This window comes from Acetobacter okinawensis (assembly GCF_002153655.1).
In the GTDB taxonomy this organism is placed as follows: domain Bacteria; phylum Pseudomonadota; class Alphaproteobacteria; order Acetobacterales; family Acetobacteraceae; genus Acetobacter; species Acetobacter okinawensis_A.
In genome coordinates this window covers 1-57,671 of record NZ_JOPJ01000009.1, presented here as the reverse complement: position 1 = coordinate 57,671, position 57,671 = coordinate 1, and the positions used below count along the sequence as shown (strand labels likewise).

Annotated in this window: 41 protein-coding genes (1 of these 41 running past the window's edge); 17 read left to right on the top strand and 24 right to left on the bottom strand. The window is 57.9% G+C overall.

Features of this window, described 5'->3' with window-relative positions:
* The 9 genes from HK26_RS06035 to HK26_RS05995 all read right to left on the bottom strand — a co-directional run.
* Positions 1-99, bottom strand: partial view of an SGNH/GDSL hydrolase family protein gene (locus HK26_RS06035; protein ID WP_257640879.1) — the 5' end (the start) only. Its footprint begins 516 nt before the window's first position; only the first 99 of its 615 coding nucleotides appear in the window; it begins with the start codon at positions 97-99; its stop codon lies off the left edge, out of view.
* Between the two features lie 76 nt (positions 100-175).
* Positions 176-595 carry a cellulose biosynthesis protein BcsD gene (gene bcsD / locus HK26_RS06030; RefSeq protein ID WP_180539353.1) on the bottom strand — a complete coding sequence of 140 codons (420 nt, stop codon included), beginning with the start codon at positions 593-595 and terminating at the stop codon, positions 176-178.
* Between the two features lie 11 nt (positions 596-606).
* Complete coding sequence (locus HK26_RS06025) at positions 607-4,206, bottom strand: cellulose synthase subunit BcsC-related outer membrane protein (RefSeq protein ID WP_086638949.1); 3,600 nt, start codon at positions 4,204-4,206, stop codon at positions 607-609.
* 5 nt (positions 4,207-4,211) lie between these two features.
* Positions 4,212-8,918: a UDP-forming cellulose synthase catalytic subunit gene (bcsA, locus tag HK26_RS06020; protein ID WP_086638948.1), complete on the bottom strand. Its 4,707-nt coding sequence runs from the start codon at positions 8,916-8,918 to the stop codon at positions 4,212-4,214.
* Positions 8,915-9,676, bottom strand: coding sequence for a cellulose biosynthesis protein BcsQ (gene bcsQ / locus HK26_RS06015; protein ID WP_086638947.1), 762 nt, complete (start codon positions 9,674-9,676; stop codon positions 8,915-8,917). Before bcsQ ends, bcsA begins: the two co-directional genes overlap by 4 nt.
* A 43-nt stretch (positions 9,677-9,719) precedes the next feature.
* Positions 9,720-10,148, bottom strand: coding sequence for a hypothetical protein (locus HK26_RS06010; protein WP_086638946.1), 429 nt, complete (start codon positions 10,146-10,148; stop codon positions 9,720-9,722).
* A 513-nt stretch (positions 10,149-10,661) separates the two neighbouring features.
* The gene (locus HK26_RS06005; RefSeq protein WP_086638945.1) at positions 10,662-11,126 is read right to left on the bottom strand and encodes a hypothetical protein; all 465 of its coding nucleotides are present in this window, start codon (positions 11,124-11,126) and stop codon (positions 10,662-10,664) included.
* 14 nt (positions 11,127-11,140) lie between these two features.
* The gene (locus tag HK26_RS06000) at positions 11,141-12,277 is read right to left on the bottom strand and encodes a DegT/DnrJ/EryC1/StrS family aminotransferase (protein ID WP_086638944.1); all 1,137 of its coding nucleotides are present in this window, start codon (positions 12,275-12,277) and stop codon (positions 11,141-11,143) included.
* Positions 12,274-14,289 carry a polysaccharide biosynthesis protein gene (locus HK26_RS05995; RefSeq protein ID WP_086638943.1) on the bottom strand — a complete coding sequence of 672 codons (2,016 nt, stop codon included), beginning with the start codon at positions 14,287-14,289 and terminating at the stop codon, positions 12,274-12,276. Before HK26_RS05995 ends, HK26_RS06000 begins: the two co-directional genes overlap by 4 nt.
* Positions 14,290-14,356: 67 nt before the next feature.
* Between HK26_RS05995 and HK26_RS05990 the strand changes: the two genes are divergently transcribed.
* The gene (locus HK26_RS05990; RefSeq protein WP_086638942.1) at positions 14,357-15,382 is read left to right on the top strand and encodes an MraY family glycosyltransferase; all 1,026 of its coding nucleotides are present in this window, start codon (positions 14,357-14,359) and stop codon (positions 15,380-15,382) included.
* Positions 15,383-15,403: 21 nt separating this feature from the next.
* Here the strand turns inward: HK26_RS05990 and HK26_RS05985 are convergent, their stop codons facing one another.
* From HK26_RS05985 to HK26_RS05975, 3 genes are all read right to left on the bottom strand, one after another.
* Complete coding sequence (locus HK26_RS05985) at positions 15,404-15,847, bottom strand: hypothetical protein (protein WP_025825408.1); 444 nt, start codon at positions 15,845-15,847, stop codon at positions 15,404-15,406.
* 159 nt (positions 15,848-16,006) lie between these two features.
* Complete coding sequence (locus HK26_RS05980; RefSeq protein ID WP_086638941.1) at positions 16,007-16,420, bottom strand: MarR family transcriptional regulator; 414 nt, start codon at positions 16,418-16,420, stop codon at positions 16,007-16,009.
* Between the two features lie 170 nt (positions 16,421-16,590).
* Positions 16,591-18,015 (bottom strand): leucyl aminopeptidase family protein, encoded by a 1,425-nt coding sequence (locus tag HK26_RS05975; protein WP_086638940.1) that lies wholly within the window; start codon positions 18,013-18,015, stop codon positions 16,591-16,593.
* 112 nt (positions 18,016-18,127) lie between these two features.
* Between HK26_RS05975 and HK26_RS05970 the strand changes: the two genes are divergently transcribed.
* Together HK26_RS05970 and fdxA are read left to right on the top strand one after the other, a co-directional pair.
* Positions 18,128-20,713: a helicase-related protein gene (locus tag HK26_RS05970; RefSeq protein WP_086639056.1), complete on the top strand. Its 2,586-nt coding sequence runs from the start codon at positions 18,128-18,130 to the stop codon at positions 20,711-20,713.
* A 165-nt stretch (positions 20,714-20,878) separates the two neighbouring features.
* The gene (gene fdxA, locus HK26_RS05965; protein WP_025825402.1) at positions 20,879-21,211 is read left to right on the top strand and encodes a ferredoxin FdxA; all 333 of its coding nucleotides are present in this window, start codon (positions 20,879-20,881) and stop codon (positions 21,209-21,211) included.
* A gap of 257 nt (positions 21,212-21,468) precedes the next feature.
* Here the strand turns inward: fdxA and cyoD are convergent, their stop codons facing one another.
* From cyoD to HK26_RS05940, 5 genes are all read right to left on the bottom strand, one after another.
* Positions 21,469-21,801 (bottom strand): cytochrome o ubiquinol oxidase subunit IV, encoded by a 333-nt coding sequence (gene cyoD, locus HK26_RS05960; RefSeq protein WP_086638939.1) that lies wholly within the window; start codon positions 21,799-21,801, stop codon positions 21,469-21,471.
* Positions 21,801-22,406, bottom strand: a complete 606-nt coding sequence (gene cyoC, locus HK26_RS05955; RefSeq protein ID WP_086638938.1) for a cytochrome o ubiquinol oxidase subunit III — start codon at positions 22,404-22,406, stop codon at positions 21,801-21,803. Before cyoC ends, cyoD begins: the two co-directional genes overlap by 1 nt.
* The gene (gene cyoB / locus HK26_RS05950) at positions 22,406-24,397 is read right to left on the bottom strand and encodes a cytochrome o ubiquinol oxidase subunit I (protein ID WP_086638937.1); all 1,992 of its coding nucleotides are present in this window, start codon (positions 24,395-24,397) and stop codon (positions 22,406-22,408) included. The genes cyoC and cyoB overlap by 1 nt, the downstream gene beginning before the upstream one ends.
* A 5-nt stretch (positions 24,398-24,402) precedes the next feature.
* Entirely contained in the window at positions 24,403-25,329 is a 927-nt protein-coding gene (gene cyoA, locus HK26_RS05945; RefSeq protein WP_025825396.1) for a ubiquinol oxidase subunit II, read from the bottom strand.
* Positions 25,330-25,921: 592 nt separating this feature from the next.
* Positions 25,922-26,695: a Bax inhibitor-1/YccA family protein gene (locus HK26_RS05940; protein WP_086638936.1), complete on the bottom strand. Its 774-nt coding sequence runs from the start codon at positions 26,693-26,695 to the stop codon at positions 25,922-25,924.
* A gap of 162 nt (positions 26,696-26,857) precedes the next feature.
* Here HK26_RS05940 and HK26_RS05935 point away from each other — a divergent pair, with 162 nt between their 5' ends.
* From HK26_RS05935 to HK26_RS05920, 4 genes are all read left to right on the top strand, one after another.
* Positions 26,858-27,418, top strand: coding sequence for a hypothetical protein (locus tag HK26_RS05935; protein WP_086638935.1), 561 nt, complete (start codon positions 26,858-26,860; stop codon positions 27,416-27,418).
* Positions 27,419-27,626: 208 nt separating this feature from the next.
* Positions 27,627-29,858 (top strand): PQQ-dependent dehydrogenase, methanol/ethanol family, encoded by a 2,232-nt coding sequence (locus HK26_RS05930; protein ID WP_086638934.1) that lies wholly within the window; start codon positions 27,627-27,629, stop codon positions 29,856-29,858.
* A 47-nt stretch (positions 29,859-29,905) separates the two neighbouring features.
* Complete coding sequence (locus HK26_RS05925) at positions 29,906-31,324, top strand: c-type cytochrome (RefSeq protein WP_025825390.1); 1,419 nt, start codon at positions 29,906-29,908, stop codon at positions 31,322-31,324.
* A gap of 218 nt (positions 31,325-31,542) precedes the next feature.
* The gene (locus HK26_RS05920; RefSeq protein ID WP_086638933.1) at positions 31,543-32,142 is read left to right on the top strand and encodes a uracil-DNA glycosylase family protein; all 600 of its coding nucleotides are present in this window, start codon (positions 31,543-31,545) and stop codon (positions 32,140-32,142) included.
* 61 nt (positions 32,143-32,203) lie between these two features.
* On the opposite strand, the gene HK26_RS05915 is transcribed toward HK26_RS05920, so the two are convergent.
* From HK26_RS05915 to HK26_RS05890, 6 genes are all read right to left on the bottom strand, one after another.
* Positions 32,204-33,502, bottom strand: a complete 1,299-nt coding sequence (locus HK26_RS05915) for a glycerate kinase type-2 family protein (RefSeq protein WP_086638932.1) — start codon at positions 33,500-33,502, stop codon at positions 32,204-32,206.
* 77 nt (positions 33,503-33,579) lie between these two features.
* Positions 33,580-35,814 carry an FUSC family protein gene (locus HK26_RS05910; protein ID WP_086638931.1) on the bottom strand — a complete coding sequence of 745 codons (2,235 nt, stop codon included), beginning with the start codon at positions 35,812-35,814 and terminating at the stop codon, positions 33,580-33,582.
* A gap of 153 nt (positions 35,815-35,967) precedes the next feature.
* Positions 35,968-36,501, bottom strand: a complete 534-nt coding sequence (locus tag HK26_RS05905) for an adenine phosphoribosyltransferase (protein ID WP_086639055.1) — start codon at positions 36,499-36,501, stop codon at positions 35,968-35,970.
* A 159-nt stretch (positions 36,502-36,660) separates the two neighbouring features.
* Positions 36,661-38,922, bottom strand: coding sequence for an ATP-binding protein (locus tag HK26_RS05900; RefSeq protein WP_086639054.1), 2,262 nt, complete (start codon positions 38,920-38,922; stop codon positions 36,661-36,663).
* A gap of 94 nt (positions 38,923-39,016) precedes the next feature.
* Entirely contained in the window at positions 39,017-40,294 is a 1,278-nt protein-coding gene (locus HK26_RS05895; protein WP_086638930.1) for a multidrug effflux MFS transporter, read from the bottom strand.
* A 136-nt stretch (positions 40,295-40,430) separates the two neighbouring features.
* Positions 40,431-41,111 carry a TVP38/TMEM64 family protein gene (locus HK26_RS05890; RefSeq protein WP_025825383.1) on the bottom strand — a complete coding sequence of 227 codons (681 nt, stop codon included), beginning with the start codon at positions 41,109-41,111 and terminating at the stop codon, positions 40,431-40,433.
* Between the two features lie 118 nt (positions 41,112-41,229).
* Between HK26_RS05890 and HK26_RS05885 the strand changes: the two genes are divergently transcribed.
* The 10 genes from HK26_RS05885 (at position 41,230) to HK26_RS05840 (ending at position 56,286) form a co-directional block, all read left to right on the top strand.
* The gene (locus tag HK26_RS05885; protein WP_180539391.1) at positions 41,230-42,282 is read left to right on the top strand and encodes a COX15/CtaA family protein; all 1,053 of its coding nucleotides are present in this window, start codon (positions 41,230-41,232) and stop codon (positions 42,280-42,282) included.
* A 318-nt stretch (positions 42,283-42,600) separates the two neighbouring features.
* Positions 42,601-44,190 (top strand): 2-isopropylmalate synthase, encoded by a 1,590-nt coding sequence (locus HK26_RS05880; RefSeq protein ID WP_086638928.1) that lies wholly within the window; start codon positions 42,601-42,603, stop codon positions 44,188-44,190.
* Between the two features lie 217 nt (positions 44,191-44,407).
* The gene (locus HK26_RS05875) at positions 44,408-45,454 is read left to right on the top strand and encodes a rod shape-determining protein (protein WP_025825379.1); all 1,047 of its coding nucleotides are present in this window, start codon (positions 44,408-44,410) and stop codon (positions 45,452-45,454) included.
* A gap of 90 nt (positions 45,455-45,544) precedes the next feature.
* Positions 45,545-46,459 carry a rod shape-determining protein MreC gene (mreC, locus tag HK26_RS05870; RefSeq protein WP_086638927.1) on the top strand — a complete coding sequence of 305 codons (915 nt, stop codon included), beginning with the start codon at positions 45,545-45,547 and terminating at the stop codon, positions 46,457-46,459.
* A 4-nt stretch (positions 46,460-46,463) separates the two neighbouring features.
* Entirely contained in the window at positions 46,464-47,027 is a 564-nt protein-coding gene (locus tag HK26_RS05865) for a rod shape-determining protein MreD (RefSeq protein ID WP_086638926.1), read from the top strand.
* Positions 47,028-47,046: 19 nt separating this feature from the next.
* The gene (mrdA, locus tag HK26_RS05860) at positions 47,047-48,969 is read left to right on the top strand and encodes a penicillin-binding protein 2 (protein ID WP_086639053.1); all 1,923 of its coding nucleotides are present in this window, start codon (positions 47,047-47,049) and stop codon (positions 48,967-48,969) included.
* A gap of 4 nt (positions 48,970-48,973) precedes the next feature.
* On the top strand, positions 48,974-50,128 hold the full coding sequence (rodA, locus tag HK26_RS05855; RefSeq protein ID WP_086639052.1) for a rod shape-determining protein RodA: 1,155 nt from the start codon (positions 48,974-48,976) through the stop codon (positions 50,126-50,128).
* A 259-nt stretch (positions 50,129-50,387) separates the two neighbouring features.
* Entirely contained in the window at positions 50,388-51,578 is a 1,191-nt protein-coding gene (locus HK26_RS05850; RefSeq protein WP_257640876.1) for an efflux RND transporter periplasmic adaptor subunit, read from the top strand.
* Positions 51,579-51,582: 4 nt separating this feature from the next.
* Entirely contained in the window at positions 51,583-54,738 is a 3,156-nt protein-coding gene (locus HK26_RS05845; RefSeq protein WP_086638925.1) for an efflux RND transporter permease subunit, read from the top strand.
* 3 nt (positions 54,739-54,741) lie between these two features.
* The gene (locus HK26_RS05840) at positions 54,742-56,286 is read left to right on the top strand and encodes an efflux transporter outer membrane subunit (RefSeq protein ID WP_086638924.1); all 1,545 of its coding nucleotides are present in this window, start codon (positions 54,742-54,744) and stop codon (positions 56,284-56,286) included.
* Positions 56,287-56,378: 92 nt separating this feature from the next.
* Here the strand turns inward: HK26_RS05840 and HK26_RS05835 are convergent, their stop codons facing one another.
* The gene (locus HK26_RS05835) at positions 56,379-57,590 is read right to left on the bottom strand and encodes a tetratricopeptide repeat protein (RefSeq protein ID WP_086638923.1); all 1,212 of its coding nucleotides are present in this window, start codon (positions 57,588-57,590) and stop codon (positions 56,379-56,381) included.
* Between the last annotated feature and the right edge of the window lie 81 nt (positions 57,591-57,671).

Genomic DNA, 57,671 nt, shown 5'->3' with positions numbered 1-57,671 from the left:
CAGACCATAGGTCACAACCTTGGCCCCCTGCGCAACAAACGCCTCCGGCAAAGACGCAACAAGAGTATTCTTATGCGTCAGGTGGCTATCACCAATCATAAGAATTGTAAGGCCAGCAAGCAACGGATGCATTCTTGGAAACCCTTCCCGTTATTACAGTAGTCAAGTGACAGTGCTATTGCCCGTAAGTCAACACAACAACATTGGGTACGTCTGCTTTGTTCTCCACGGACCAACTGATACGTGCATCCGAAAGAGAATCCGGCTGCTGTTCCAGCCAGACACTATAAAGACCAGCCAACGCAGACGCCAGCCACAAGCCCGGGGGCTCTCCCATGCTCCCGACAACGGGCAGGCCAACATGCCGGAGCACCAGCTTTTTAGCCAACGTATCTACACGCAGCGTAACGCGCCCCCACTCCAGCAGAGCAAGTGCGGCATTCATTTCCATCTCCAGCGCTTCCAATGTCTGGCATGGTGGCAAGCCAAGGCGAGCAGCCATCTGACGCCCTACATCTTGCAAAAACCTGTCGCGGCTTCCACTCCCCACCTGCGCGTCAAAACTGCGGGCGAGCTCCTGCAAAAACAGTGACATTCCGATGACTTTCATTGGGTATCCAGAAAAGTATAATGCACCGCCAGCCCAGCGATAAACTGGTTCCATGGACCAGCATTCTGGAACTGGAAGTTACCACCTACGCGCAGGGCGGGAGAAACCTGATAAGAGAAATTGGCATGTGCGCCACCAATCAGATGGTTGGATGGATGTGCCTCCCCGATTGGCTGACTTACACTGTCGAGGTTGGGCAGCGCCTGCGAATGGTAGTTCTGATAACCAAGCTGGCCACCCACATCCCACATCCATTTATCAATTTTGCCGGTATAGGTAACAGGCACGGTCACAGAAAAGAAAGATTGGGGCGAGAAGTAACCGCCATAACCATAGCTGTTACTTGGATAATTCTGATCCGGGAAAACATACTGGTTATTATCAAAACGGAACCATGTCAGGTTTGAGCCAATCTGCACTTCCTGATTATGGTTTTTGTAAACTGTAACCGCACCACCAACACCGGCCTCGTATTCTTCATTGGTGCGGGTGTTCTTACCATCCAGATACGCATAACCACCCCCGCCATAGACGGTATAGCCATTCCCGGAATAGGCCAGTTGCAGGTGAATGTGATTCTTCATCACCCCACCCCAGGTTTTGCCAGTTTCCTTGTTTTTCATACCCGAGTAAGACACAACGCTATCTGTTAGCGCACGTCTTTCCACCATAAAGCTCAGGTGCAGATTATCCGTAATCTCGGGGAAAAACTGTAAACCCGCCACAACATTACTGGTTGTAAAACCAAGGGGGGTCGATCCTACGTCCCCTTTAAGCCAGTTCCACTCATACCCCACACCTAACGCCACACCGGCTGCATCATGTCCTGAGTACCGCTCAGGACTGTCCCCCGCAGAGAGGGAAACCGGTGTGACAGAAGCGTTCAGGCGCCCTGCACCCCATTGCACAGAGCCCGCTATTGGCACTTCCACATCAGCCAGCTTGCTCAGCCCGGACCCGTTGCGGGTATTGAACACCGGCCCAACGTCCAAATACGGTGCATAGGCTTTACCCGTCACCTCAATTTCACGGTCAATCGAGGCCAGCAGGGGGTCTGTTGTTTTTGTCGCACCAGCCTGTGACACACCATGACGGAAGGGGTTTTCTCCATCTTCCACCTCGACCGGCGTGCCAACACTTTCCAGACGCAGCATGCGGGCCTGCGCCAGAGCATTCAGGGCTTCTGTCCAGTTGCCTCGGGCTTTTGCTACGACAGACGTCCCAACCCATGTCCGTGGGTCAGATGGCGCACGCTCGCGCATGGAGTCCAGATCCTGCCGTGCCTGCTCCAGATCATGGAGTTCAACATTCAGGCGGATGGCCTGCAGGCGCGCATCCAGGTCATCAGGGTTCTGGTTCAGAACTGCCCGCGTAATGGAAAGCGCTTTTTTTGCATTATGATCTGACTGATACAAACGGGACAGCGCAAGCTGCGCGGATGACTGGTCCGTTTGCAAAGCGGGCGCCAGAACATCGTACGCTTCCGCGCGTTTTCCGTCATCATTCAACTGGTCAGACCTTTGAATGGCCAGACCATTTTTTAACCCCTGAAGAAATGTTCTTTCCTCATCAGTCAGTTGCATGCCTTCTAGTGATGCCAGCACATGCCGCACGGCTGCTGGTTTTTGTGCCGCAAGCATGACGCCCGCATAAGCAATGCTCTGGCGAGCAGATGGTGCATGGGCAAGGCGGAGCATCTCATTCAGCAGACCAACAGCGCCCGCAGCATCCCCCCGTTTGAGGAGCGCTTCCCCCATCAGCTGGCCACGTGCGCCAGTTGTATCCTCGCCAGCCTGCTGGGCAATACGATTGAAATATATTCTGGCTTCCTGTGGGTCGTCTGGCGCACCGGCAACCAGCCTCTGAAACCTGATGCGATCAGCAATCTGCCGGATATCCGCAGTCATGCCCTGACGTGGCAAAATCTGCAGCAACCGCTCGATCAGAGCCGTATCCTTAATCTGGTTGCCGTAATAAATGCCCGCCTGAATATTAACAACGGGGGCCCCTTTCTGCACAGACAGCAGGGGCTCCATAACATCGGCAGCCTCGCCACGGTTGCCGCCATCCACCAAAGCCTGAGCCAGATGCAGGCGTAACCACGGATCATGCGGCTGCGCCCGGACTGCTGCGCGCAACAGGTCAATTTTTTCATCCAGACTTGTCGCGGCATTGACCTGCTTGATCAGATCGGCCGCAGCAACCTGCTTCCCAAAATTGGGGGAAACCCTTGCAAGCCTACGCTCGATATCTGCAAGTTCCGCCGTATTCCCAGACGAACGGAGCAGGGCATACAATCCCTGCAAAGCATCGGCATTATCAGGCTCTATTGCCAAAGCCTGCTTATAAAGAGCTTGCGCCCCCTGCGGGTTATTCTGTTTGACAGCCACATCGCCAGAAAGTGCCAGAAGACCAGCCTGCTTGGGATCTACCGACAATGCCTGATCGATAGCGGCTTTGGCCTCTGTGTAATTTCCTGCCTGCATCAGGGGTTTTACGCGTGAATATGTCGTGGCAACCTTGGCAGAGGCCAGTGCAGAAGACCACTTGCTGGCTGTTTGAGGGTCAACCTGCCCGGCTTTTTCCAAAAGATCGCTGGCTTCCTGCATACGACCTTGGCGCATGCGCACCAGCCCTAATCCCCCAAGGGCATCTCCATCCGTCGGCCGTTCTGTAACGGCCTGCGAAAAATACTTGTCTGCATCGGCAATACTATCATTTGCCAGCGCCTGATAACCCTGTGTGCGGTTAAGCAGAGCACTCTCCGGCTCGGCAACCGCGGCATGCTCCCGGATCGCTTTGACGTCCGCATCCTGCGGATGGGCTTTTAACCACGCATCATATGCGGGAACACTTTCTGGCGTTTGCGCCAGCCAATGCAATGTTTCGCTCCACGCATGGTCAATGGCAGAATTCTGTGACGCGGAAAGGCCACTCAGACCCGCCAGTTTTTGCAAACGCTGCAAACCATCCAGCCGGGTGGCGGGCCGCCAGGTTAAAACCTGCGCATACGCAATCTGCGCATCAAGATTATTGGGGTTTTGTTCAACCAGTTGTTTAAGACCCAGCCGCCCCTTATCACGGTAACCAACGGCACCCGCCATCGTTTCGTAATACTCGACAGCATAGGCCGCTGGCGGGCCATCTGGAAAAAGCTTGCGGTATGCGGCAGCGGCAGCACTTGTTTCGCCCGCTTTTGCAAGGTCACGTGCGCCCGACACATCTATTTCCTGCGCATGCCCATGCACCAGTGCGGCCTGAAGGGCTTGCGTTTCCGGCGCATCGGGAAAACGCCGGGTCAATGTTTGCAGTGCAGCCTCGGCTGCTGCGGCATCTCCCCCTTCATGCGCCCACAACCCCTGTAGCTGAAGAACGTGAGGATTATCAGGAGACATATGCGCGGCTTGGGCCAATGCCTGCCATGCATGATCCATTTCCTGATGATCGTGCCAGTATTGCGCCTTCTGCAGCAGCAGAGCACTCACATCCACTGACGCAGGGGCGGCCGTTCCCAGCGATTCAGCACAGACAACAACAGGCACGGCAAAAGCCGCAACCCCCGTTATCCCAAATCTAATCGCTGTTAAACGCTTCATGCCGGTTACGCCTCGTTCCCTTCATTCTTCTTTAAATACGCACGACGTCTGGCAGCGCGGGCAGCCAGCATTTTACGCAGTACACTCCCACTCCCTACAATGCCCAAAGCTGCCAGAATAATAATACGCCATGGGTGCTCGCTAAAATACCAGTCACTCCATATCCAGAATGGCGCATTGCCTACTGTAAATGTTGAACCGCTACGAGAAGCAAGAGTTTTATGTCCGGTGACAAACGTAAGGTCACCCTGGATCCCTCTTTCCAGCGTAGGGCTTTCAATTGTGTTGATCACAGTGTCCAGCCCTTGCGGTGTTCCGGCCACAAGAACAACAACTGAACGCCCTTTTGTAAGCGGAGACTGGGTGCCAATAAGCGCCCCTCCCCCGCTCAGGGACACACTCCCCTGGAATGTTACAGTTTTTGCACCCTGTATGACGTTATCCGCAAACATATAGCGGATACCATCAAGCATTGTGCGCTCCTTCAGTCGCAGCCGGTCACCCTCGATCTGATACGGCGACCCTTTCAGCAGATCAGGCCCCTGAGCCGGAGCCTGTGTGCCGCCGGTTGCCAGCCCTATCATCAGGATATCCCGATCTTTGACGCCCGCCACATCCTTTGTGGACACAACATCCACGCCGGATATCGGCAACCATGTATAGGAGCCAAACAACCCTGCAGCATCCAGATACGTCGTCAGCACGCCCGTACCCGCATGCTCCGGTAGCACGATGGCAGTTTCTGACAGATCCGCCATACGGGTAAAAGGAAAACCACTATTTGCAAAAAGAGCAAGGTTAGGCATGACTGCCAGATGGTACGCACGCCGCATATCCAGCACTGAATCCGGGTCCAGTTCCAAGGAGATATCCTGCGCCATGGCACTACAGTCACGGCGGGCCATGGGACGGCCATCAAAATAGAAATCAAGCTCATTCTGGCCGTAAACCGCCCAGACCGGCAGTTCAACATGATGTTTCTGTATTGTCGGGCGTTCTGGCAGAAAAGCGCTCAACCATGCGGGCAGTTTTTGCGAATGTGACCACGGAAAGCTGTTCAGATAAATACCGTTCAAACTGACATCCACGCGCGAATGCTGGAGGTCGATATTATCCGCCAAAGGTGGACGAAAGCTGAAATGTGAATTGAACGAGCGACCACGCCAGGTATAGAGGTCCGGCGCAATACGGAAGGGAATTGCCAGAGTACCCGGCACATAACCATGACCTGTCAGCGCACTCTGGCTGACAAGTTCACCAAACCGGACAACCCTGTCCGTTGGTAAAAAGGCCGGCGCATCGTACGGAACACGCGGAGAAAGCGACAGGTCTGCTCCCCCGGTCTGGGACAGATCGCCAAAGCTGCCGGATGTGTATGCCAGCGTGTTGGCTGCCTGCAATACTTCCGCGACATTGCGACCAGTAATGACCAGCAAGGTGCCATTGCTGTCAGACGGATTGGCAAGCTCTGCCACCAAAGGCCCTGCAATAGTCAGGCTTTTTCCCAGACTGTCTGGCAGGTTTTCCGCCGTACCAATGACAACCGCATTCCCTGTCTCGGCCACATGATGCGAAACCGGGAAGGTAACATGATGAAAGTCTGCCTGTTTCCCAAACCATGACGCAACAATACCCGCCGACTTAAGCAGGCTCCGGCCATTTGCATTCCCGACAGAAGCCTGCTCAGGCAACACAAAAGGAACAACAGCCCGGTCAACGGCATCCGTATCCATAAAGGGTGCTGGCAGTGCAGACAGGTAACGTTTGGGGGGCAAGGGAGCCGTGGTAATGGACAGTTGCGACTGCCCGGAAATCTGCCCCCACAGAACGGGGCTGATTTCATTCCCACAGGTGGCCGTATATTGCCCGGCAAAGCTGAAATTAACAACATTCTTTGACAGAAAAAAGAAAGGGTTAACGGTAAATTTGACCGGCCCAAAAGCTGATTTTCCCGGCGTGACAGGGATTGTGCCCACATACTGGTTATTCAGCCGGATGGTGATGCTGCTGACAGTTGGCAGCAAAGAGGGAGAAAGAGCACCAGAAAGCACAAGCTCTGCGTCAGTCACCAGCTCGCCTTTAGGCAAACCAAACGTAATCCCCTGAATAGACGCAAATGGCGTCATCATCAGGGTGTCTCCCGCACCCAGCTCTTTCAGGCTCCAGGTTTTCTTGTTCACACCCACAAGGGCAGGTGCGGCATCCGCCACAGGCGCTCCAAATGTCAGGCCTGGTGCCTGCGCCCCCTGCGTGGACTGGTCCTGCACCGCAGAGGTCGGGTCCGCGGCATTCACCGTAGGAAGCGGTGGCTCCCCGTCAGCCACGGAAGGGTCAGATGGAGGGGGGGACACAGCCTGTGTTGCAGCCAATGGCAATGCTGGTGCTTGTGCAGGAGCAGGAGCAGGAGCAGGAGCAGGAGCAGCAGGTGGCACATCCCCGGCCTGCTGTGCCCAGCCAAAAGCAGGCAGAGCCGTACCGAGCAGGAAAAGACACAGTGTCGCTGCTTTTTTCTTGGGTGCAACAATCACAGCTTTTCTTTCCGGTTTTTTTTCAACGACAGAGGAACGACGAGGCGGAGCCTTGGATTTGGAGGGAGGCAGCTTCTGGCTTGCCGCGCCCGGTTTTTCTTCAAAGCGGAACAGGCTGGTAATGCTGCTGACTGCAAGCCACAGGCTACGCAAAGGCCGGTCTGGGGGGTAATGCCCCCAATCCACCCATGCGTCTGCCCGCCCAAACACAAACCGGACGACCTCGGCCTCATGGCGTAGGGAATCGTAACGCCAATCCAGCCCGATTGACTGCTTGCCAACCCATATAATTTCGCCCTTCAGGCAACCTTCTTCAGTAAAAACATGGATAATCTGGCCATTTTTCCATTCATCCAGTGTGCTGTCCGCAATCTCAACCTGACAGCCCCCGGTGGACACATCGATAATATGCGTCGAAAGCAGCCGCCCGCCTTCAGAGCGCAGCGTTACTGGCAGGCGCACCTGAATACGCGCCTTGCCCCGCACCTGACGGGATTCATGCCCTACGGCAATAGCCAGCAGAAGAGTAAGAATACTGATGCTGATCCAGACTTCATTCAACCACAGTGCATTAAATACAACCTGAGAATTATGGAACATAAACAGCCTGTAAAAACCGTAAAGCATGCCCATAAACAGAAACCCGGTTAAAATGACATTGGGATAAACCGCCTGCCAGTCCAGATAGGCCTGTTTGATTGTCCCACCTTTATCCGTCACATTAAACTTGCCCAGTTTGGGAAACAGCATCGTAACCAGCGTGACACGCACCAGAAATGTTGCCAGCGTTGTTTCGTATATTTCACCCCAAAACGAGTACCGCCAGTTCCCATTCATACGTGCAGAGGTGCAGATACAATGAAAAAAGTGCGGCAGAACATAAGCACAGAGCGCCATGGGGGACGCAGCAATCAGGGTCTGGTTAAACACCAGAAAACATATGGGCGAGGTTAAAAAAACCAGCCGGGGAATAGCAAACAGAAACCCTGCCATAGCCGAAAAATAGCAGATTCTCTGAGGCAGTTTTAAACCCGGACCTGTAAACGGATTGTCGGTACGTAAAATCTGGATCATGCCGCGTGCCCAGCGCATTCTCTGGCCAATGTGCAGGATCAGGCGTTCTGTCGCCAGCCCTGCGGCCAGCGGTAAGCTGAGGTACGCTGTAGACCAGCCACGGCGTTGCAGCTTGAGTGCTGTATGCGCATCCTCCGTCACGGTTTCCGTGGCGATCCCGCCGACTTCCATCAACGCATCACGCCGGATAACCGCGCAGGATCCGCAAAAAAACGACGCATTCCAAAAGTCATTACCCGGTTGTAGCAAGCCGTAAAAACTGTTGCCTTCGGGTGGCACGCGCATGCCGTTGGCCAGATTTCTCTGGAACGGGTCTGGCGAGTAAAAATGATGCGGTGTTTGTAGCAGACCAACGCGGGAGTCTGTCACAAACCAGCCCATTGTGGTTTGCAAAAAGGCACGGCACGGCACGTGATCGCAGTCAAAAATTGCAATCATCTCCCCATCCGTCAGACTTAGGGCGTGGTTGAGGTTGCCTGCCTTGGCATGGGAATTATCCGCACGGCTGATATAACCGATCCCCGCGGACTCAGCGAACTGCCGGAACTCATCACGGTGACCGTCATCCAGAATATAAACATTCAGCTTATCTGGCGGCCAGTCCATGGAGGCACAGGCCAAAGCGGTAACCCGCACAATGCTCAGGTCTTCGTTATACGTAGGAATATAAACATCAACACTTGGCCATTGGTCAGAATTATCCGGCAATGGCGCTGGTTTTCTTTCCAATGGATGCACTGTTTGAAAATAAATCAGCAGCAGCATCATAAACGCATAAGCTTCTGCCGAAAGCAGAATCATGCCTAAAATCGCCTGAAATGTTGTTTGAAATACCAGCGTATCGATCATCCGCCACGCCAGATATCTACAGGACACGGCCAGAGAAAGTATTTTCAAATACAGTGTAGCCGTATCATCCTTGCGGCGATTTATAATGAAAAACGCAACAATGCCGGCAATACCGACAATAAGCTGCCCGCCTGCTGACAAAAAAGACAACGTAACAACAAAAAAGCCGACAACGGAAAAACACAGCAGAAAAATTGCGAGCGCTTTGTGAACTCCCTGATCAACACGAAACAGATTGCTCAGCCGATCCGACAGTTTCATAACCGTGCTTCCAGATAGCGATGGACCCGTTCTGACAGATTATTCAGATCGGCCGCAGCACGGGATAAAGGGGCATACTCTGGCACTGGCTGCTGCATAGCCAATGCCTCCCCCACATATTCGTCCCGATGTACAACACCGAAAAGCGCCTGGCCTATTTTTTCAGACAGACCGGTACAGATAGTACGCCCCAATCTGGTCATCGGGTCAAACTGATTTAACACATATCCACGGCGTGTATTGCGAACTTCTGAATAGATTTTTCGCGTTGCAATATTGGAATACAGCACGGCAGAAGCTGCATCCACCCCAAGAACTGTCAGCAACAGGTCCACATGGGGCAGAATAGCCTGCAACATAACAGAAGGGCCCGGCGGCGTATCCACCACAACAACTATGCGCGGGGACGCAGCCATTTTTACCAGCGGCTTCCATAATAATTCAGGCTGTTGTCTGATAATACTGTCTTTTTTAATGCTTTTCCCGGCAGAAAGCTGGCCATAAGGCAAAGTGACCACACCACTCTTGCGATCTTCCTTAAGAGCTGCATCCCAGGATTCAAAATTCCCGACAGATTTTACAAAACCCTGCTCATCGGCCACATCCCCACCAAGGTGGAGGCGCAGCATGTTCTGCGGGTCAAGGTCCACGGCAACAACATGATAATGCTGCTGCTTAGCCAGATTGGCAGCCAGATTGGCTGCAATCATGGTTTTGCCCACGCCCCCTTTTGGTGAAACACAGCAAATCAAGGGCATGCGGAATACTCTATAAAAAAGTGTCGAACCAACATTTTAACAATTAGCGGAAAATGTCCGACAAATTGGAAGCAGGCCGGAGTTGGTCCTGCTTTCCCGCCAGAAAAGCAAAAACATCCCGCAAAGACTGTTGCTGTGATTTTACCCCGACGTCACTCTCCGCAGGTCTGGGAGGAGGAGAATTGATGGTTTTTTGACGAACCTCAACCTCCACAGGTTCTTCTGTTTTTACAGAGGTCAATATTTCCGCAAGTGCGTCTTTAGCGGGAGCGGCTGCAACCGGCTGGGGAGCCTCTTTGACCTTCCGCCCGGCAGGTGCATCAACATCTGGCAGGCTCGCAAGATTATCGAACTCTTTATATTTCAGGTCCGGTTCCTGTACAGCGACCCTAAGACCCGAAATATCGTCTGCATCACTTGATGACTGACTGGAAACATTGGCAAGTACTGCATCGACAAGTGGAAAACCCATTACTGCCTCCTCTATCGTATCGTCACGCAGTACGAAATTTATTTAAAAACTTCTATGCGTTCTTGGTCAACAAAACCGCATTACGCGCAGTTCATAAAGAACAGAGCACGATCTGCGGTATAACTTTACTAAAAACTGTAACTATATTCAAAAACCATACAAAATAGGCCCGTGTGTTTTTTATATCATACAAACAAAAACCACATCACCGAACCCGTATAAATCTTTAATTTCTGATTATTCCACAGAACGATCAAAAAATAAATTCAATAATCCAAAAAACATAAAATCATCTCCACTACTATATTTTCTCCAGAAGACTCAGAAAATTACAAAGATTAAAATGTTTAATGCTCTATTATTTATAATAAAAATAAATACTGCATCATTGAACGGCAGGAGAAGGCGTTATATCTCCCCTTCCCCGCCAAGTTCAGAACATAAAAATTTAACACAAAAAATGTTTTCTACTGGACAGTCTGTCTACAAAAAACACGAATATTCCATGCAGTCTTATGGAAAGCTGGAATGCTTAAAAGGATACCGATCCACCATTAAACGCAAGGGCGCAAAATCTTTATTAGAAAATGTTTCTGCCCGCACCCATGACCCATCGGGGGATTCTACAAACACGGTTGCGTTCCAGTCGGCAGCACTAATCCCCGTCCACAAAGTGAGGGTGAGCACATCCTTACCCTGCGCATCTTTGAGAAAAAGATGAGAATCACCAGAAGATGGCGGTGTGCGGCTTAATGGCCCCCAGCCGGATTTATGCCCATCCAGCCATTTATTCAGATCAGCAACCTCATCCTTCTCCAGAGCTCTCTGGTGGTGCATTGGCCCAACATCTATAACGGCGCTGGCCACCTGAGGGAACGTAACAGGTTTGAAGTTGGGTAGGGCAAAAGTCCAGATCGCAACAGATGTGCTGATCGTCAAAACCAGAAATCCAATGATAAATGCTGTTTCTTTACGCATAAAAACTGTCTTTCTTACCCTTTTACTGCGGCAATAACACGCGCCACGTCCTGATCGGTCAGTTCTGGATGGATAGGTAGCGCCAGAATACGCTGTGCCAGATCATCAGAAACGGGAAGAACCGCCCCATCATGGTGGTCACGGTACGCTGGCTGTTTATGCAGCGGCAAAGGATAATAGATAGCCGACGGCACCCCTTTGTCTTTCAGACGGGCCTGAAGATGCTCCCGTTCTTCCGCGCTGCCAACAAGAATAGCATAAATAGCCCATGCACTCCGGCTGTCGGCCACACGTGCTGGCACCTGCACATGCCCGCCAAGGCCAGCATCATACTGCGCCGCAATGGCATCCCGCCGGGCCAGTTCCTGTTTAAAGAAATCCAGCTTGGCCAGCAGGACTGCGGCCTGCAGGGTATCCAGCCGACCATTCATGCCCGTGCGCAGCACCTCGTACCGGGTTGTGCCTTCACCGTGCGTGCGTAAGGAGCGATAAATTGCGGCACGCTCAGGATCGTCGGTCAGGATCGCACCACCATCCCCATACCCGCCCAATGGCTTGGAAGGGAAAAAGGACAGGGTCGTCGCCGTAGCCTCGCACCCCAGTGGCTTGCCTGCCAGCTCCGCCCCAAAAGACTGCGCGCAATCGGCCATGAGAAACAGGTTTTCCTGCTCGGCAATACGCCGGAGCTCCGGCCACGGAGCAGGCTGGCCAAACAGGTCCACCCCAACAATGGCGCGGGGCCGTAGCTTACCCGCAGCCCGCACAGCCTGAATACGACTCCGCAGGTGCTCCGGATCAATCTGGAATGTTTGGGGGTCTACATCCACAAATACGGGCGTAGCTCCCAGCACCAAGGGCACTTCCGCCGTGGCCGTGTAGGTGAAGGCAGGCAGGAACACCGCATCCCCCCGACCAATGCCTTCGGCCATCATGACAATCTGGAGCGCATCCGTGCCGGAAGAAACACCCACGCATTCCCGCGCACCCGCCCATTCCGCCAGACGGCCCTCAAGCTCTGTAACTTCTGGCCCCATAACAAACCGGCAATGCGCCAGAACAGCATCCAGACGCTGGCGGAGCACTGGCCCTATCCGCTCCTGCTGGGCTGCAAGATCAAGAAACGCAATGGGCCTGTCGTCTGAACTGCTCATGGTGCCACCTGCTCCGTACCATCGGCCTTTATCTGTTCGTTCCTTACAGCATCGGAGGATTTTGCACCAGCCGGAGCCAGGGAGCGCACTTCTCCATGAGGGTTATGATCGAACTCCGGCACAAGCTGGCACAGCACCTGTAACGCCGCGTCTGCCTCCCCACGGCGGGCATGGGCGGTAATCTGGTCAACCGCTGCACGCACATCAGCCAGCTCCACCACGCGGGGGGTGGCCATGAACAGACCCGGCGCATCAGTCGGCACCGGAGCCTCCCGGCCGTGGAACAGCTCCTCGTACAGTTTTTCCCCCGCACGCAGGCCGGTAAAATGAATGGCCACATCCTCGTCCGGTTTAAGCCCGGCAAGGCGCACCATCTGCCGCGCCAGATCAACTATTTTTACCGGCTCCCCCATATCCAGCACAAAAATGCCACCGTGGCGGAGCAGGTCATCCGTGCCGGTCACCCCGACCCCGGATGTCCCGCGCACGCTGGCCTGCAAAACAAGGCCCACAGCCTCTGGCACGGTCATAAAATAGCGCCGCATTTCCGGGTGGGTAATGGTCAGCGGGCCACCCCGTTCCAGTTGCCTCTGGAACAGCGGCACCACAGACCCCGTTGACCCCAGCACATTACCAAACCGGACCGTAATGCAGCGCATGCCCCCACTGCCCCCTGCTGCGCGGGCCTGAATATCAAGCGCCTGACAGTACATTTCCGCCGCACGCTTGGAGGCGCCCATCAGGCTGGAGGGGTTGACTGCCTTGTCGGTGGAAATAACCACCATGGCCGCAGCGCCATACCGGGCGGCCGCATCGGCCACGACCCGTGTACCATGCACATTGGTCAGCACCCCCTCCTCAGGGTTTGCCTCCACGATCGGCACATGTTTGAGGGCTGCGGCATGAAACACCAGATCAGGCCTGAAATGCGCCATAACGGCGTCAATCCGCTCTTCGTCACGCACATCGGCCACAACGACCTGACGCAAAATATCCGGCGCGCAATCAGCCAGTTCCACATCAATCTGCCAGAGCGCAAACTCCCCATGATCCAGCAGAACCAGACAGGCAGGCCCCAGCCGGGCAATCTGGCGCACCAGCTCCGATCCAATGGTCCCCCCCGCCCCGGTCACCATAACCGTGCGCTGCCTGATAAGGCGTTCCATACCCGCATGGTCGAGCGACACCTGTGGGCGGTTGAGCAGGTCTTCAATCGGGATGGGGCGCAAATGCACCTGATCAGCAGGCGTGAGTTCGGTCATCACGGGGGTTCTGAACACGGCAATGCCGTAATCGGCTGCCACAGCCAGCACACGACTAAGCGCTTGCCCCTTAAAAGCAGGGTCCGCGACCACCAGAGCCTTGGGCAGGCTTCCAGCCCTGCGCATCCGCTCCAGCACAAGCGATATTTCCTGCACATGGCCCAGAATCGGTACATTCTGAATCCGTTGCCCAGCCTGCTGCTTAAGCCCTACCAGCCCGACGACGCGGATATTCATGTCATGGTTGCGCTCAAGCGCCATCAGGTAAAGGTCAGCCGTGTTTGCCGTCCCGATCAGCACCACGCGCTGGCGCCCCTCCCGCCGGGCTACAAGCCTGTGCGCCACACGCAGGGACACGCGCGACCCACCCAGCAGAATGAGCAGAACCATGGCATAAATAACGGGAAAAGCCTTGCTTGGGAGCGGGAAGCCCGCCCACACCAACCCGAGGGAGAACAGCAGTGCACTCGCAACCGATGCGCCAGCAATACCCAGCAGGTCCGAAACACCGGAAAAACGCCAGTATTGTTGCGGAATTCTGAACGGAATACCGCTCACTGCCAGAGAAACACCCCCACCCGCCAAAAACCACAACGGGTGGAGCAGACCATCCTGCGGGGCTGCCAGCCAGCGGGCCAGAGGGGCCGCCAGCGCTGCCAGCACACCATCAAGCAGGATGTTAACGGCAATCCTGTTCAACGGCCAAAATCTTGGATAGTGATGCTGGGGTTGAGAAGGTTGCGATACCATGATCCTGCACATATAGCCCAGCCCCTGACATCCTAGAAGCAGCCTAACCGGACAATGGCCTTATTTCATGCCTTTTTTTTTCCATGCTCTGGCATTTTTCTGTCTGTTTTGCGCAACAGTGCTGAGTGCCGCCCTTGTGCGGCGCATGATCAGGCTGGCAATCATGGACCACCCCGTGCACCGCAGCGCACATGCGACCCCCACACCCAAAGGGGGCGGAATCGGGGTTATGGTGGCATTTGGGCTGTTTTTCCCGCTTATGCAGTTGCTGACAGGGCAGCCGGTGCTCTCTTTAAGCTGTCTTCTGACCGCCTGCGCCCTTGTGCTCCTGTGCAGTGTGTCCTGGCTGGACGACCTGTACCAATGGCCTCCAACCATTAAACTGGCAGCACAAACCGCCGCCGCGTGCATGGTTGTGGGAGGTGGCATAAGCCTGAGTTGGCCAACACCCCTAGCGGGGGCCATACTCTCCGGCCTCTGGCTGATTTTCATGACCAATGCCACCAACTTCATGGATGGGCTCAACGGACTTATTGCCGGGTGCCTGAGCTGTGCTGCCGTGGCTCTGGCCTTTGTTGCCCCAGCTTTTGGGGTACCGGAGCTCCAATGGCCATCCCTGCTTCTGGCCTGCTGCCTGCTTGGCTTTCTGCCTTTCAACTTCCCCCATGCCCGGATTTTTATGGGTGATGTTGGCAGTCAGGGGTGCGGCCTGCTTGCTGGCACCGCTGTGCTGTATATTGCCAGCCACACAACACAGCCGGGCGGCTGGCTGCTTGGGCCTGCTCTGCTGTTTCCACTGATTTATGATGTGGTGTTCACACTCATCCGGCGCTGTTGTGCGGGGCACCCGCTCCTACGCGCACACCGAGGACATCTTTACCAGATTCTGCACCGTAGCCATGTGCCGGTCCCCGTTGTGTCTGCTCTGGAGTGGTGCATGACCCTGTGGGGGGGCGCCATTGCCAGCCTTGTAGTGCCCACCGCCAATATATGGGCCAGCGCAGGCGGGCTGGCCCTGCTTATGCTACCCCAACTGGCATGGACCGCATTTGCCGTTGCACGTACCCGCACGCACCCTGTTGGCAGGTGGTAAACGGCCCCCCCCACCAGAGACTTATTTGAGTGTGAACGTCAGCCCCTGCGCGGACCCGGCCAGCCTTGCCCCTTGCGAGATGGTCTCGATCTTGATCCGCACACCATTCCTGTTTTCCAGCACGGCACCCCCCAGACCCTGCCCCAGCGTGGCCTCACCGTGGGCGGCGGCATAGGTGCCATCAAAATCCTTCAGCCGGTGCAGGTTATAAACCGTACCCGTGCCCTCGATCTTGGAAAAGCCGACAGCGGCAATGGTGCCCCCGGTAATGGAGAAGGTGTGGGTCTTGCCGCCATATGTCAGCTTGCCCTCCCCCCACGTATACCCAACCCCGATATCGGCCGATTTGGCGGTCAGGGTCAGTTTGGCTGTAGGGGCGCCCATGGCGTCAGCCGCCTGTGCTGCGGACACAGCACCAAAGGAAACAGCCAGAGCGGCGGCAGCAACAGCAGAAGAAAAGCGCATGGGATGGTTCCCTTTACCTGATTGACAAGGTTACGGAAAACAACGCCCCCAATACAAAAAAGTTGCCCGCCGCATGGGCATGACCATGCGTGAACATGGCCACACCCCGCAGCAGGGCAACTTTAAACTACCTTGATCAGGCCGGATAAAAGCGGCTGATCAGGCTGCCGCAACACGGCGCAGGCGGCGCACGGTTGCCACCTTGGGCTCCTGCTGCGTGTTCTGGCCTGCATCCCGCACGGTGGTACCCATAATGGTGCGGATTTCCTTCAGGTAGGACGCGCCCTTGGGGGTGCGCTGCACCAGAACGGAACGACGATCCAGCGGGTCCACCTTGCGGCGTGCCAGATCCAGCTCGCTCAGGCGGTCCAGCGCGCGGGTAATGGCAGGCTTGGACACGTTCAGGCTTGCTGCCAGACCACGCACCGTATGCCCGCTTTCGTCCAGATAGCAGGTCAGAAACACAGCAAGCTGACGGGCGGACAGGTCCGGCCCTTCTCCGCGTACCAGTGCAACAACGGTATCCCGCAGGGTCTTGACCAGATCCTCTGCCTTTTCTGCGGCCTGTGCCATGACGTTCAACTTCCTTTTCTGCCGTGGGCCAGAGCTTTGGCCCGTCCGGCTGTGTTGTTCCGGCCCCTATTCAAACCGGAATGAATTCCATGTGCTTTATATAGACACCGAAACGATTTTTAAAAGTGTTGTAACAAAAAATTATTACGCTCACCCAACTTGTCCTGACTTTACGTCTTTTCCGTGTCATTCGTTCCACAAAGAGAACGGATTACACGAAAAAGTGCACGAATTCCGGGGGTATCGCCCCCTTCCGGTCGGCCCGGTCTGCTGGAATCGTTCCATGCATAACTGTCGACATGCACCCAACGCTGGTCTGGTTTTACAAATTGTTCCAAGAACAATCCCGCCGTAATCGCGCCCGCCATGGGGCGGGAGGCAATATTGTTCAAATCCGCCACAGAGCTTTTCAACCAGCCCACATAGCCCTGCCAGAGCGGCAGACGCCACAGGGGGTCTGCCTCATATTCCGCCGCCTCGGCAAACAGGATGGCTGTGGAGTCGCTATTGCAGAACAGGGCTGGCAGGTCCGGCCCCAGCGCTACGCGGGCCGCCCCTGTAAGGGTGGCCACATCCACCAGCAGGGCCGGTGCGCTCTCACCCGCCTCATACAAAAGATCACTCAGCACCAGCCGCCCCTCGGCGTCCGTATTACCAATTTCCACCGTCAGGCCCGACCGGCTGCGGATCACATCCAGCGGGCGCATGGCGTGGCCGGACACGCTGTTTTCCACGCAGCCCAGCCGCAACTCCAGCCGCACCGGCAGGTCCTGCGCCATAACCAGCCAGGCCAGCGCCAGCACCGTGGCCGCCCCACCCATATCCTTTTTCATCCGCAGCATGCCGCTTGAGGGTTTGATGTCATACCCCCCGCTATCAAAGCACACACCCTTGCCAACAAGGGAGATCAGGGGCGCGTCCTTGCCCGCATGCGTACCGCTCCAGCGGGCCAGAAGTACCCTTGGCGCCCGCTCCGAGCCATTGCCTACATGCGCCAGCAAGGGGTAGGCCGCATCCAGCTCCGCACCCTTGATCACCTCCACATCCGCACCCAGCGGGCGCAACGCGCCCTTGGCCTCACGCGCAAGGTCGGACGGGCCGAGCAGGTTGGCTGGCATGTTGATCAGGTCCCGGGCAAAGCAGATCGCGCGTGCCATCTGCGCCGCCAGCCCCTTACGCTCCCCTGCCGTAACCACAAGCCGGGGCTGTGCAGGGGCCTTGTCTTCCGTTTTCAGGCTGTAGCGATACGCCCCAAGGCAGAAGCCCAGAATAACATCATCACGCGCCACGTCGTCTGGCACATGTACGCACCAGTCCCCTTCCGGCAGGTCGAGGGCAAGGGTGCCAAACACAAACGGGTCGCGCACATTTGCCGCAGGCAGGCCAAACAGCGCCTGCACCTTGCCCGCTGGGCCGGGCACCAGCACAAGCTGTCCGGGCCGGGCCGCAAAGCCGCAGTTTTCGGCAAACGCCACGGCAGGCTCGCCAGCCAGTGCCACCCACGCCTCCCGCTCATGAGCGCGCACGGCGTAAACAGCACACAGTGCCTTGCGTCTGCGGGCAACGCTCAGGCAGTCCAGATCACGAATAGGCATGGCATTCCTCCTTCTTGGGGCACCCTGCGCCTCCCTTTTGCATCATGCAACGGGGGAGATTCTGTACATTGCTGACTTGCTTTTCAGAGCGGAGCATCCGACCATGCACGCCATGACGGTTTCCACACGCCAGATGGTTCCTGCCCTGCATACAGCCCGCCTTGCAGAACGGGCCCCTGTCCGGGCTATTCTGGGCCCGACCAATACCGGCAAAACCCATCTCGCGCTTGAGCGGATGCTGGCACACTCATCGGGGATTATCGGCTTTCCACTCCGGCTTCTGGCGCGCGAGAACTATGACCGCATGGTGCGCCTGAAAGGGGTGCGCTCGGTGGCGCTGATTACGGGGGAGGAAAAAATCATTCCCCCTCAGGCCCGCTGGTTTTCCTGCACGGTTGAAGCCATGCCCATGAACCGCCCGGTGGACTTTGTGGCGGTGGACGAAATCCAGCTTTGCGCCGACCCCGAACGCGGACATATTTTTACCGACCGCCTGCTCAACGCCCGCGGCCTGTCCGAGACGCTGTTCCTTGGGGCAGACACCATTGCCCCGTTGATGAGAACCCTGATCCGTGACGTGGAGGTGGAAACACGCCCCCGCCTGTCCAGCCTGAGCTACACCGGCCATACCCGCCTGTCCCGCCTACCCCCCCGCACGGCCATTGTCGCGTTTTCCATGGCGGATGTGTACGCCATTGCCGAACTGATCCGGCGCAAACGCGGCGGCTGCGCCGTGGTTATGGGGCAGTTATCCCCCCGCACCCGCAACGCGCAGGTTGCCCTCTACCAGAACCGCGAGGTGGATTATCTGGTTGCGACCGATGCCATTGGCATGGGTCTGAACATGAACATTGACCATGTTGCCTTTGCCGGGCTGTCCAAATTTGACGGGCAACGCCACCGCAGGCTGGCTCCGGCCGAAATTGCCCAGATTGCAGGCCGCGCAGGCCGTGGCACACGGGACGGCACCTTTGGCACCACCGGAGAATGCCCGCCCCTGCCCGAGACCATGGCCGAAGCCATAGAAACCCATCATTTTGAGCCACTCCCCTTTTTATGGTGGCGCAGCAGCAAGCTCAGCTTTGCCTCCCCACAGGCCCTGTACGACAGCCTGTGCCAGAAAACCCCTCACCCCAGCCTGCGCCCTGCCGAACCTGCATCCGACATGCAAACACTCAGCGCACTCATGCAGACCCCTGCTGTGCGCACACTGGCCACCACTCCCCAGCACACCCGCCTGCTGTGGGAAATCTGCCAGATCCCTGATTTTCGCAAACTGGGGCTGGACAGCCATATCCGCCTGTGTGGCCAGCTCTTTGCCATTCTGGCTAAGGATGGACGCCTGCCTTCCTCCTGGCTCAAAAGCCGCCTTGCCAGTCTGGAGCATACAGGAGGAGAGATAGAGGATCTGATGCACCGCCTGATGGGCATTCGCACATGGTCCTACGTTGCTGCCCACCCCGAATGGGTGGAAAACGCCCCACACTGGCAGCGCCACACCCGCATGCTCGAAGACGCGCTCTCCGACGCCCTGCATGAAAGACTGGCCAGCCGGTTTGTAGACAGGCGCGCCGCCAGTCTGGCCCGCAGGCTGGAGGAGGCCGATGGCGCCCCCCTGCTGTGCGCCATCAGCAAAACAGGCGAAGTGTGCGTGGAAGGGCACGACGTGGGGCATATGCGCGGCTTTGCCTTTACCCCGGACCCTCAGGCTGCCCGCTCGGACCAGACCCTCATTCTCAAGGCGGCACGCCGCGCGGCCCGCAGCGAGATCCCCCGGCTTGTCAGCCGCTTTTTGCAGGCGCCGGAGAGTGAAATCACACTCAACCTGCAAACAGGGCATATTCTCTGGCGTGATGACCCCATTGCTCATTTGCGCAAAGGCCCCTCGGTCCTGCACCCTGTCATCCATATTGAAGATGCTGAATTTCTTGAAAGCGCCCACAAGAGTAGAATACGCGAGCGGCTGGCACAGGTCATAGCCAACATTCAGCAACAGGCCCTTGGCCCCCTGTTCCGCGCCGAGCAGGCTGTGGCAGAGTACCCCCTGCTCCGTGGCATTGTGCATGCCATGATGGAAAACGGCGGGGTTGCAACCCTTGCCGCCCCCCCGCACCTTCCTCCCAAAGAGGCACACCTGCTGCGGCAACAGGCCATACGGCTGCATGGCACACTGGCCTTTTGCACCCCCCTGCTCAAACCCCAGCCCATGGCGTTGCGCAGTCTGCTCCTACGCATCCATAACGCCCTGCCCATAGCAGAACTCCCGCCGCCGGGTGCGGTTTCCATGCGCCTGAGCACGCAACCAGACGCAGCTATGCTGGCACTACTCCGCAGCGTAGGCTGGCTTGCAGGCGGCGGCACACTTATTCGACTCGATATTGCTGCCAGTATTGTGCAGGACATGCGCGCCTTGTGTGCGCGCACACCCAAACCTTTGCCTCTTTCTCTCGCATCGCGGCTGGGGGTGAGCAAAAAAGACCTGCCAGAAGTGCTCAAGGGCTTGGGAATCCGCCTGCAACCCCCAACAACCATGCCCCGGCACCACGCAGGCCCACCCGCACCTTTTATGGTTTTGCCACCACGCCAGCCAGAAAAAAGAAAACAGCGCCGCGCCCGCCCCGAACATGGCAAACATCTGCAAAATGCCCAAAACAGCAGTCCTTTTGCCATTTTGAGCATGCTCCGGCGGCAAATGTAGGAGCAGCCCTGCTGCCAATGAAGTACCCCCTTTCATCCAAGCGGGTTGCCATAGGGCCAAAACCCCATCATATCTGCGCCATCCTTGGTGGCGCGACCGGACAGTCGCCCATCTGACCCCACGCGGCGAGCATACCTCGACCGCCAGATAATTTCGGAGATGGCAATGACCTACGTGGTCACTGAAAACTGCATCCGCTGCAAATTCATGGACTGTGTGGAAGTCTGCCCCGTTGACTGCTTCTACGCCGGTGAAAACTTTCTGGTCATCAACCCGGATGAGTGCATTGACTGCGGCGTGTGCGAACCTGAATGCCCGGCCGAAGCCATTTTCCCCGACAGCGACGACCGTTCGGCAGCATGGGCGGAAATCAACGCAAAATACGCCAGCCAGTGGCCCAACATCACACGCAAGGGCACAGCCCCTGCTGATGCGCAGGAATGGAAAGACAAGCCCAACAAAGCCGAGCTGCTCTCCCCCGAGCCGCATAAAGATTGAACCTGCTCCCCCTACAGGTTCCACCATAAAAAAAGGCACCGGAAACCCCGGTGCCTTTTTTTATGGCCCAACCACAAGGCCCACACGGACCAAAGACCAGCCATACAGGATGCGCCATAACCTGCCCATACGCGCCAGCGCCATGTAAGACACCCCACCATATGCCCAACAAAAAACCCCGGAGCCCTGAGGCCCCGGGGTTTTCTGTGCGGACCGCCACCCCGGCACAGGCCGGAGTGGCAACGCCCCACATGATATCAGCGAGACATCATGTTGATGGACGTGTTGGCCATAATAAAGACCGTACCGACAATCAGGATGGACACGAATGCAACGGTGAAAACAAACGCAATGTTGTTCCAACGTGCTTCCGAGCCACTGCCCATGTGCAGGAAGTAGTGCAGATGCACCAGAACCTGAACAAGTGCCAGAACAGAAAGTGCGGCCAGCGTGCCGGTTGGCGCAAGGCTGTGGCTCATCACCACACCAAACGACAGAACCGTCAGGATAACAGCAAGAACAAAGCCGATAAGGTACGAAGATACGCTACCGTGGCTCTCGCCCGAGGAGGATGTGTTCGGATTGCTCATCAGATCATGCTCGCCAGATAGACATAGGTGAAAACACAGATCCAGACGATATCCAGGAAGTGCCAGAACAGGCTCAGGCAGGTGAGCTTGTTCATCATGCGTTCCGGAATTTCAGTTGTCCCCATCAGCTGAACCATCAGGGTAACAATCCAGATCAGACCACACGTCACGTGCAGACCATGGGTGGATACCAGCGTGAAGAACGCAGACAGGAATGCACTGCGATCGGGGCCAGCGCCATCCGCGATCATGTGCGCGAATTCACGCACTTCCAGACCAACGAACCCAAGACCAAGCAGGAATGTGACGCCAAGCCACAGGATAACCTGACTGATCTGGGTCTTATGGGCGGCAATCATGCCAAACCCATAAGTGATGGAAGAGAGAAGCAGGAGGGCTGTTTCCAGCCCAAGCCCACCAAACTCGAACAGTTCGTGGGGGGTAGGCCCACCATTGAACTGGTTACGCAGGACTGCAAACGTGGCGAACAGAGAGCCAAAGATAATGCAGTCCGTCATCAGATAGACCCAGAACCCGAACACCACCGTATTTTCGTGGTGATGCTCGTCGTGGCCTGCGGTCGGAACAGTTGTGTTCTGTGCCATTATTCTGCTGCCTGTGCCATCAGTTTACGGGTGTGCTCGTTCTCGATCCGGGCAACCTCTTCAGCAGGGATATAGTAATCAATATCCTTGTTGGCGCTGCGTGCGATGACCGTAGCGATCACGCCCACAAGACCAATGGCTGCCAGCCACCAGATATACCACACAGCGGCAAAGCCGAAGATCAGGGCAAACGCACCAGCAGAAATACCAGATGCCGTGTTTTTGGGCATATGGATCGCTTCGTACTGAGCACCAGCCTGACGGGTATCAATGCCATTTTCCTTGTCATGCGTGAACGCATCGAGCGAGCTCACATGGGGGACAATAGCGTAGTTATACACCGGCGGAGGAGAAGACGTGGACCATTCCAGCGTACGACCGTTCCACGGATCACCCGTGAAGTCGCGGTTTTCGGGCTTGTTGCAGTCGCGGATGGAGACAAAAATCTGCATCAGCTGGCAAACAACACCGAACAGGATGAGCACTGCGCCAACTTCGGCGATCAGCATCCAGGGATGCCAGGCCGGGTTGTCATAGTGGTTGATACGACGGGTCATGCCTTCGAAACCGAGGACATAAAGCGGCATAAAGGCAAAGAAGAAGCCAACGAGCCAGAACCAGAAGGCGCGAATGCCCCATGCTTCGTTCATTTTGAAGCCGAGAACCTTCGGAGCCCAGAAGTTCATGCCACAGACGTAACCGAAGTACACACCACCGATAATCACGTTATGGAAGTGGGCAATCAGGAACAGGCTGTTATGCAGCACAAAGTCGGAACCGGGGATGGCCATCATCACACCGGTCATACCACCGATGGTGAACACCACCATGAAGCCAACAGCCCAATACATGCAAGCATGGTACTGGATGCGACCTTTATACATGGTGAACAGCCAGTTGAAGAGCTTAACACCGGTCGGGATGGAGATGATCATGGTTGCGATGCCGAAGAAGGCATTCACGTCCGGACCAGCGCCCATGGTGAAGAAGTGATGCACCCACACAAGGAAGGACAGCACCATGATGGAGCAGGTCGCATAGACCATGGTCTTGTAACCAAAGAGCGGCTTGCCGGAGAAGGCAGGCACCACTTCGGAGAACACACCAAAGGCAGGCAGAACAAGGATGTAAACTTCCGGATGACCCCAAGCCCAAATCAGGTTCAGGTACAGCATCTGGTTGCCGCCACCATCATTGGTAAAGAAGTGCATACCGAAGTAACGGTCCAGACCCAGAAGGGCAACAGCAACCGTCAGCACGGGGAAGGTCGCCATGATCAGGATGGAGGAGCAGAACGCCGTCCATGTGAACACGGGCATCTTCAGCCAGGTCATGCCTGGAGCGCGCATCTTAACAATGGTGACAAAGAAGTTCACACCGGTCAGCAGCGTGCCAACACCAGAGATCTGGATCGCCCAGATATAGTAGTCAACACCCACGCCAGGGCTGAACTGCATTTCGGACAGCGGGGGATAAGCCAGCCAGCCGCACTGCGAGAACTCACCAATGAACAGGGAGATGTTCACCAGCATGAACGCAACAGCCGTCATCCAGAAGCTCAGGTTGTTCAGGAACGGGTAAGCCACGTCACGTGCGCCAATCTGGAGCGGCACAATGAAGTTGAACAGACCGGTCATGAACGCCATGGCCAGGAAGAAGATCATGATCGTCCCGTGAGCGGAGAAGATCTGGTCGTAGTGATGCGGGGGCAGGTAACCGGGGTTACCGGCATAGGCCAGCGCAAGCTGGGTACGCATCATGATGGCGTCCGCAAAACCGCGGGCCAGAGCAACCAGCGCCAGTACAATGTACATGACAGCCAGACGCTTATGATCGACAGAGGTAAACCACTCTTTCCAGAGGTAGCCCCACTTGCCGTAATAGGTAATCAGTCCCAGTACCGCGACACCGACAATGAGAACGCCGATGAACGTACCTACTAGGATCGGCACATCCAACGGGATGGCCGAAAGCGATAGTCTCCCTAGCATAGATCCTATTCCTTCATATTCATGTCGGACATCGCGGACTGCTGCACCTGAATCATCTTGCCAGTGCTTTTGTCCATGACCATGCCGTTGTTGTATTTGGCAACGATCGTGTTGAACATGCCGGGTTCAACATGCGCGAAATATTCGACGGGGTTCGCTTCGCTTGGTGCTGCCAGTTTGGGGTAGGTCTGGCTGTCCAGCTGTTCGGAAGATGCACGCACCTTTTCGACCCAGGCGTTGAACTCATCATTGCTCATCGCCAGAGCATGGAACCGCATATCGGAGAAGCCACGCCCACTGTAGTTGGCGGATTCACCCATGTAATCGCCCGGCTCGCTTGCCAGCAGATGAAGCTGGGTCTGCATGCCTGCCATTGCATAAATCATGGAACCAAGACGCGGGATGAAGAACGAGTTCATCACGGAATCAGAGGTGATGTCGAAGTCAACAGGCGTATTGACCGGCATTGCCAACTGATTAACTGTTGCAATTCCCTGTTCAGGGTAAATGAACAGCCATTTCCAGTCCTGCGCCACAACCTGAACATGCAGCGGCTTGGCATTGGATTCTGCTTCAAGCGGCTTGTAGGGGTCCAGAGAATGACAGGTCTGGTAGGTGATCACTGCCAGAAACAGAATAATCAGGGACGGAACGCCCCAGATCACCACTTCAATCTTGTTGGAGTGGCTCCACTTCGGCAGATATTCGGCACTCGTGTTGGACTGGCGGTACTGCCAGGCAAACCAAAGTGTCAGAATAATGGTCGGAACCACTACGATCAGCATTGCGACCACAGAGGTGGTAATCAGGGTTTTAATCCCCTCTCCCACCGGGCCTTTCGGGTCCAGAACGTCTAGTTCGCACCCGGCAAGCAGCAACGCTGACGATAGGCCGCCCAATCGCGCCGTTCTCGCCAGTAACTTGTTTTTCATCGCACGCCTCTTGGTTCTGACATCAACTTAGCCTCACAAAGACTTTTGCCCTGCTGCCACAGAAGCCTGTCAACAGCAAGAAAAACCACGTCCCGGCGGGGGTGATCCACACCTGCACCACATTCTGGTCCTCCGGTAAGAAGACCCGAACATGGTGCATACGGCGCAGCCACGAACCCGGCGGAAACGCATTGCGCACACTTTATTCCCTACGAGAGGATTCTCAAACGTCAGAAAAGTTCCATCTGCCTTTCGTCACAATCAGTTAGCCGTTTTAAGCATGGCATTTGCCCACTTTTGAGGCGTCTGGATGAGGGAAAGGGGATATCACGGATTATTTCAAAATATTTCAAAAAATCCAATAATGGCAAAATTTAGTCTGAGATTTCATATTGTTAGAGACCACACAAAATCTCACATCCGTGTTACAATGCAAAGAATTGAAATCAGGACCATTTTGGCACCCATTCTTGATTTTCATGCCATCATTCGGACCAAGCATAACTGCCCATACAAAAAAACCCGGCCATAACTGACCGGGCTTTCCTTGGACGCAAGCAGAATGCTCCGTCAGGACACTGGCAGGCGGGTCTTAATCGCTGGAATTGCGGACACCCATGAACTGCAACAGGAACTGGAAGAGGTTGATGAAGTTCAGGTAGAGGCTCAGCGCGTCATAGACACTGCGCTTGGCGGTCATTTCCGGGCCTTCATACGCAGCAAGCTGTGGGTATGTGACCCGAATCCGCTGGGCATCAAACGCGCTGAACGCCGTAAAGATGAACACCCCGACAATGCTATAGAGATAGTACACCGTCGGGCTCTTGAGGAAGAGGTTAACCAGACCGGCAATCACCAGACCAAAAAGCCCCATCATCAGAAAAGACCCGAACTGGAGCAGGTTGGTCTTTGTCACATACCCCCACAGGGAGGTCGCACCGAACATGCATGCCGTGACCAAAAACACGCGCACGATGGAGGTGTCCGTATAAATGACAAACACACTGGCCATGCTGGCACCCATGGCAGCACAGAACGCCCAGAACAGACCCTGCGCCCCCTGAAGGGACAGGCGGTTGATCCCGAACGACATGACCAGCACAAACGCCAGCGGGGACAGCATAGCCAGATCACCCAGCAGGGTCGGGCGCGGCAACGGCCCCGCCGCAGTCTGGAAAACCTGGAAGAACAGGCTGCTCAACCCGGTATTGGCAATGGCGTAGGCCACAATTCCGGTCAGCAGAAGGCCAGATGCCATCCAGTTGTAAACACGCAGCATGTAGCTGCGCAGTCCAGCGTCCAGACTGGCCTGATCGTTCCAGCCTGACGCTGATGCGGGGGAACGGTAGTCGCGACTAAACGACATGGTTTTCTACTCTCCTTATCCAGACAAGTCTGGCTTTGCTTTATACTTGTGGCTGCCCTGTCTTTCCGTCAAGGGTACGGCACATCATATAATAGCTGGGCCTGCGGGTAATTGTCGGTGTTATGGTCCCTATATGTCCCACACCCAGCCATAAGGCCAGTTATGTACCTTACTGTTGGTCTTTCCCTCCCTGTGGATATGCGCGTTTTCCTGCACGGTTTTCAGGACTTCTTCCCGTCTCGGGAATGGCGGCCCACACCTGTGCTTTATCTGCCTCTGGTCGCCTTCGGGCGCATGCAGCCGCCAGAGTGGGAGGAGTTGGACCAATGCCTGTATGCGCTCCACTTGCCCACCCCGGTCACACTCCGGCACACGGGTTTTGACGTGTCGGCCAGAGGGAACCGAATCATGCTGGAAGCCACGGTAGAAGCCTCTGTTATAGATCACCTTTCCGTGAAAATCCGAAACGCGGGACGGCAGGCCGGTGTGCCTTCCAGCCACTCCCTGCTCCCATCGGGCATCGCTTTGGCGGACATCACAGAGGTGGACCCCACGGCATGCAATCTATGGCTTGCAACCCACCGCCATCTCTTTGCCCAGACAGAAGAAGTTTGCGAATTCACCGTGTTCAAGACTGGAAAAAACCGTGAAAACACCTTTTTGGAAGTGATGGCGGAGTACCAGTTTTCGGACCTTTATACCGCCCCGCCCAACATGTTATAACAGAGTGTTTCAGGTGTGACACACACGTTCACGCACACATCTGAACCGCGCTTTCATACGCCTGTTCCCTATCAGGAACGAATATGTGGGGATGCAGCTATTCTCTTGGCGTGATTGACATACAGCGCCCGCCTTGGCTGATGTGTGAGAAACCGGATTTCCGGCTCTATTTTTCCTCATCTTGATACACAGTCGAGGACATGAACGCATGACCCGCCCCGCCTCCGCCAAGAGACGTTCGCTGCTAGGAATTCTCGCGGCTGGAACAATCTGTGCCGCTGCCCTACCTTACGCAGCAGCCCCTGCCCGCGCCGACAGTCTGGGTGACACGGGACAAGCCATCATCCACGCCGATGAGCACCCCGAGAACTGGCTGTCCTATGGACGCACCTACTCTGAACAGCGCTACAGCCCGCTGGATCAGATCAACCGCTCCAATGTTGGTAACCTGAAGCTGGCCTGGTACTTCAACCTAGACAGCAACCGCGGTCAGGAAGGCACGCCTCTGATTGTGGACGGCATCATGTATGCCACGACCAACTGGTCCAAAATGAAAGCCCTTGATGCGGCAACCGGCAAACTGCTGTGGGAATACGACCCCAAGGTGCCCGGCAACATTGCTGACAAAGGCTGCTGCGATACGGTTAACCGTGGCGCAGGCTACTGGAACGGCAAGGTTTACTTTGGCACGTTTGACGGCCGCCTGATCTCCCTGGATGCCAAAACCGGCAAAAAAGTCTGGGAAATCAATACCATTCCAGCCGATGCCTCTCTGGGCAAGCAGCGCTCCTACACTGTTGACGGTGCCGTCCGCATTGCCAAGGGTCTGGTCCTGATCGGCAACGGTGGTGCAGAATTTGGCGCCCGCGGCTTTGTCTCCGCCTTTGATGCGGAAACCGGCAAGCTGAAGTGGCGCTTCTACACAGTGCCTAACAACAAGAACGAACCCGACCATGCAGCGTCGGATAATGTTCTGATGACCAAAGCCTACCGGACATGGGGCCCCAACGGGGCATGGGTCCGTCAGGGCGGTGGTGGCACCGTGTGGGACTCCATTGTGTATGACCCCGTGTCCGATCTGGTCTATCTGGCCGTCGGTAACGGTTCCCCCTGGAACTACAAATACCGCTCCGAAGGGATCGGCAACAACCTGTTCCTGGGCAGCATTGTCGCCGTCAAGCCTGAAACGGGTGAGTATGTCTGGCACTTCCAGGCCACCACCATGGACCAGTGGGACTACACCTCGGTCCAGCAGGTCATGACCCTTGACGTGCCAATCAATGGTGAGATGCGCCACGTTGTTGTGCAGGCTCCCAAGAACGGCTTCTTCTACATGCTCGACGCCAAGACGGGTGAATTCCTGGCTGGCAAGAACTATGTGTACGAAAACTGGGCCAGCGGCCTTGACCCGCTGACGGGCCGCCCGATCTACAAGCCTGAAGGCCTGTGGACCCTGAACGGCAACTTCTGGTACGGTATTCCCGGCCCGCTGGGTGCCCATAACTTCATGTCCATGGCGTACAGCCCCAAGACCCACCTGATCTACCTGCCAGCGCACCAGATTCCGTTTGGCTACCAGAACCAGGTTGGCGGCTTTAAGGCACACCCGGATGCATGGAACCTCGGTCTGGACATGACCAAGACCGGCCTGCCTGACTCGGCCGAAGCCCGCTCCGCATACCTGAAGGACCTTAAAGGCGAACTGCTGGCATGGGATCCGGTTAAAATGGAAACCGTGTGGAAGATCGACCACAAAGGCCCATGGAACGGCGGCGTTCTGGCAACTGGCGGCGACCTGCTGTTCCAGGGGCTGGCAAACGGCGAATTCCATGCCTATGACGCCACAAACGGTGCCGACCTTTACAAGTTTGACGCACAGAGCGGCATTATTGCTCCTCCCATAACCTACAGCGTCAACGGCAAGCAGTATGTTGCGGTTGAAGTGGGCTGGGGCGGTATCTACCCGATCTCCATGGGTGCGATGGGCCGTACATCTGGCTGGACAGTCAACCACTCCTATGTGGCCGTGTTCTCACTCGATGGCACAGCCAAACTGCCTGCCATGAACGAACTGGGCTTCCTGCCCGTCAAGCCGCCTGCGGAATATGACACCAAGGAAGCAGCCAAAGGCTACTTCCAGTACCAGACCTACTGCCAGACCTGCCATGGTGACAACGGCGAAGGCTCCGGCGTGCTCCCCGACCTGCGTTGGTCCGGTGCAATCCGCCATGAGGATGCGTTCTACAACGTTGTTGGCCGTGGTGCACTGACAGCTTATGGCATGGACCGCTTTGACACGAGCATGAAGCCTGAGGAAATCGAGTCCATCCGTCAGTACCTCATCAAGCGTGCGAACGAGAGCTATCAGCGTGAAGTGGATGCCCGAAAGAATGATCAGGGTGTTCCGCTGACCCCGGTCGTGGGCATTCCGCCCCAATAAGCGGCAGTCATGACGTCATTCGGTACACAAGCGATACAGTGGTAAAAATGATGATGAACAGACTAAAAGCCGCTCTTGGAGCGGTCACTGTCGGGCTTCTGGCAGGAACCTCCCTGGCACATGCACAGGGAGCTGAGGAAGACCTGATCAAAAAGGGCGAGTATGTCGCCCGTCTTGGTGACTGTGTGGCTTGCCACACAGCACTGAACGGTCAGAAGTTTGCAGGTGGGCTGGCGATCAAAACCCCCATCGGCATGATTTACTCGACCAACATCACGCCTGACCCCACCTACGGGATTGGCACCTATACGTTGCAGGAGTTTGATGAAGCCGTGCGCCATGGCATCCGCAAGGATGGCAGCACGCTTTATCCGGCCATGCCGTATCCCGCCTTCTCCCGCATGACGCAGGATGATGTGAAGTCGCTTTACGCGTACTTCATGCATGGTGTGCAGCCGGTCGCCCAGAAAAACCGTGAGGTCGGCATTAGCTGGCCCATGTCCATGCGCTGGCCGCTGGCTATCTGGCGCACCATGTTTGCACCCACGCCCAAGGACTTTACGCCTGCTCCGGGTACGGACCCCGAAATCGCCCGTGGTGAATATCTGGTCACGGGTGCCGGGCATTGCGGTGCGTGCCATACACCCCGTGGCTTTGCCATGCAGGAAAAGGCGCTGGATGCAGCCGGTGGGCCTGACTTCCTTGCTGGCGGCGCGCCGATCGACAACTGGATTGCACCGAGCCTGCGCAACGACCCGGTCGTAGGTCTGGGCCGCTGGTCTGAAGATGACCTGTTCCAGTTCCTCAAATCCGGCCGTACCGACCACTCCGCCGTATTTGGTGGCATGGCCGACGTGGTTGGCTGGAGCACCCAGTACTTTACGGACTCCGACCTGCACGCCATTGCCAAGTACCTGAAGGCTCTGCCGCCGGTTCCGCCATCACGCGGGGATTACACCTACGATCCGTCCACGGCTCAGGCGCTGGATTCTGGCAACACGGCCAGCAACCCGGGTGCACGGGTTTATGTTGAACAGTGCGCAGCCTGCCATCGTAACGATGGTGGTGGTGTAGCCCGTATGTTCCCGCCGCTGGCTGGTAACTCTGTGGTGGTCACTGACGACCCGACCTCCATTGCCCACATCATCGTGGCTGGTGGCGTGCTGCCGCCCACCAACTGGGCACCTTCGGCTGTTGCCATGCCGGACTACAAGAGCATTCTGTCCGACCAGCAGATTGCTGATGTGGTCAACTTCATCCGCTCTGCATGGGGTAACAAGGCACCTGCCAACGTGACCGCCGCTGACGTTCAGAAACTCCGTCTGGACCACGCCCCGATCCCGACCGCAGGCTGGGCTGACCCCACGGCAGCAACGGCTACATGGGGCCTGTTCATGCCGCAGCCTTACGGCTCTGGCTGGACCTTTGCACCGCAGACCCACACCGGGGTAGACGCAGAGCAGTAAGGTCTTACCGACCCCTGCTTCGCCCTTCCTCTGAGGGACGCGACCAGAAAAACACCGCAGTGGCAACGCTGCGGTGTTTTTTATTGCCCTGCACCACACAGCGGGTGCCCTGATCTTGGGAAGCAAGACTTACCAGCACCCACCACCGCCCTCTTTTATACGCGTGGTTGCAGCCCCATATGCTGTGGGCGTGATACTTTGCTGAACAGGACCTTCCCCTGCCACCACACACCACAACAGACCACCAGCTTGACAGCCTGCTCCAGCAGATCCGTGGGTGCACGGCCTGCGCCCACGCGCTGCCACTGGGGCCACGGCCTGTATTGCATGTCTCCCCCCGCGCACGGTTGCTGATTGCAAGTCAGGCTCCGGGCACCAGAGTGCATGAGACAGGAATTTCATTTAACGATGCCTCGGGCGAGCGCCTGCGGGCATGGCTGGGCATGGACCCTGCTCTTTTTTACGATACGGAAAAAGTGGCCATTGTGCCCATGGGGCTATGCTACCCCGGCGTGCTCCCCAAAGGGGGGGACCAGCCCCCAAGGCCGGAATGCGCACCACTGTGGCGCAAGCGTATTCTGGACCATCTGCCCAATATCCGGCTGACCCTGCTGGTCGGCTCCTACGCGCAAAACCATGTGCTGGGCAAAGGCAAGGTGTTTGAGCGGGTAGAGCAGTTCGAGCACTACCTGCCCACCTATTTTCCCCTACCGCACCCCTCCTGGCGCACGGGCATGTGGGAGCGGCGCACCCCAGCCTTTGCCCAGACCATTCTGCCCGCCCTGCGCCGCGAGGTTGCTCGCGCTCTGGCGGCATAAAACGGACTTATGCCCGCCGCTACGCCACGGCGGCTTGGGCAAGGCGCGCCTCCTCCGTACATCAGGCAATCAGCAGCAGGCGTATATCATTCACATTGGTCAGTGTTGGACCCGTTACCACCAGATCCCCCACGGCCTTGAAAAAACTATAACTGTCATGGTTACGCAGGAATGGCTCGGCCAGACACCCGGCCTGTGCCGCACGGGCCAGTGTATCGGGTGCAAAAATGGCCCCTGCGGCATCCTCTGTGCCGTCTATGCCATCGCTGTCCCCCGCCAGCCCCCAAATTCCACCCTCGCCCCCCAGAAACTGCGCGCAGGAGAGCAGAAACTCCGTGTTGCGCCCCCCTTTGCCCGCCGTCTCCCCTGCGCGGATGCTGACTGTTGTCTCCCCCCCACTCAGCAGCACGGCAGGGGGGCACACAGGCAGGCCATGCAGGCGGGCTGAGCGCGCCATGCCCCCTAGCAGAATACCTGCCACCTGACTCTCCCCCTCCAGCGCATCCCCCAGAATAAGTGGGGTCAGCCCTTGCTGGCGCGCAACTTCTGCTGCGGCCTGTAACGCCATAAGGGGGGTTGCAATCAGCACCACACGGTTACGCGGGTCCACAACAGGTGTGTGCGCCCGTTGCGCTGCCACATGGCGTTCAAGCACCTGATGCACGGTGGGGGGCAGGTCCAGCCTGTAACGCGCCACAATCTGCAGGGCGTCTGCCCCAGTACTGGCCGGGAGCACCGTTGGCCCACTGGCAATGACCGATGGGTCATCCCCCGGCACATCGCTGATCACCAGAGTAAGGACCTGCGCAGGGCTGGCAGCCTGCGCCAGCCCCCCGCCCTTGATGGCGGACAGGGCGCGCCGCACGGTGTTCATTTCTGTAATGGTGGCACCAGAGTGCAGTAGCTGCCTGCCGACCGCGCGTTTATCTTCCAACGTCAGGCCCGGTGCTGGCAGCGCCATAAGGGACGACCCGCCGCCAGAAACAAGGGCTATCACCAGATCATCCGGGCCAAGGCCGCTTACCGCCTGCATGGCCGCTCTGGCGGCGGCCTCGCTCCTGCCATCTGGCACAGGGTGGGAAGCTTCGAGGATGCGCACATGCCGTGTGGGCACAGCATGCCCATCCCGCGTGACTACAACCCCCTCCAGCGGCACATCGGGCCATGCTGCCTCTAACGCTGCGGCCATGGCGGCAGACGCTTTGCCCGCACCCACCACAACACAACGCCCCTTGGGCTTGGGCGGCAGGTGGGCTGCCAACACCAAAAACGGATCGGCACTGGCTACGGCAGCATCAAACATGGACCGCAACACGGTTGTGGCCCGCGCATGATCCCACGCATGGCTTGCATCTGACATGATGATCCCCTTTTTATTCTGGCCTGCCCCTGAACACCTTTGCCCCGCGCACCACCAGAAAGCAGCACAGACTGCGTTCAGGAAAACGCCTTGTCCAGATACGGGGAGGATGCATCAAAGAACGCCTGATTTTCCTTCAGTTCCGTTTCAATCACATGCAGGCTGGCCAGCACACGTAACATTTCCTCGCGCACGGACAGATTGGTCTCGGCCTGCTCCATACGGGTCAGATATTCCACGGCCAGATGGGCAGCACGGGCGGTGCGGCCATATTGCCCACCATACCGCCCCGAAAACTGGCGCATGCGGTTCATCATCGCCTGTGTGGCGTGCCGGGCGTCGTCTGGCAGAATGTCTCGGGCCAGAATAACGCGCAGGCGCAGCAGGTTCAGCTCTATGGTCATGCCAGACAGCACACCGCTGACGTAGCGGTCACGCACATAGGTGTTCCGGTCATCGGTGGTCATGGAGGCAAGGCGGACAAAGCCATCCACCCCACGGCCAATAATTTCGGTCATTGGGGGGGCGGCACGCTGCTGGGCCAGCCTGCGCAGACGGCGCAGAATACTTACCCGCAGGTCCCAGCGCAGGCCATCGGGGTCAAAAGGCAGGAACAGCCGGTACATCCACATGGAAAAAACCATGGCCAGAAACAACGGCAAAGCGGTGTTAAAATACAGAAGTTCATCCATCCGGCCCTGATTCATGGGGCCGATGAGAATGGGCAGGAACAGGTTATACGCAACGGCCGCCAGAATAAGAGGCGGCCATGCAAACGCCAGCCCCCCCACCAGCATGGGTACGGCCAGACAAAGGGCCAGTGTTTCGTAAATAGTGGGCTGGGCCATGACCCACAGGTCAAGCAGTCCGCTCATGCCCACCACAACGATTGTACCATGCAAAAACGCCTGCGTGGCCAGTGCGGGCTGCTCCAGTGTGGAGAACAGGGCGCAGACGATGGAGACAAACATCATGAATGTCAGCCCATCCGTCCAGCCGGTTGTAATCCAGAGAATACCTGAACAGAAAATAGTGACCGAGGCACGCAGGCTGTTGGTAAAGGCCATGCGCCAGTCACGATAACTCCGCATAGGATAGCGGAAGTGGTCATGGAGCACGGGGTTGCGGCTCATTTCGAACTGTTCAATGGCCTGTTGCAGCTCGTCCAGAATGGCTCCGAGTTTGTGCAGAAGCTGCCCCTCGCGCGACAGACTGCTCTCCTGCGCCACATCAATGGGCGGGTTTGTGGCCGCGATCATTTCCTGCTCAAGGCAGGTCGCTGCAAGCTGGGTGCAGGTCGCACGCAAAGCCACCAGATCCCGCAGAACAGGCGCCACAGGCAGGTCATCCGAAAGACGCTGGGGAATGGTCTGTAAAAAATCAGCCACCTGCCCCGCAACCTGCCGGTAGTCCCTGCCCTGACTTTCCGGCATGGACAGCAGGGCCCCCAAATCCAGCCCGCGTGACATCAGCACAGCTATGGCGGCAAGGGCGGCACGGGCATGGTCGCCCTCATGTTGGTGTTCGCCCATTTCCACTTCGGCAAACTCAACCTGATCGCTCAGGCTGACAATGGTTGTGAACACATCGGGGGAGTTAGCCACGGCACGCCGGTCCCCACCCAGCAGGCGCACAAGGGCTGGAACTGCGCCATCCAGAGCCTGCACAAAATTGGTGGCAAGCCTGTTCCTTGCCCGCAGGCCAAGCCTATACTGGAACAGGGAGGAAATGGTGGTTTCCACCACAATGCCCAGCGTAATATATGTGGCGCGCGCCATGGCGATATGAAAAATCTGGTCTGGGGCCGCAGCCCCATCCAGCGCAATAATGGCGTAAGTAAAGCCAGAGGCCCGCATACCGTGGATACGGTAGTTGGTCATGGTAGCAGGGCCGGGCAACAGGGTACCCACAAAGCAGAACCCGCCAATACCCGCCGCCACCCAAAAAATATAGAGCAACGGCGACTGCGGCATACTGCCCACAAGGACAAGGGCACAGATGGTGCCAACCACCATGCCAAACATATGCCACCGCGCCTTGGCAATGGATTTGCCGCGCGTACCCTGTGCAACCATCCACACGGTCAGGGCGGCCCATTGCGGGCTACCCAGCTCCCACCACAGGGCAATGCCAAGAGCTATGAGGGAGGAAATGGTGGTGCGGAGCGCATAGCCAAAAGACAGCAGGTTAGGGGCAAACAGCCAGCGCAGCCTGCTCAGGTCACGCGGGGGGCCACCGCCCTCCAACGCCTGACGGACAATGGTTTTAAAGGCCTGACAGAACTGGCCAAATGAAAACGCCGCAGCCTTCATGCCGCGTTCTGCCGGTCAGGACTGATCGTAAATACTGCCATCCGCTTCTTCTTACTCCAAAGAAACGCAAAAGCGTATTCACACCTCGTATGCCCTGTCCTGCACCCAGCGTTCCGCACAGGACATGGCATAAGGGACAACTACGCTCCGCGTTTAGTCTTCGTAGGACAGCAGGCTTGTTACGGTCGTATCCAGCTTGTCACGCCCGCCAAGGCCGGTCAGTTCAACCAGAACGGACGCGCCAACAACCTCGGCACCAGCCTTGCGCAGCAGGGCAATGGAGGCTGCAAGTGTGCCGCCGGTTGCCAGCAGGTCATCCATAACCACAACGCGCTGGCCGGGTTTGACGGCATCGGCCTGAATTTCCAGCGTATCGGAGCCGTATTCAAGGTCATATGTGTGGGCAATTGTCTGGCCGGGCAGCTTGCCGCTTTTGCGCAGCATCAGCATGCCGCAGCCCATCCGGTCTGCAATCGGAGCGGCGGTCAGGAACCCGCGGGATTCCACCGCAGCCAGCAGGTCCGGCTGGAGGGGGGCAATCTGGCGGGTCAGGCGCCCCATGGCAATCTGCCATGCATCGGGGTTTCGCATCAGGGTTGAAATATCGTAAAACAGAATACCCGGCTTGGGAAAATCTGGAATGTGACGGATATAATCCTTGAGGTCGATGTCCTGACGTCCCGTCATGATATGTGACAATCCTTCATGCATGCGCCCAACGCCGTGGAAGCGCGTTTTCCATCCTGCCTTATTCCCCTAGGTCAAGCACCGCTGGCGAACAGGTCTTTGGCAACCGGCCCCGCTCTATCCCGCACCGGAGCGTTCCGCAAGGGACGATCTGGTGGCTCAGGCTCCCGCCCGCGCCCCCAGTGCTGCGGTTACCGCCTCCATCAACCCATCACGGCGGAACGGTTTGGCAAGCAGACGCGCATTGGGGACACTCCCCTCCGGCGGTGGGGAATCGAGGGTCAGATCGCCCGACATATACACCACTGCCAGTGCGGGATAACGCTCGACCAGCACGCGTGAGAGAGTCACCCCATCCAGCGGACCGGGGAGCTGGATATCAGTCACCAGCAAATCAAGCGTCCCCTCCACCCCGGCTGCGGTATCAAACGCCTGCTCGCCATCGCCTGCTTCGAGCACCCTGTGGCCAGCCATGCCCAGAATGGTCACCACAATATCGCGGATGGCGGCATCATCCTCCACCACAAGCACCTGCAGGCTGCGCCCCTGTGCCTGTGGCGTGGGGCTGATAGACCTCGCTGGTATGGAGCTGACAGCCGCTACTGGCGCATCCTCCCCCGCATGGGTGGTTATGGCGCGCGGCAGCCACAGCGAGACCTCGGTGCCGCTACCATGCCCCGTAGCCACCACAACGCGGCCATGTACCTGCTGGGAAAAAGCCAGAACCATGGCCATGCCAAGGCCCGTCCCGGCCCCTTCCCGCTTGGTCGTGAAAAACGGCTCGAACAGGCGGTCCATGACCTCACGCGTCATGCCAAGACCACTGTCCACCACATCCAGCCTGACCCAGTCGCCCGCAGGCAGGGGGGATGGGTCAGACACAACACGAATACTGCGCCCCTCCTCCACCGGCAGGCCCATCAGATCCGCATTGACGGAGAATGTAACATTGCGTGCCGTAATGCGCAGCCGCCCGCCAGAAGGCATGGCGTCACGCGCATTGATGGCCAGATTGAGCACGGCACTTTCCAACTGGGCCGGGTCCACGCGCACGGGCCAGACGTCGGCCACAACACCGCACTCCACCACAATGCGCGGGCCAATAACACGCCCCAGCAACCCACCCAGAAAGGAGAACAGGTCGGACAGACGCAGCGAATCTGGCTCTCCACGCTGCCTGCGCATGAAGGAGAGAAGTTGCCCTGTAAGGGCCTCGGAACGATGGCCCGCATGGGTGGCGGCGGACAGATACTCCTGCCGCTGCTCGACCTGATCGGGCTGGTCGTATTCCGCCGCAAGCTCAAGGTTGCCCAGAATAACCGTCAGCAGGTTTTTAAAATCATGTGCAATGCCTGCGGTCAGCTGGCCAAGGGCGCGCAGCTTCTGCGCTTCGCCAAGGGCGCGCTCACTGCGCAGGCGCATGGTAATGTCCGCCGCAGTCAGCACAAAGCCACGCCGCTCGGCAGCCCCATCGGGGGCAAAGAACAAGGTGCGGCACAACTCCAGATCGGCGCCATTGCCGCCCTTGCATTCCACCACCACCGGGGGTGCCAGCTCCCCTTTGGACAGACTGCCCTCAATATGTTCAAACGGCTCCAGCAGAGGCACCCCCTCTACCACCAGCCGACCGCTCAGAGCGTTGTAGGACAGGCCGGTACGCAAAAAATCCTTACCCAGCCCCAGCACCGTGGCCAGTTGCTCATTCCAGTGCCACAGGCGTCCATCCGCCCCGAACACCGCAACCCCTAGGCTCAGGCTATCCAGAGTCGCACGCAGCCGTAACGCCAGATCGCGCGAGGAGGCCTCCGCCCTTGCTGCGGCAAGGGATGAGCGGTCCAGCACCCAACCTGCCGAAATCATACTGAGCACGCCGGTGAGAATCCCCAGCAGCGCCAGCCTGCGCTGCCAGCTTGTATTGCGCAGCATGTTGGCCACGCGGTCTGCCTGATCCAGCGTGCTGGCACGGCTTAAAACAGACAGGTTCTTGTCCAGTGCTGCCAGCAGGGCGGCCCCGCCCTGCGGCATGGCATCGGCTGATCTGGGCCATGTGCTAATGGCCTGTAGCTGGTGCTCTACAACGTCGAGCACCTCCTTGCGCCCTCCACCCTCACGCAGTTGCACGGAGCGGAAGCCATCAAACCCCGTACGGGCATCGGCAAGCTGGGTTACGGCCTGCTGGTAACACTCCCCGTCAACCGGGTTATGTTCGGCCTCAAAGGCGTAATGGCAGATACGGGCATCACTGGTCGCGTGGTGCACACCGCGCAGGTAACTGCCAGCCGCCGTGCTCTGGCGATCCATGTTGCCATGGCGGGCCATGTCATTGCCGAGTTCTATGCCAATGCCACCAAAGGTCACAATCAGCACGCCAGCCCCGATAAGAGCCAGAATATGAGCCCGTCTTGCCGGATGCCGTAGCATGTCAGGCATGCTCCCCTTGTTGTGTGTCCACCATGCCATACGCGGCATGGCACCTGTAGCCATGGTTGAGCAAGGCATGGCTGCCCATGCACGATCAGGCACCACCCCGCCCGGTGGGGCGAAGCATATGCATACCCAGCATCATAAGCGCACCAAGGCACATACATCCAGCCATTGGTAACGCAGATGTGGCCGCAAACAACCCGACAACCACCCCGGCCAGAGCACCAAGCACGTATTGCAGCGTACCCGCCAGCGCCGATGCCGCCCCCGCCTGGGAGGGATGGTCGGCCAGCGCCATCATCATCGCATTGGGGAAAATAATACCTGTTGGGGCCAGAGCCAGCACCATGGTGGCAATCACCAGCCAGACCTCATACCCCTTACTGGCGGGGGAGGCATACCACCCACCCCACAGGCTGACGCCCACCATAAGCACCGTGCCCACAACCGACAGGACCACCCCACCAGACAGCAGACGGCCGGGGTCCACCCGCCCGACCAGCAGGCCGTTTACCTGCGATGCCCCGATCATGAACACCGCCATGACCCCGAACAGCATGGAAAAATGCAACGGCGAAAAATGGAAAAGCCGGACAAAAACAAACGGAGCCGCCGTAAGGTAGCTAAAGGACATAAAGGTCGAGCAGGCCGTGACCATCGCGTACACGCTGTACCCCCTGTCCCCCAGCAAAGCCACATAGCGGGTCAGCAGAGTAATGGGGGAGAGGCTCTGGCGCTTCTGGTAGGGCAGTGTCTCTGGCAGCACCCACAGCACAAGGGCCACACACGCCACACCATAAACCGCAGACGCCCAGAAAATAATCCGCCACGAGACAAATTCCACCACCAGACCACCCAGCATGGGGGCCAGAATGGGCACAACCCCCATGACCATAATCAGGCGGGACATCATACGCGCGCCCGCCGCCCGGTCGGACACCACATCGCGCACACAGGCCGTTGGCACCACCAGACTGGCCGAAGCGCCGATGGACGCCACAAACCGGGCGGCGGAAAATGTGGTGACATCCGGCGCAAATGCACAAACGGCGGAGGCTGCGGCATACAACGCATTGCCCACCAGCAGGGGCATACGCCTGCCATACCTGTCGGCCAGCGGCCCCACACTCAACTGCCCAATGGCAAGGCCCATAAACCAGATGGCCAACGTAAACTGCACATTGCCCGCCGTGGTATGGAAACTCTGCTCCATGGCCGGGAAGGCCGGCAGGTAAATATCGGTCGAGATAGGGCCAACAGCGGTCAGAAACCCCAGCAGCAGGGCCAGCCACCCCGGTACCCCGGCAGCAAAAACAGGCCGCGCACCCTCCTGCGCCGCCGCAGGCCGTTCCATGGAAGAAGATATCATGTCCGGCCCTCCGGGCATGACATGTCAGGTAAATGCCGCAAATGGATGATCCCACTGAAAAAAAACAACCGGGGGTATGGGGTCTGCCCGCTGGGCCTGACGTGGAAAACGCCAGACCACCGGGCCACAAAGCGGCCTAAGGCTGCCCGCTGGCCACAGCAATGCGGGTATGCCGCCAAAGCCACAGACCCAACACGGCGGAGAGCGCAAACAGTGCGCCCCCTAGCCCATACTGCCAGCCAGACCCCACCTGCACACCAGCCCCCAGCAACACTGCAACGGCGTTCTGGGGCAGCGCACCCAGCAGGGTTGCCGCAACAAATGGCCATACCGCCATACCGGACACGCCTCCAAGCAGGTTAAGCAGCAGGGCTGACCCAACCGGCAGCAGGCGCAATGTCAGAATACTCAGGAAGGGCTTGTGGGTCAGAAAAGCATCCAGCTTTTCAAACCGTGGCCCAAGGCGCGCCTGCGCCCATGAACGACCACCCCATCGGGCCCATAAAAAACCGGCCACACACCCTAATGTAGAAGCCGATGTAATCATGGCAAGCCCTTCGGCCACGCCATAGGTCACTCCGGCAGCAAAACCGGCTACCTGCCGCGGCAGGCCGAACGCACACCAGACCGATGCCCCGGCCACAAACACAAGCCGCCCGCCAAGGCCCGCACGCAGCATGGCCGTGCTGCCCAGCACGTGCTCCAGAGCAGGCACATGCCGCAGCCCTATGGCCCCCGCGACCAGAATAAGCAGCATCAGCACGGGTTTGAACAACACCTTGGGGGAATAGGCGGGTGCTGGGGGGGGTGGTTTCATCCCTTGGGCGCTAGCATCTTCTTGCCGCGGGCCGCAAGCTGGCTGTAAACCCTAGCCATAAAGTTTAACTCCAGCGCAAAAGAGTGCCATGCCCACCACGTCCCAGCGCCAGCAAGAGATGACGCCTGCCCACCGCCGCCTGATTTCTGGCTGGCTGTTCCTTCTGTGTTTCATGCTGCTGGGCATGATCGCCATTGGCGGTGTGACACGCCTGACCGGCTCCGGCCTGTCGATCATGGACTGGCAGCCGGTCAGCGGCATGATCCCGCCCCTGTCCCATGCAGAGTGGGAGCGGCTGTTTGCGCTGTACCAGACCATTCCCCAGTACCACCTCCAGCATGAAGGGTTCGGGCTGGAAGGGTTCCAGAAAATTTTCTGGGCCGAGTGGATCCACCGCTTCTGGGGGCGGCTTATGGGCCTTGTGCTGCTGCTCCCACTCCTCTGGTTTGTGGTCAGGGGCATGATTACCCGCCGCCTTGCAGTAAGGCTGTTTGTGTTTTTTATCCTCGGCGCTCTTCAGGGTGGCATTGGCTGGTTTATGGTCGCCTCGGGCTTTCGTGCCAACAGCACGGCGGTGGAGCCTGTCCGGCTGGTGCTGCACCTGAGTGCCGCCCTGCTGCTGTATGGCGCCATTTTGTGGACCGCCTTTTCCATCCGCTGGCCCCAGCCCGAACCCACGCCCCAGACCCCCGGCGTCCGGCTGACACGGCGTCTGGCGTGCATCACCATTGCTCTGCTGTGCATCACCATTATTGCGGGCGGCTTTACGGCAGGCACGCATGCGGGCTTTTTGTTCAACACCTTCCCGCTTATGGATGGGCACCTTGTTCCCGCCGATTATGCCCAGCTCTCCCCCCTGTGGATGAACTGGGTGGTCAACAAGGCCGCCATCCAGTTTGACCACCGGCTGCTGGCCACCCTGACCGCCCTGAGCATTGGTGCCGTTCTGCTGGCTGGCCTGCGCAAAGGTGCGGGCCTTGGCCCACAGGCGCAAAACGGCATTATTCTGCTCGGCTGGGCAGTGCTGATCCAGTACGCACTGGGGGTGACCACCCTTTTGCTGGTGGTGCCGGTATGGGCAGGAGCTGTGCACCAGACCTTTGCCGCCGTGCTGCTCGGGGTCATGCTGTATGTGCTGCATACCCTGCGCCGGGGCAGGCCGCAGGGTTGACGTAAAGCCAGATGAATTGCCCAACCCGGTCATTTTCCTGTTGCACTGGCACGGGAGGGCGGTATTCTACCGGTCATGATTTCCGACCGGTTCATGTCCGATTCCCTCACGACCCGCGCAACAGCGGCTCGGGGCGGCGTGGCCTTTCGTCTGGACCTTCTCCTTCGACTTATCAGCCCCTGAGCGATCCGGGTGGCCCTGCGCCGCCACGCCCAGGGGATTTTTTCAAGCGAGAGCGTCTGTGCCCCGCACAGGCAAAATATATGGCGCGCCATCCCTTACGGCAGCGCCGGACCAGAGTAATTCAGGAACATTTTCATGTCTGCTGATTCCACCAGCTTCAACCACCCATCTTTTGGCCGCATGACGCCTGACCGTGTCATTATTTTTGACACCACACTGCGTGATGGCGAGCAGTCCCCCGGCTTTTCCATGAATCTGGCCGAAAAGCTGCGTATGGCCGAGGCTCTGGCCACGCTGGGCGTGGATGTGATCGAGGCGGGCTTTCCCGTTGCCTCAAAAGGCGATTTTGAATCCGTGAACGAAATTGCACGCCACACCAAAGGCGTGGTGGTCTGTGCACTGGCCCGCAGCGGGGGGGCTAAGGACATTGTCGCCGCAGGCGAGGCGCTGGCTCCGGCCGAACGCAGGCGGATCCACAACTTTATCTCCACCTCCCCCCTGCACATGAAGTACAAGCTGCGCATGGAGCCGGAAACGGTTCTGGAGCTGATCACCTCCGGTAATACCGCAGCACGGAACCTGACGGATGACGTGGAATGGTCCGCCGAGGATGGCTCGCGCACGGACCCCGACTTTCTGTGCCGCTGCGTGGAGGCCGCCATCAAGGCCGGGGCCACCACCATCAACATCCCCGACACGGTGGGCTACGCAACACCCGAAGACATGGAAAAAATCTTCGCCATGGTGCGCGCACGTGTGCCCGGTGCCGATCAGGTCATCCTGTCTGCCCATAACCACAACGATCTGGGGCTGGGCGTTGCCAACACGCTGGCGTCCCTGCGCGGTGGGGCGCGGCAGGTGGAGTGCACCATCAATGGCATTGGCGAGCGCGCGGGTAATGCGGCGCTGGAAGAAATTGTCATGGCGCTGCGCACCCGCCACGACCAGTACCCCTACACCACCAACATCCAGACCACGGACCTGCTCAAGGTCTCGCGCATGCTGGCCACTATTACCAGCTTTGACGTGCAGCCCAACAAGGCCATTGTAGGCCGCAACGCCTTTGCACATGAAAGCGGCATTCATCAGGACGGGGTGCTCAAAAACGCCGCGACCTATGAAATCATGACCCCCGAAAGCGTGGGCTGGAGCCGCTCCTCGCTGGTCATGGGCAAGCACTCCGGCCGTGCCGCCTTCCGCGACAAGCTCAAGGCGCTGGGTTATGCCGACATGGACGACGCCCGCCTGAACGAGGCATTCTCGCGCTTCAAGGATCTGGCTGACCGTAAAAAGGTGGTTTACGACGATGATATTGTCGCGCTGGTTGATGATGAAGCCCGCGACCACGACCATATCCGCTTTGCGGCTCTGGACCTGACATCCTCCTCCGGCAAGCCTTCCTCCGCCGCCCTGACCATTCAGGTCGATGGTCAGGACGTGCAGGCCAACGCCACGGGCAACGGCCCGGTGGATGCGGCCTTTAATGCACTGCGGCAGGCCTTCCCGCACGAGGCACGGCTGGCCCTGTTCAGTGTTGGTGCCGTCACCGAAGGGACAGACGCACAGGCCCGCACCACAGTCCGGCTGGAAGAAAACGGCAAGCTGGTGGACGGTCAGGGCGCGGATGCGGACACTGTTGTCTCTGCCGTACGTGCCTATGTGCATGCCCTGAACAAGCTGCTGGTCAAACGTGCACGCACCGCACCAGAAGCCCTGACGGCCTGATTGGCTCCCCATTAGGGGGCAACACGCCCCCTATAAGCGAGGCAGACACCCCCTCCCGCACGAAATTATGCGGAAGTTTATGAACAGAGGGCTTGTCTGCCTCGCTATGCGCCGTTAATCCGTGCAGATATATTGACCAAAGCGACCGTTGGGGGCCGTTTTGTTTGCTCACCCCTTCCACGTTGTCGCGTAGCGCCGCTTCAACCAGGAGTCCTGGATGTTCTCTCGTCTGCTCGGTCTTATGTCTGCTGACATGGCCATCGATCTCGGTACTGCCAACACCCTTGTGTATGTCAAAGGGCGTGGCATTGTACTGAACGAACCCTCGGTTGTGGCGATTGCAGACATACGTGGCAAAAAGCAGCTTCTGGCCGTGGGGGAAGAAGCCAAGCAGATGGTCGGGCGGACGCCGGGCAACATTGCCGCCATCCGCCCCATGCGCGACGGTGTTATTGCCGATTTTGATGTTGCGGAAGAAATGATCAAGCATTTCATTCGCAAGGTGCATAACCGCCGGGCCTTTGCCAGCCCGCAGATTATTGTGTGCGTCCCCTCCGGCTCCACTGCTGTGGAACGCCGTGCCATTCAGGAAAGTGCGGAAAGTGCGGGTGCACGCCGCGTGCTCCTGATTGAGGAACCCATGGCCGCAGCCATTGGTGCGGGCCTGCCGGTAACCGAGCCTTCTGGCAGCATGATCGTGGATATTGGCGGCGGCACCACGGAAGTGGCCGTTATCTCCCTTGGTGGTATTGTGTATGCCCGCTCGGTGCGTGTTGGTGGGGATAAAATGGATGAAGCCATTATCTCCTACATCCGCCGCGCCTATAACCTGCTGATCGGGGAAAGCTCGGCCGAGCGGATCAAGATCAACCTTGGCGCAGCACTCCCCCCCGATGACCCCGAGGACAGCGGCCCGTGGCTGGACGTAAAAGGCCGCGACCTGATAAACGGCGTCCCGCGTGAGGTTCAGGTCTCTCAGGCCCAGATTGCTGAAAGCCTGATGGAGCCGATCAGCCAGATTGTGGACGCAGTCAAAACCGCACTGGAAAACACCCCGCCTGAACTGGCGGCCGATATTGTAGACAAAGGCATTGTCCTGACCGGCGGCGGCGCACTATTGTACCGCATGGGCGATGTGCTGCGTCTGGCCACCGGCCTGCCTGTAACCGTGGCAGAAGATGCCCTGTCCTGCGTTGCACTGGGTACAGGCCGCGCGCTGGAAGAAATCAAACGTCTGCGCAATGTGCTGACCACCATGTACTAATGTCCCGGCCTTGTGCGGGGGCATAGTCCCCAGCCCACGGTCTGGTGTGGTTTTTTTCATGCCGTCAGAAATAAAGGCATCCGGTTTTTCATGGTCCCGGTTTCCATTCAGGTAAGGCAGGCATTGAGCAAACTGGTTCTGCCAGTTCTGCTGCTCATGTCTGTCGGGATCATTATTGCCGGGCAGGCCGACCGCCCGCTGGCAGACAAGGCGCGCATGCGCGTGGCCGATGTGCTGGCCCCCCTGTGGAGCCTGCTTTCACGCACACAGACCGATAGTGAACGTCTGGTACACGGGTTAAAGGAAGCCCGCAATCTGGCGGAAGAAAACCACCGCCTGAGTGCTGAAAACGCCAACCTGCGCCGGTGGTACGAAGTTGCGGTCTCCCTCGCACGGGAAAATGACACCCTTAAAACCGAACTCCACTGGGTGCCAGAACCAACACCCGCCTTTGTAACCGGCCGGGTTGTGGCCGACAGCGGGGGTATTTATGCCCGTGCCGTGCTGCTGGTAGCAGGCACCAGCAGTGGCGTGCAGACTGGCAATATTGCACTGGCAGCCAACGGGCTTGCTGGCCGCGTTACAGAAGTGGGCGCGCATGCCGCGCGTATCCTGCTGATTAACGATATTGCCAGCCGCCTGCCGGTAGAGCTGGAGTCCAGCCATGCTGCGGCCATTATGGCGGGGGACAACTCTCCCCTGCCCCGCCTGCTCTATTATTCACAGGACACCCGCCCCATAGAGGGAGAGCGGGTTGTAACCTCTGATCAGGCCGGGGCTTTTCCCTCCGGTATTCCCATTGGCAATGTGCATTACCTGCACCCCGGCCAACCGGTGGTGCAGCCCTTCGCCCGGCTGGACCGGCTGACCATGCTGCGCGTGTTCGACTTCGGCCAATCCGAGATCGAACCCCCTGAAGCCCCCGGCCATGTCCCCCTGACCCGCCCACACCGTGCGTTGACACTGCCGTTTAAAACATTGCTCGGTCCGGGGCAGGAGGGATAACGCCATGCCTGACCCGCACCCCCCCCGCTGGGAGCATGATACCGAAACCCAGCTGACATCCCGCCAGCGACTCGACCGCACGGCGCGGCATCTGCTGCCGTCGGTTTTTACCGCGCTGGTCATTATTTTTTTCTCAGCACCCGTCAATATTCCCGGATCAGCGGAGCTGCTGCCCGCCATTGTCATCAACACCGTGTTTTTCTGGTCCGTATGGCGGCCATCGGGCATGCCTTCTCTGGCAGTTTTCCTGCTCGGGCTTTTTATGGACCTGGTGGGCTTTACACCGCTGGGGGTCAGCGCCTTTATTCTGTTACTGGTGCATGGCATCGGCAGTTATGCCCGTTTTGGTCTCATGCGGATGAATTTTTTAGTGGTATGGTGCCTGTTCGGGCTGGTAGGAGCGGCTGCCGCAGCATTGCAGTGGGCACTGGCCTGCCTGTTCCGCCTGCATCTGCTTGATCCGGCACCCGCCTTTTTTGAAGCCTTGCTCTGCATAGGGGTCTATCCGTTGCTTTCCGCCACTTTCTCGTGGTTCCTGCACATTCTGGACGAGAAGGACACGCCATGACCGCATGGGGGGTGCTCCCATGTGGCTAAAGCGGCGTAAACGCGACAACCGCCGCCTGATGCCCATCCGTGACCAGAAGGACCCGGCACGTGGCATTTTTACGCGCCGTGCGCTGCTGTGCATGGCTGTACAGGTCGGGGCTCTGGGCGAGTTGGCCCGCCGCCTGTACCATATCCAGATCAACGATGGCGACCACTATGCCCGCATGGCGGCCAACAACCGTGTGAGCAAACGCCTGCTGGCCCCGCCACGCGGGCGCATTGTGGACCGCTACGGCATAGCCCTTGCCAATAACAAGGAAAACTGGCGCGCGCTCCTTATGCCCGAGGAGACAACGGATGTACCCGGCACCATAGAGCGCTTTTCTGCCCTGATTCCGCTGGATGAGCGCGACCGCAACCGCATTGCGCGCGAGCTGCGCCACCAGCGCCGGTTTGTACCCGTCATGCTGCGTGACTTCCTCTCATGGGATGAGATGGCGCGGATCGAGCTGAACGCGCCCTCCCTGCCCGGTGTGCTCATTGATGTCGGCACGCGCCGTGTGTACCCTGAAGGGGAACTGCTGGCGCATATTATTGGCTACGTCGCCCCGCCGAACGAGAGCGATGTGGCACATTCCACCCTGCTGGCCCTGCCGGGCATGCGCGTTGGCCGTGCGGGCATAGAGCAGAATCAGGACGAAAAACTCCGTGGCACCGCAGGCTCGGTAGAAATGGAGGTCAACGCCGTTGGCCGTGTTATTTCCGAACTGAACCGTGAGGAAGGCGTGCCGGGGGAAGAAATTTCCCTGACCATCGACCGTGGGCTGCAACAGCGCGTGCTCAACCACATAGGCGACCAGACGGCCTCCGCCGTGGTTATGGACTGCCATAATGGGGAGGTGCTGGCCATGGTCAGCACCCCCTCGTTCGATCCCTCGCTGTTTGACAGCGGTGTCAGCCACGCACAGTGGATCGAGTGGACAAACAACCAGCATACCCCCCTTATCAACAAGGCGGTGGCCGGGGTTTACCCCCCCGGCTCCACCTTCAAACCTGCTGTGGCCATGGCAGCGCTGGAATCGGGGTTTGTGTCCCCCACGGACCGGGTTTTCTGCCCCGGTCATCTGGATGTGGGGGGCACGCGCTTTCACTGCTGGTCACGCTGGGGGCATGGCTCGGTCGACCTGCATCTGGCCCTCAAATACTCCTGCGACGTCTATTTTTACGAAATCGCCCGCCGCATAGGCATGGACCGCATTGCCCAGACCGCGCACCGCATGGGCCTTGGCGTGCCGCTGGATATTGAACTGCCCCATACCCGCACCGGGCTGATCCCCACCCCGGCATGGCGACAGGCCCACCACCACCACTGGAACGGGGGGGACACCATTGTCAGCGGGATCGGGCAGGGGTTCATACAGGTTACGCCTCTGCAACTGGCCACCTACACCGCCCGCATGGCAACCGGCCGGGCCGTACAGCCCCACCTGATGCGCGCGATCAATGGCGAGATCAGCCCCATGGCGAACGCCGAGAACTGGCCTAGCCTCAACATGCCCGAAAAATATCTCGAGGCCCTGCGCGCAGGCATGTTTGCCGTGGTGAACGAACCCCACGGCACAGCCCCCAAGGCGCAACTTGACCTGCCGGGCATTACCATGGCGGGCAAAACAGGCTCGGCGCAGGTGCGCCACGTCTCACGCGCATTGCGTGAGGGCGGGCACTTCAACTCCGCCAACCTGCCGTGGGAATACCGCCCCCACGCGCTGTTTATCTGCTTTGCTCCGTATGATGCGCCGCGCTACGCCGTTTCGGTCGTGATCGAGCATGGCAACACCGGGGCAGATGCCGCGGCCCCTCTGGCGCGCGACATCATGCGCGACACGCTCCTGCGTGACCCGGCCAACCACACCACACCCCCGCCTGAAAGCGTGGCCACTGTGGATGACAGTTTTGAATAACCGCATCAGGTTCCATAAACGCCTGCTGCGGGCCGAGCCCAGCTTCCGGCTTATGGCCAAGCTATGGCGGATAAGCTGGTTGTATGTGCTGCTTATCTGCGCACTGGCGGGTATTGGCTACGTGACCCTCTACTCCGCAGCCGGGGGCGTGCCTTACCCGTTTGCCGCCCCACAGGCCGCACGCTTTGCCGTGGGGCTTGTGCTTATGGTGACTGTAGCCATGCTGCCCCCCCGTGTGCTCATGCGTGCATCATGGGGGATGTACGCGCTCTCGCTCGTGCTGCTGGTCGCGGTGCTGCACATGGGCCATGTGGGCAAGGGAGCAGAACGCTGGCTTATGGTCGGCGGGCTCCAGATCCAGCCCTCCGAGTTCGCCAAGATCGCCCTTGTGACCGTATTGGCCACGTGGTTCTCACGCATGGACCATGCCCGCATGGGCAACCCGCTCTGGCTTGTGCCCCCTGCCTTTATGGTGCTGGTGCCCGTTGCGCTGGTGCTCAAGGAGCCTAATCTGGGTACGGCGGTGATTATCGGGGGAATTGGCGCATCGCTATTTTTTACGGCGGGCATGCGTCTGTGGCAGATTATCCTGCTGGTGCTGCCGGTGCCCTCCCTTGTGCAGTTTGCCTACGGCCACCTGCATGATTACCAGAAGGCGCGCATCACCACCTTCCTCCACCCCGAAAGTGATCCGCTGGGGGCGGGCTACAACATTATCCAGTCCAAGATTGCTCTGGGTTCGGGGGGAATGTGGGGGCAGGGGTATCTGCACGGGTCGCAGGGGCAACTCAACTTCCTGCCCGAAAAACAGACCGACTTCATTTTTACCATGATCGCAGAAGAATGGGGCTTTATCGGTGCTGCTGCCGTTATTGCCCTGCTGGTTCTGCTGATTATGGGGGGAATGATCATGGCCATACGCTGCCGCAACCGTTTTGGCCGACTGATCGCCCTTGGCATCAGCATGAATTTTTTCTTTTACTGTCTGGTCAACCTGTCCATGGTCATGGGAGCCATTCCTGTTGGAGGGGTGCCTCTGCCGCTTGTCTCCTACGGGGGATCGGCCATGCTGAATGTTATGCTGGGGTTTGGTCTGCTGCTTTCAACATGGGTCCATAGGGACACACGGCTGGACGAAAGTGGCGGCAGCCCCGCCTGACACCCGCGATAAAGCTTGTTTTTCCGGCCTGATCTGCTCTTGACTTGGAGCGGTTGCACTTTTAGCTTGCACGCTAAAGGTAACACTTAGTACTGTTTTCCAGCCTTCTTTTTCCACTCTGTTTTCTCCACATGGCGGCATCTGGCTCACGCTCCCCACAGGGCTGGACAGGGTGAATTTCTCCCCCTTTCCTGCCCAGCAAAGCGTGCCAAAGCCTGACACGTGCGGAAAACCCCTCAACACACAGGGCCACACCAAAGTGACAACACACACTTTTTCTTTTCGTCCGGTCCTGCTCTGCACGGTTGCCCTGCTTGCTCTGGAAGGCTGTAAACGCCAGCACAGCACAGCACAGATGCCGCCACAGGCCGTGGGCGTTGTAACCATGCAACCCCAGCCCGTAAGCGTGCACACCAGCCTGCCCGGACGCACGGATGCGTTTGAAATTGCTCAGGTTCGCCCACAGGTTACAGGCGTTGTGCTCAAGCGCCTGTTTATCGAAGGTTCGGACGTTGTAGCAGGCCAGCAACTCTACCAGATCGACCCCGCCCGCTATAAAGCCGTGTACGACTCCGCACGGGGGCAACTGGCACAGGCCATGGCGCTGGAAGGTACGGCCCAAGCCAAGGTCAACCGCTACAAAAAGCTGGTGCGCGAACACGCCGTAAGCCAGCAGGACTATGATGATGCCGTGGCGGCGGAAAAACAGGCCCGTGGCCAGATACAGAGCGCGCAGGGGCAGGTGGAAAGTGCGCAGGTCAACCTTGGTTATACCAAGATGTATGCCCCCATTTCCGGCCGTATTGGCCGCACGCTTATTACGGTTGGCGCACTTGTCACGGCAGACCAGACCAGCAATACGGCCATTATTACCCGGCTTGACCCCATTTATGTGGACGTGAACCTGCCTGCCATTACCCTGCTCCGCCTCAAGCGTGAGCTGGCGGATGGGCGCATCCAGCGCCAGGCTAATGGCGAAGTTCCCGTAACCCTGACGCTGGAAGACGGCTCTCCTTACGAGTTCAAGGGCCACATGGCGCTGGCCGAAGTGAACGTGGATACGACAACCTCCACCGTTATTGTGCGCGCGATCATGCCCAACCCGCAAAAGCTGCTGCTGCCGGGCATGTACGTCCACGCCCAGCTAGACGAAGGTGTTGACCCCAATGCCCTGCTGGTGCCGCAGGAGGCCCTCAGCCGCAACACCCATGGCGACCCGCAGGTCTGGGTTGTACAACCCGACAACACGGTAGCCCTGCGCCAGATACAGATTGGCATGGCCATTGGCACCAACTGGCTGGTGACGGGGGGCCTCAAGGCAGGCGAGCAGGTGGTGGTCAGCGGTACGCAAAAGATACACCCCGGGCAGAAGGTCTCGGTACAGGCCAGCAAACCCAAGGCCGACACTCCAGCCGACTCCGCAGCACAGCCTGCGCAAAAGGGGCAGTAAATCCATGTCGCTCTCGCGGTTCTTTATCAACCGACCCATTTTTGCGTGGGTGATCAGCCTGATCATCATGCTGTTTGGCGGCCTGTCCATCCTGCGGCTGCCCATTGCCCAGTATCCCAGCATTGCCCCGCCCCAGATCGCCATTACCGTAACCTACCCCGGCGCATCTGCCGATACGGTCAATGACACGGTCGTGCGCCCCATACTCCAGCAGATGTTCGGTCTGGATCATCTGGAATATATTGCAGCCCAGTCCTATGCCTCCGGGCAGATGGAAATTGACCTGACCTTTGAGCAGGGCACAAACCCTGACATTGCGCAGGTGCAGGTGCAGAACAAGCTCCAGCTTGCCCAGCCCAAACTGCCGCAGGAAGTTACCGCACAGGGGCTGAGCATTACCAAAGCGGTCAAGAACTTCATGCTGGTTCTTGGCTTTATCTCCACCAACAACTCCATGAGCGGCTCCGATATTGCCGATTATGTTGCCTCCAACGTGTCCGACCCGCTCAGCCGTGTAACCGGCGTAGGGGACCACACGCTGTTCGGCTCCGAATATGCAATGCGGATCTGGCTCGACCCCAACAAGCTGTTCAACTACGCCCTGACCGTGCGGGATGTGGAAACCGCTATCCAGACCCAGAACATTCAGGTCTCTTCGGGCGAGCTGGGTGGTTTGCCCGCACGCAAGGACATCCGTCTGGATGCCACGATCATTGGCCCAACGCGCCTGACATCGGCTGGCGAGTTTGAAAAAATTCTGCTCAAGGTCCAGCCTGATGGCTCGCAGGTTCGCATCAAGGATGTGGCGCGGGTGGAACTGGGGCCGCAGACCTACAACACCTCATCTTATTACAACAACCACCCCGCCTCGGGCATGGCACTCAAGCTTGCCCCCGGCGCCAACCAGATTTCGACCGAGGCCGCCGTCCGCGCCAAGATTGATGAGCTGGAAAAATTTTTCCCACCGGGCCTGAAAACCGTTTACCCGCTGGATACGGAACCGTTCATCACCCTCTCCATTGAGGAAGTGGTCATTACCCTGCTCGAAGCAATCGGGCTGGTCTTTCTGGTCATGCTGGTGTTCTTGCAGAATTTCCGGGCAACTCTTATTCCCACCATTGCCGTGCCGGTGGTGCTGCTGGGCACGTTCGGCCTGCTTAACATCTTTGGTTTTTCCATCAACACACTCACCATGCTGGCCATGGTGCTGGCCGTGGGCCTGCTGGTGGATGACGCCATTGTTGTGGTGGAAAACGTGGAACGCGTGATGTCGGAGAAAAAACTCTCCCCCATCGAAGCCGCCCGCGTCTCCATGGACGAAATTTCAGGGGCGCTGGTTGGCATTGTTCTTGTGCTGACAGCAGTCTTTTTGCCCATGGCCGCTTTTTCCGGCTCCGTGGGGGTTATCTATCGCCAGTTCTCCATTACCATTGTCTCGGCCATGTGGCTGTCGGTTCTGGTTGCCATGGTGCTGACACCAGCATTGTGCGCCACCATGCTCAAGCCCGGAACACACGTCAAAACCACAGGCCCAGCAGGCTGGTTCAACCGTAACTTTGAACGCCTGACAAACGGGTACCTCAATGGTGTGCGCAAACTTATTGCCTCTACCGCACTCTCCATTACCTGTTTTGTGCTGATCAGCGCGCTGGCAGGCTACCTGTTTACCCGCCTGCCCAGTGGCTTTTTGCCAGATGAAGATCAGGGGCTGATCTTTGGGCAGGTCACCCTGCCCCCCAACACCCCCATGGAGCAGACCACACAACTGAACCGCGAAATTACGGATTACATCCTTAAATCCGAGGGCGGTCTTGTGGAATCTGTTTACGCCATCAGCGGGTTTAACTTTGCTGGGCAGGGGCAGAACTCCGGTGCATTCTTTATCCGCCTCAAGGACTGGAAAGAACGGCCTCTTGCGTCGCAGACATCTGCTGCCATCGCGCAGCGGATTATGATGCACTACTGGTTTGACCCGCGCGCCCAGATTTTTGCCGTCAACCCGCCAGCCGTGCTTGAACTGGGTAACGCCACGGGCTTTGACCTTGAACTGGAAGACCGCGGCCACCTTGGCCACGAGCAGTTGCTGGCAGCCCGGAACATGGTGCTCGGCCTTGCCAGCAAGGACCACCGCCTTATGGCCGTGCGCCCCAACGGCATGGAAGACGCATCGCAATACCACCTTGATATAGACCGCGAAAAAGCAAACGCGCTGGGCATTACGATTGATGACATCAACACAACAATCGAAGGTGCTCTGGGCTCCATCTATGTCAACCAGTTCACCCGGAATGACCGCGTCAAGCAGGTTTACATTCAGGGGGATATGGACTCGCGTATGCTGCCTCAGGATCTGGATAAATGGTACATCCGCACCAACACCAACACGCTTGCACCCCTTAACACCTTTATTCGCGGCTACTGGCTGACTGGTCCGCAAAAGGTGGAGGATTACAACGGCTTTAACGCCTTTGAAATTCTGGGCCAGCCAGCCATTGGTTACAGCTCGGGGGATTCCCTTGCTGCCATCAAGGACATTCTCAAAAAGCTCCCCGATGGCATCGGCTTTGAATGGACCGGCCTGTCCTTTGAAGAAATCTCGTCAGGCTCTTCTACCGGCCCGCTCTACGCACTGGCCAGTCTGGTTATTCTGTTGTGCCTTGCCGCACTTTACGAAAGCTGGGCTATTCCCTTTGCCGTCATGCTGGTGATTCCACTGGGGATTCTGGGGTCCATTGCCGCAACCCTGTGGCGGAACATGAACAATGACGTGTATTTTCAGGTTGGGTTGCTCACCACCGTAGGGCTGGCTGTTAAAAACGCCATTCTTATTGTGGAGTTTGCCAAAGCTGCCTTTGAACGTGGTGAATCACTTGAAGATGCCGTGCTAACCGCAGCGCGTGAACGCCTGCGCCCCATTCTCATGACATCCATTGCCTTTGTCGTCGGGGTCTTTCCGCTGGCCATTGCCACAGGTGCAGGCTCCGCGTCACGCGTAGCCATTGGCACCGCCGTGGTGGGGGGCATGGCCACGGCAACACTTCTGGCCATTTACTTTGTGCCTGTCTTCTTTGTTCTGGTTTTGCGTGTATTCCACGTCAAACGCCAGAATGAACGCCAAGAGAGCGCACCACCTGCCCAGACCGCAACCGGGAACGAATAAGATATGACTCATCAGTCCTTTTTCCGTCGCTCCCCGCGGCTCCGTGTTGCAGTTCTGGCTGTTGCTGCAACACAGGTTCTGTCCGCGTGTACCATGATCCCCAAATACACGCGGCCTACCCCCCCGCTGGCCAAGACCTGGCCCGGTTATAGCCAGACGGGGGAAAGCACTTTGCCAAAAGTGGCAGCCGATATTGGCTGGCGCGAATTTTTTGTGGACCCACGCCTGCAGGCCCTTATCACGATTGCCCTGCGTGAGAACCGTGACCTGCGTACATCTGCTGCCAATATTGCCACGGCACAGGGGCAGTATGATGTGCAGCATGCTGGTCTGTTCCCCACCATTTCAGCCACAGGTGGACCTATCTATCAGGTTCCATCCAATGCTGCGGGGCTCAGCTTTGCCCCCGGGCTTGAACAGGGCCGGAGCAATGCGGCTTATGGCGATGGCCGGGTTTTTAAATACTATTCTGGTGGCATCGGATTTTCGTCTTACGAGATCGACTTTTTTGGTCGTATCCGCTCCCTGACCAAAGAAGCTGCCGAACGCGCCCTGAACCAGCAGGAAAACATGCGCAGCATGGTTATCAGCATCGTCTCTCAGGTTGCCATAGCGTATATTACGTGGCTGGGAGATAGGGATACGCGCACACTGGCCCAGAACACCCTGACCAGCCAACAGGGCAGCCTGAAGCTGACACAGGACAAATATAACCACGGTGAAGAAAACCTGCTGACAGTCCGGCAGCTGGAAACACAGGTGCAGCAAAGTGCTACCATGCTGACCGATGCACAACGCAAGGTGGAACAGGACGAAAACCTGCTGACCCTGCTCATTGGCGCACCCATTCCACAAGACCTGCCTGCCCCCCTGCCCTTGGGTAAGCAGTCGATTCTGGCAGACCTGCCTGCGGGCCTGCCATCGGACCTGCTAACCCGCAGGCCAGACATTGTTGCCGCAGAGCATGACCTGCTGGCCTCACAGGCCAGTATCGGGGCAGCCCGTGCGGCCTTTTTCCCGCGTCTGACGCTCACGGCATCAGACGGTGTTTCCAGCCTTCAGTTCCACAAGCTGTTTACTGCTGCCGCCACAACCTGGGGCCTTAACCCCAGCCTGCAAGTCCCGCTGTGGACATGGGGTATGAACAGCGGCAACCTCAAGATTGCCAAGGCAACCCGCAACGGCAAAATTGCTGCCTACGAAAAAACCGTGCAGACCGCCTTCCGCGAAGTGGCAGATGCCCTTGCAGCCCGCAAAGCCTATCTGGATGAGAAAAAACAGATGGACGATCTGGTCTTTGCTGCGGGTGACGCCTACCGCCTTGCAAAACTCCGTTATGAAACAGGAACAGATTCCTACCTGACTACGCTGGACTCACAGCGTTACTACTTACAGGCCCAGCAGTCCCAGATTACGGTTGCTGTGGCAAAATACCAGAACCTTGTGACCATTTACCGCGCCATGGGCGGTGGCTGGCAGGAAGGGGCTCCAGCAGCCCAAACACCAGACAACAAGGCCACACAACCCGCACCCCAAAAAGCCGGGTAACAGACACAGAACATATCATAATAAAAAAGGCCGCATGACAGCGGCCTTTTTTATTACTTCCAGACGATTACGCACCAGGTGTGCGGCAATATTTACCCAAGTTTGAGCACCCAGAGCTGGGCAATATCATATGCCCCGTTATCCCCGGCAACACTCTTCAAGGTCTGTAGGGCCGCAGCTTTGTTACCAGCCTGCATCTGGGCAAGTCCAAGGTGCAGGCGGGCAATATTGGGGTCCGTTACCCCTTTGGTAATAGCCTGCTCCATCAGAGCCAGCCCTTTGTCGGCCTGCCCGAAGGTGACATAGTTATACCCCACATTGAGCAGGGCATTCCCTGATGTCTGGGCAAGAGCGGCTTTTTCATCTTCTGCAATAGATGCTTTTTTAGCAACAATGGTTTTTTCAACCAGCGCTTTCAGGCGGGCCTGCCTTGGTGCCTCTGCGCCCTGACCAAGCACCCCCTGCTTGTAACCCTGATCCATCAGGTCCAGCGCAAGTTGGGGCATGTGGCCCTGCATGGCGATTTCTGTCATTTCCATAAAATCGCGCGCGGTGGAAATATCTCCCGCAGCCAGACGGATACGGTACACATCAAGCTGCAAGGCGGGAGGAATTTTTGTATTTACAACCAGTTCATGCAGCAAAAGTGCCCAGTATTCTTTTTTGGGGTAATCACTTGCCAGCAGCACATAGGCATGTGTCGCGGTTGTAGAATCCTTAAGAGCCGTGGCGCTGGCTGCCAGCATCTGCAACTGCGATTCAACCGGCTTTTGCCCCGCTTTGACCGTTCTGGCAATAATCGGGGTTAAAACGCGCACCGTTCCAGCATAATCTTTTTGCAAATAATAAGATTGTGCAAGCAATGTTTCCATCTGCGGGTTGGGACCAACGTCCTTGAGGTAACGCTGGATGGCAAGAGCCGCCTTGGGATAATCCTTGGCATTATAAGCCATTGTCCCTTCCGACATCAGCATCTGGTTTTTCAGATTACGCGGTGTGCGGGGGGATGCGATCAGTTTCTCATAAGCAGCGGTGGCCTGTGCAACATCCCCTGCCTGCGAGGCCACTGCGGCACGCATCTGGGCAATGGTGTAGTCTTCATAGGCACTTTTTCCGGCAACACTGTCAGCTTCGTTCACGGCTGCCAGCGCCTTGGCGTAGTTATGTGCGGCAAGCGCACTCTGCGCCTGCTGCAAGGCGGCACCAACCGGCTGCCCCAATGTGTCCGCCGCATATGCCGCCGGAACGGCAAGAGAGAAAACGGTCGCGGAACACAGAAGGCCCCGCACAAAACGCATGGTCATGCTCTTATCACTCCCTTACTGATCGACGAACTGTTCCTGCCCGACGATTCCCATCTGTGTCACGCCCAGGCGCTGTGCGTC

Coding starts and splice junctions, on each gene's coding strand:
- HK26_RS05900 (WP_086639054.1), bottom strand. CDS start 38,922: ATGCTACGGCATCCGGCAAGACGGGCTCATATTCTGGCTCTTATCGGG.
- mrdA (WP_086639053.1), top strand. CDS start 47,047: ATGTGGCTAAAGCGGCGTAAACGCGACAACCGCCGCCTGATGCCCATC.
- HK26_RS05940 (WP_086638936.1), bottom strand. CDS start 26,695: ATGTCGTTTAGTCGCGACTACCGTTCCCCCGCATCAGCGTCAGGCTGG.
- HK26_RS05905 (WP_086639055.1), bottom strand. CDS start 36,501: ATGACGGGACGTCAGGACATCGACCTCAAGGATTATATCCGTCACATT.
- HK26_RS05845 (WP_086638925.1), top strand. CDS start 51,583: ATGTCGCTCTCGCGGTTCTTTATCAACCGACCCATTTTTGCGTGGGTG.
- HK26_RS05975 (WP_086638940.1), bottom strand. CDS start 18,015: ATGCCTATTCGTGATCTGGACTGCCTGAGCGTTGCCCGCAGACGCAAG.
- HK26_RS05970 (WP_086639056.1), top strand. CDS start 18,128: ATGACGGTTTCCACACGCCAGATGGTTCCTGCCCTGCATACAGCCCGC.
- cyoB (WP_086638937.1), bottom strand. CDS start 24,397: ATGCTAGGGAGACTATCGCTTTCGGCCATCCCGTTGGATGTGCCGATC.
- HK26_RS05875 (WP_025825379.1), top strand. CDS start 44,408: ATGTTCTCTCGTCTGCTCGGTCTTATGTCTGCTGACATGGCCATCGAT.
- HK26_RS05890 (WP_025825383.1), bottom strand. CDS start 41,111: ATGAAACCACCCCCCCCAGCACCCGCCTATTCCCCCAAGGTGTTGTTC.
- HK26_RS05865 (WP_086638926.1), top strand. CDS start 46,464: ATGCCTGACCCGCACCCCCCCCGCTGGGAGCATGATACCGAAACCCAG.
- HK26_RS05915 (WP_086638932.1), bottom strand. CDS start 33,502: ATGTCAGATGCAAGCCATGCGTGGGATCATGCGCGGGCCACAACCGTG.
- HK26_RS05995 (WP_086638943.1), bottom strand. CDS start 14,289: ATGGTATCGCAACCTTCTCAACCCCAGCATCACTATCCAAGATTTTGG.
- HK26_RS05980 (WP_086638941.1), bottom strand. CDS start 16,420: ATGGCACAGGCCGCAGAAAAGGCAGAGGATCTGGTCAAGACCCTGCGG.
- HK26_RS05990 (WP_086638942.1), top strand. CDS start 14,357: ATGCCTTTTTTTTTCCATGCTCTGGCATTTTTCTGTCTGTTTTGCGCA.
- HK26_RS06025 (WP_086638949.1), bottom strand. CDS start 4,206: ATGAAGCGTTTAACAGCGATTAGATTTGGGATAACGGGGGTTGCGGCT.
- HK26_RS05835 (WP_086638923.1), bottom strand. CDS start 57,590: ATGACCATGCGTTTTGTGCGGGGCCTTCTGTGTTCCGCGACCGTTTTC.
- bcsQ (WP_086638947.1), bottom strand. CDS start 9,676: ATGCCCTTGATTTGCTGTGTTTCACCAAAAGGGGGCGTGGGCAAAACC.
- HK26_RS05910 (WP_086638931.1), bottom strand. CDS start 35,814: ATGAAGGCTGCGGCGTTTTCATTTGGCCAGTTCTGTCAGGCCTTTAAA.
- cyoD (WP_086638939.1), bottom strand. CDS start 21,801: ATGAGCAATCCGAACACATCCTCCTCGGGCGAGAGCCACGGTAGCGTA.
- HK26_RS05930 (WP_086638934.1), top strand. CDS start 27,627: ATGACCCGCCCCGCCTCCGCCAAGAGACGTTCGCTGCTAGGAATTCTC.
- HK26_RS05880 (WP_086638928.1), top strand. CDS start 42,601: ATGTCTGCTGATTCCACCAGCTTCAACCACCCATCTTTTGGCCGCATG.
- fdxA (WP_025825402.1), top strand. CDS start 20,879: ATGACCTACGTGGTCACTGAAAACTGCATCCGCTGCAAATTCATGGAC.
- mreC (WP_086638927.1), top strand. CDS start 45,545: ATGGTCCCGGTTTCCATTCAGGTAAGGCAGGCATTGAGCAAACTGGTT.
- HK26_RS06005 (WP_086638945.1), bottom strand. CDS start 11,126: ATGCGTAAAGAAACAGCATTTATCATTGGATTTCTGGTTTTGACGATC.
- HK26_RS05895 (WP_086638930.1), bottom strand. CDS start 40,294: ATGATATCTTCTTCCATGGAACGGCCTGCGGCGGCGCAGGAGGGTGCG.
- HK26_RS05925 (WP_025825390.1), top strand. CDS start 29,906: ATGATGATGAACAGACTAAAAGCCGCTCTTGGAGCGGTCACTGTCGGG.
- cyoA (WP_025825396.1), bottom strand. CDS start 25,329: ATGAAAAACAAGTTACTGGCGAGAACGGCGCGATTGGGCGGCCTATCG.
- HK26_RS05985 (WP_025825408.1), bottom strand. CDS start 15,847: ATGCGCTTTTCTTCTGCTGTTGCTGCCGCCGCTCTGGCTGTTTCCTTT.
- HK26_RS06010 (WP_086638946.1), bottom strand. CDS start 10,148: ATGGGTTTTCCACTTGTCGATGCAGTACTTGCCAATGTTTCCAGTCAG.
- HK26_RS05885 (WP_180539391.1), top strand. CDS start 41,230: ATGACGCCTGCCCACCGCCGCCTGATTTCTGGCTGGCTGTTCCTTCTG.
- HK26_RS06000 (WP_086638944.1), bottom strand. CDS start 12,277: ATGAGCAGTTCAGACGACAGGCCCATTGCGTTTCTTGATCTTGCAGCC.
- bcsD (WP_180539353.1), bottom strand. CDS start 595: ATGTCACTGTTTTTGCAGGAGCTCGCCCGCAGTTTTGACGCGCAGGTG.
- HK26_RS05840 (WP_086638924.1), top strand. CDS start 54,742: ATGACTCATCAGTCCTTTTTCCGTCGCTCCCCGCGGCTCCGTGTTGCA.
- bcsA (WP_086638948.1), bottom strand. CDS start 8,918: ATGAAACTGTCGGATCGGCTGAGCAATCTGTTTCGTGTTGATCAGGGA.
- HK26_RS05935 (WP_086638935.1), top strand. CDS start 26,858: ATGTACCTTACTGTTGGTCTTTCCCTCCCTGTGGATATGCGCGTTTTC.
- cyoC (WP_086638938.1), bottom strand. CDS start 22,406: ATGGCACAGAACACAACTGTTCCGACCGCAGGCCACGACGAGCATCAC.